Genomic DNA, 57,297 nt, shown 5'->3' with positions numbered 1-57,297 from the left:
CATCATGTTTGCTAAGTCGAAGCTGGTACCAAGCGGTGATGTAACTATCACTATTAACGGTGACCCAGACAAAGCAATCAAAACTGAGCCAGGCGGCAAGCTTCTCGGTGCACTTGCAGATGCTGGATACTTCGTATCTTCAGCATGTGGTGGTGGTGGTTCTTGTGGTCAGTGCCGTGTAGACGTGCATTCAGGTGGTGGTGAAATTCTTCCAACTGAACTTGATCACATCACTAAAGGTGAAGCCCGTGAAGGCTGCCGTTTGTCATGTCAGGTTGCGATTAAGCAAGACATGGAAATCGAACTTGAAGAGTCAGTATTTGGTGTTAAAAAGTGGGATTGTGAAGTTATTTCTAACGACAACAAAGCGACCTTCATCAAAGAACTTAAGCTTCAAATTCCTAACGGTGAAAGCGTACCTTTCCGTGCTGGTGGTTACATTCAAATTGAAGCCCCTGCGCATCATGTTAAGTATAAAGAGTTTGAAATCCCTGATGAGTATCGCGGTGATTGGGAACGCTTTGGCTTCTTCGATATCGAATCTAAAGTAGATGAAGAAACCATTCGTGCTTACTCAATGGCTAACTACCCGGAAGAAGAAGGTATTATTATGTTGAACGTGCGTATCGCTACGCCGCCACCTAATAACTTAAGCCTACCTGCTGGTAAAATGTCATCGTACATCTGGAGCCTTAAAGAAGGCGACAAAGCAACGATCTCTGGTCCATTTGGGGAATTCTTCGCAAAAGAAACCGAAAACGAAATGGTATTTGTTGGCGGTGGTGCGGGTATGGCGCCAATGCGTTCGCATATCTTCGACCAACTTCGTCGCTTAAAAACTGATCGTAAGATGAGTTTCTGGTACGGTGCTCGTTCACTTCGCGAAATGTTCTATACAGAAGACTTCGATGAGTTAGCTGCAGAAAACGATAACTTCAAGTGGCACGTTGCCCTTTCAGATCCTCAGCCTGAGGACAACTGGGAAGGTTACACTGGGTTCATTCACCAAGTTCTTCTTGAGAACTACCTGAAAGATCACCCTGCGCCAGAAGATTGTGAGTTCTACATGTGTGGACCACCTATGATGAACGCAGCCGTTATCAACATGCTGAAAGACCTAGGTGTTGAAGACGAAAACATTATGCTTGATGACTTCGGTGGTTAATCCGAAAATCGACAAGTGAGTAAAGGGGGCGTAAGCCCCCTTTTTGTTTAGTTAAAGGACCCATAACGTGATTCGATTCTTTGCCAGAATAGCATTAGCAGTTATTGCTATGAGCATCCTCTTTATTGCCAGTTGCAGTGAAAAACCCCTTTCGGTAGTACATCTGCAAGGCCAAACCATGGGCACGACTTACAATGTTAAGTACGTACTAGGTGAAGGTGAGGCGGCAGTAGAAGGTTTGCAGGAAGAAATTGACGCTAAGTTAGTTAACATTAATAAAATGATGTCGACTTACGATACAACGTCTGAGTTGTCTCGTTTTAACCAATACCGATATTCAGATAACTTTGCTGTGTCTCAAGAGACACTTACCGTGGTTACTGAAGCCCTTCGCTTGGCCCGTTTGAGTGACGGTGTGCTAGATGTTACGGTTGGGCCCTTGGTCAATCTATGGGGATTTGGCCCGAATAAACGGCCAGAAAAAGTGCCAACCCAAGCAGATATTGATGCAGTTCGCGATTACGTAGGTTTTGAGAAATTATCTACTACGCCAACCGGCCTTAAGAAAGCAAACCCCATGCTGTATGTTGATTTATCAACGATTGCTAAAGGTTATGGTGTTGATGAAGTGGCGGCCATTTTAGATGCCCATGATTTAGAGCATTATCTTGTAGAGATTGGCGGTGAAATGCGGGTTAAAGGCGAGCGTGGTGATGGCAATGAATGGCTAATTGCGATTGAAAAGCCGGTAACGACAGAACGCGCGGTACAAAAAGTGGTGTCTATTGGCACTAATGCTATAGCGACTTCGGGTGATTACCGTAACTATTACGAAGAAGACGGTAAACGTTATTCTCATTTGATTGATCCGAATACCGGCGCACCGATAACCCATGATTTGGTGTCGGTTACGGTGGTAAACCCATCTTCAATGATTGCTGATGGCTTAGCCACAGCGTTTAATGTAATGGGGTGGCAACGTGCAATCGACCTTGCAGAGCAAGAGCAACTTGCTGTATTCCTCATTCGTCGCACAGCCGACGGATTTGAAGAGTATGCCACGCCAGAATTTGATAAACTGGTAGAAGTAAATAATTAAGGAGTAGGCTATGTCTACGTTTATTTTAGCATTCGGTTTCTTCCTCACTATGGTACTCGCCATGGCTGTTGGCTACCTGGTGCAGCGCAAAACTATTTCGGGTAGTTGCGGTGGACTAGGCGCATTAGGTATCGCTAAAGCATGTGATTGCCCCGAGCCTTGCGACAGGAAAAAATCTCGTATGGAAAAAGAAGAAGCGAGAGAAAAGAAATTGAATGAATGGAAACAAAATCAGATCCTTTAATCTGATGATGTAGTTAACCTAGTGATGTAAGTAGGCGCTGATAAAACAGAGCCTTTCACAACATTGGATCACACTATACGGCAATAACCGTTCCTAGATAAAAGCGCGATAGGCTGCAAGCTTACCGCGCTTTTTTTATCTAAAACGATACGCCTATTTTGCCCATTCACTCATAGTTCGCGCAAAGTGGTTGCTCACTATTCATCGTATACAGTGGTAAGCCTAACTGATATGTTCTAGAATACTGTTTTTACATACAGCCCTTTTAAAGGCTTGTATAATAAGAGCTAGCAACTTAGGGGCGGCTTAGGGGCAGTTTGGGAGCATACACCATGCGAAAAATCATCCATGTAGATATGGACTGCTTTTATGCTGCGGTTGAAATGCGTGACAACCCTGCGTTACGCAATATCCCTATTGCCATTGGTGGAAGCTCTCAGCATCGAGGGGTTATTTCTACCTGTAATTACCCCGCCCGTAAATATGGCGTTCGTTCCGCCATGGCCACCGCTTATGCATTCAAGCTTTGCCCAAATCTCACCTTAGTGAAAGGGCGCATGGAGGCTTACGTAAAAGAGTCTCAACGAATTCGCGAAATATTTGCCGACTATACCGATTTAATCGAGCCACTTTCGTTAGATGAAGCTTACCTCGATGTGACCAATAGCCAATATTGTGGTGGCAGTGCCACGTTAATAGCCGAAGAAATTAGAAGTCGAATTGAGTCAGAGTTGGGCTTAACCGCATCGGCGGGCGTTGCACCCTGTAAGTTCGTAGCAAAAGTGGCCAGCGATGAAAATAAGCCTAATGGTATTTGTGTCATTACTCCTGATAAATTAGATAGTTTTGTGAGGGGCATGCCTCTTAAAAAAATTCCAGGGGTAGGTAAGGTGACAATGCTAAAGCTACAACGATTAGGCTTAGCTACCTGTAACGATGTGCGCAGTTATCCTTTTGAGCGCATACAAAAGGAATTAGGTAAATTTGGTGCGGTATTATGGGAGCGTGCGCATGGTATTGATGATCGAGAACTGTCAGTATCAAGAGAGCGTAAGTCTATAGGCGTAGAGCGCACCCTAAGCAACGATATTCATTCGATGGAAGAATGTAGAGACTTTATGCCTCATTTACTGGAAAAGCTTCAGGAACGCATTCAGGCGCATGAAAAGCGCACAGGCAAACCTGTTCGTATTCGTACTCAAGGGGTGAAACTTAAATTTCAAGACTTCCAGCTAACCACGGTTGAGCATCGATGCCCTTCGTTAAATGCGCATTACTTTGATACCCTACTAAAAGAAGCTTACGAGCGCGCTAAAGGCCGTGGTATACGCTTAGTTGGGCTACATATTGGTCTTGGTGAGGCACAAACCATACATCAGCTCCCTTTGCCCCTAGAAGGTGAGTAGAAAAGTGAGTAGTAAAGAGCGTAGACTGGTGTGTACATAGGTGAATAGCCGCAAAGTACGGGAAACCTTATCAGACGCTTTATGAACAGAGCCCGAATTTTACCGTATTCAAATTAACAAAAAAGTGAAAAGCAGGAACCATCATGACTACCCCGGAACCTAAAACCCAAGAACTTAAAACCCCAGGTCGATACCGCCATTATAAAGGCAGTGATTACGACGTTTACGAAGTGGCGATACATTCAGAAGACGAGTCTTCCTTAGTGGTATATCGTCCATGTTATGGCGAAAAAGCCCTGTGGGTTCGTCCATTAAGTATGTTTCAAGAAGAGGTGGTGGTAGAAGGTAAGTCAGTCCCTCGATTTGCTTATATTGGTGAGATCCCAAACGACGAAAAAATGATCTGAACCGCAAACTAAGTCATAGTGTACTTAAATCTATTTAATAATAAGCACTCTTTAAGGGAACCCTAATGACGCACAAACTTACCCGAAGTTTTCTACTTGCTGCAAGTTTAGTATCGACCACCTTCATTCCAGCCGCTTTTTCGCAAGACCGTTTCGAAAAGGTTGAAATAGAGGCAACAGCACTTAAAGGTTCTGTGCATATGTTGACGGGGATGGGCGGCAATATCGGCGTTTCTGCGGGTGACGATGGCATTCTAATTATTGACGATCAATTCGCACCTCTAGCTGAAAAAATTGCGACGGCACTTGGCGAGCTTGGCAGCGATAAGCCCAAGTATGTGATTAACACCCATTACCACGGCGACCATACAGGCTCAAATGCATTTTTCCACAGCCACAAAGGCGCGACTATATTAGCCCACGATAACGTGCGCATTCGATTAGCCAACGATGAAAAAGTATCGCCAGATGCGCTACCAGCTATCACTTATGAAAACGGCATTAAGTTACATTTTAACGGTGAAACCATTCACATTATGCATCTTGAATCAGGGCACACCGATGGCGATAGCATAGTATGGTTTGAACAGCCGGATATCATGCACACGGGTGATTTATTCTTTAATGGGTTATTCCCATTCATCGACTTAAATTCTGGCGGCAGTGTTAAAGGCTACATCGAATCAGTCAAGCAAGTGTTGGCGAAGATAAATGACGATACTGTGCTCATTCCTGGTCATGGAGAACTTAGCAATAAAACCGAGTACACCAATTTTCTTGCCATGATTGAAGAAACTTTTGCCTTTGTAAAAGCGCAGAAAGCAAAAGGCATGAGCCTTGAAGCAATTACTGAAGCAGGGCTCGATAGTAAATGGGACAAGTGGGCATGGAGCTTCATTTCTGAAGAGAAGTGGATTACAACATTATACAAAGGCGCTTAGTCGAAGCACGTAGAGCCACTTTTAAAAACAAACAAGGAGCAGCTAAGTAGCAGCTCCTTTTTTTAGTTATCGGTAAGCATAGAAATTTTCGCTTTATCTAACCATTTTAATTGCGCCAGCGGATAGCCCAAAAAGAATTTTTCTCTTGATAAAATAATTCGATTTTCAATGCGCTTAATACCAAGCTCTTCTCTGTCACTCAGCAAGGTACAGGCATCATTTAGTTTGGCGATATTCGCAAAACAACTGAACGACACATAATCCACTTTTCCTGTAATCTGCATGCAATCCATGAACTCTGGTATTTCTTGAATAGCAGCAATAAAGCGCCGTTTAAATGGGGCACTATTGTCATGCAAGGTAAATTCAACATACGCGAAAACATGTTCGCACATGGCTTCAATATTCACATCAGCGTGAAAGGTGCGAAAGTACCCGGATTCTTTTAATGCTTTTACTCGCTGAAAGCAGGCGCTAGGGGAAAGGTTAACTCGGCCCGCTAATTCCACGTTGGTGAGGTCTGCTTGCAAATGCAATATAGCCAATATTTTTTGATTGTAACTATCTAAATGAATAATCTTTTTCATAAGGTGGTTTCTGTTGGCTTAAACACACGAGTTACTACATTTAGAACTGTTTTTCGCGCTGAATTCCTTTTCTCCTTGTCCATCATGTTTACCCCTGTTGCCGCTATCTACTGCGCTGACTTTTTTATTCTGCGACGACAAGCTGTGTACCGGGCGGGTGACTTTATTCCTGCGTTTAACATTTGCGCCATAGCCGCGTGGATAACCGGTATCCTGTTTAGCTTTTCGAGCGCTGAAACTGGGCTTTTTATCACCCCTATTGAAGCCATAGACGCCTTAATTATTTCCTTAGCCAGCTACCTTTTTTTATCCCGCGCAATGCGAGTTCTTACTAATAAGACCGCCATAAAGAACAGTGCCAATAGCGCTACACCCGCAACCATAACCGCAACCAAAGACACCACCGAAAGAGAAAACCTATGAAAGAACTAAGCTTTCAAGATATGAAAGACATTTTGCTAGGCTGTACTGTGCTAGGCACCGGGGGCGGTGGTGAAATGAGTGAAGGCCTAGAATTAATTAACGAAGTGATAGAGAAAGGATTACCACTTCGGCTTGTAGGGCTAGATGAAGCCCCCGACGATGAATGGATTTGCACGCCTTATTTGCTCGGCGCCCTCGATTTAACGGCCAAAGAGGCCGACGAATACAAAGCCTTACCCAGAAATGCTGAGCCAGCTATATGCGCCGCGTTTAGCCGCATAGAGTCTTATTTTGATAGAAAGTTTTATGGCACGGTATGCTGTGAAATGGGCGGTTCCAATACGGCTGTGGCATTTTATACCGCAGCGTTAAATGGTGGCGTGGTGATTGACGGTGATCCCGCTGGGCGGGCTGTACCTGAAATAACCCACTCAACCTATTATCTAAACGGACTTGATGCCGCGCCTGTTATTGCCGCCAATAGCTTTTGCGAAATCTTCGTGTGTGAAGGGTTGCATGATGACCAAAGAGCCGAGCACGTTATGCGTGCACTTTGCCGAGTTAGCGCCAACGACATTGCGGCTATCGACCACGCTATGCCGGTAAAAGATATCCGTCATGCCCTTATTGGTGGAACTATTTCAAAAGCGTGGGCGCTAGGTAAAGCAGTGTCGGCAGCCAAACAGCAAGGTGCGGATATTGCCAAAGTGATTGCAGACGTTGGCAATGGTTTTGTTGCCTTTAGAGGCAAAGTGACAGCCTTTGAATTTGATACCATAGGTGGCTTTTCTGTCGGAACCGTTGATTTAGCTGGCGCGGGAGATGACGCAGGACATACCTACCAGTTAGGGGTTAAGAACGAAAACCTGGTCAGCTACTACGATGGTGAAGTGGATGTGACTATTCCAGATCTCATTTGTGTAATTGATGAGAATACCGGTGAGCCAGTGACCAATCCGCATTATGAAATTGGCCAATCGTTAGCGGTTATTATTTTGCCTGCACCTGATGCATTTTTAACCCCAAAGGGCTTAGCTACCTTTGGTCCAGCGTATGTTGGTGTAGATGCGCCTTATCGCCCAGCTAGCTTGCAAAACAGACACAATAAATAGGTGTAAATTAGACGTATTGCGCGTTGCTTAGCGCGCCAAGCTTGTTTATGCTCAAGCCTATTATTATTAACGTTCTAAAAAGGGTACATCGTGTGTGAACTGCTTGGCATGAGTGCCAATACGCCAACTGATTTGTGTTTTAGCTTTACTGGCCTCACCCGACGTGGTGGCGAGACAGGCCCGCACAAAGATGGCTGGGGTATGGCATTTTATGAAGGCAAGGGTATTCGCCTTTTTCACGATCCAGAGCCCTGTGCTACCTCTCAAATTGCAGAGTTTGTATCTCACCTGCCGATTAAAAGCGAAACGGCTATTTGTCATATTCGCCAAGCTAATGTAGGCAATATAAACCTTGCTAACACCCACCCTTTCACCCGTGAAATGTGGGGTAAGTATTGGGTGTTTGCCCACAATGGGCAGCTGCCTAACTTTGTACCTCGTGAAGGCATGTATGAAGCCGTTGGGGATACTGACAGCGAAGCCATGTTCTGCGACTTAATGAATCAGGTGCGCGAGAACTTGCCTCGTGATGCGATGCCGCAACAATTGGCCGATACACTGGTGGATATCGCAAAAGGCTACGCAGAGCAGGGCGTATTCAATTGTTTATTAAGCAATGGCGACTGGTTGTTTTCATTTTGTAGCACCAAAATGGCGAGCATTACCCGCCGTGCCCCGTTTGGCCCAGCTTGCCTCAGCGACGTGGAGGTAGAGATTGATTTTGCTGCAGAAACCACACCCAACGATGTGGTGAGTATCATTGCCACTGCGCCACTAACTCATGACGAACAATGGGATATTTACGAGCGTGGTGAATGGAAGCTATGGCAGCAAGGCGAGGTGATTGCCAGCGGTAAAGTGGATGTTCCTGTGCACAAATCTGAAGCGGCCATGACAAGCCCAAGCCCTGAATTGAGCGCGTAACAAGCAAGTTGAGCTAACATCGCTTTTTGCTGATTTAACTGCTTCCAAGCGCTTGTACAATCAACGACTGAATTTTCTGATAGCGTAGTGGCAACGAACGGTGGGGCGTTTTCACAAAGTAAAGAGGTTCAGCCACATCGTTTGTGGCAGGGTATATCGTTAAACTTTCAGTGGCGTTGGCAAAGCTATCTAGTACTTTAATGGGCAGTACGGTAAAGCCCAGCCCTTTGCTTACGGGCAATAAAATTTGAGACAGCTGATTAATGTAACCACGCTTTGGCAACCGACTAGGATCTAATTGCATTAGCGCTTGCTCGCCCGAGTGGCTAAAGTAAAGTTTTAGGTAGTGCATGGCGTCGGGGTGGTTAATCAACCCAAGCGATAGCAGGGTATCGGCAATGTCTTTTTCTTGGCTACTTGCACTATTGTCAGCACTATTATCAGCACTATTCGTACTTAAATTACCAAGAGCACCTTTGGGCAATATAAGCCCCAAAGATTCGCTACCGATTTTTTCAGAGGATAACATCTCTTCATCAGGTTGTTGCGTGACGATGCCTAACTCTAGGCTAGACGCGTAAATGCTATTGAGGATGGTTCGGTTGGGCGCAACTTCTAAATGTATACTCAAACTCGGATGGGCAACCTGTAGCTCAACAAGTACAGGGTACAAACGCTGAGCCAACGCACCCGAGCAACCAATTACACACTGTCCTTCGTAGGGCGCATCAAACTTTAAGCTTTCTATGAGTGCCTGTTCATGCTTACTCAAGCTTTGCGCATAGTCGTAAACTCGTTGCCCTTGTTCAGTTAGCTCTACACCTTTACCTAGGCGAATGAGTAACTCACAGCCACAGGCTTCTTCCAATTTTTTTATGTGTTGGCTCACACCGGGCTGCGTCATAAATCGTTGTTCTGCGGTACGGGTAAAATTCCCCGTTTCTACTAGCACTTTGAACGTATCAAGCCACTGTGGATTTAGCATGGTATAAATTTAAATTATGGATTTGAGAATTAATCATAATTTCTAGTGTTTGCTTTGTCTAGTTAATATACGTGCATACTTTACATTGAGGAGATAAAGATGACTGAAGCAGTTAACACCCCTTATCCACGTACGTTTTCGCACATTGGTATTTCGGTTCCAGACCTTGATGCCGCAGTTAAATTTTACACTGAAGTGCTAGGCTGGTACTTAATTATGAAACCCACTGAGATTGTTGAAGATGATTCAGCAATTGGCGAGATGTGTACCGACGTATTTGGTGCAGGTTGGGATAAGTTCCGTATTGCTCACCTTTCAACGGGCGACCGTGTGGGTGTAGAAATTTTCGAGTTTAAAAATCAGGAAAACCCTGAAAATAACTTCGAATACTGGAAGACTGGCGTGTTCCATTTCTGTGTTCAAGACCCAGATGTTGAAGGCTTGGCAGAGAAGATTGTAGAAGCGGGTGGAAAGAAACGCATGAAGGCACCGCGTTACTACTACCCAGGCGAGAAGCCTTACCGCATGATTTACATGGAAGACCCGTTTGGCAACATTCTAGAAATTTATAGCCACAGCTATGAACTTCATTACGCCAGCGGTGCCTACCAATAGGTAAAGGCAATAGGAAAGGAAGCAGGCATCAATGGCTATAACGTTAGACATTGATAATAGTAAGAGGCGAGTGGATCACTCGCCTTTTTTAATGGGCAGGAAAGCTACCGTATTGGCACTTCTATTAGCACTTAACCCCATTGCCCCGCAACATAAGGGTTGCTGGCTTTTTCTTTTGCTACCGTGGTAGTAGGGCCATGACCAGGATAAATCACCATATCGTCAGGCAGCGTTAAAATATTCGCGTTTATTGAATCGAGTAGCTGTTGATGATTTCCCTGAGGGAAATCAGTGCGCCCAATCGAGCCTGCAAAAATCACATCACCTACAATAACCTTGTTACTCGTTCGCTCCACCAGAACCACATGGCCAGGGGTATGTCCCGGACAGTGCAGCACCTCAAGCGTTAGCTCGCCAACTGAAATGGTATCTTTGTCATTCAACCATTGGTTAGGCACAAAGGGCGTGGCAGGTGGAAAGCCAAACATTTGGCTTTGCTGCATAAGGGCATCTAGCCAAAACTTGTCCCCCAGATGTGGCCCTATTATCGGCACATCGTAATGTTTAGCCAGTTCGACGGTGCCACCTACATGGTCTAAATGACCGTGGGTAAGAATGATTTTTTCAATAGTGACCTGATTATCCGACGCCGCGCCGATAAGTTTCTGTATATCTCCGCCAGGGTCAACAAATGCCCCCTGTTTACTACCTGCGTCCCAAATAAGCGAACAGTTTTGAGCAAATGGCGTAACCGGTATAATAACAATTTCCAATGTGCTGCCTCCCAACAACGGCTATTTCGAAAACACTTGTTTGCCTGCTATGTAGGTAGCATGCACTTGGGTTTTCCAAATATCTTTTTTATCAATGGTGAAGATATCTTGATCAACCAGTATAAAATCAGCCCATTTTCCCGGTGTAAGGGTGCCAAGTGTATCTTCCATATGTCCCGCGTAAGCGGCATCTAATGTAAAGCCTTTAAAGGCTTGCTCAATAGTAAGCGCTTCGTGTGCATACCAGCCTTTCACCGGTTGATTGTCCCTGTCTTGACGGGTTACCGCAGCGTGCAAACCATAAAATGGGTTTGCCAGTTCGACAGGAAAATCTGAGCCTAATGGCAAAGGAATGCCTGATTCAAGTAAAGTTTGCCACGCATAAGCACCTTCCATTCTGTCTTTTCCAATACGATCTTCAGCCATATTTTTATCGCTGGTGGCATGTGTTGGTTGCATGGATGGCAATACATCTAATTCGGCAAAACGAGCGAGATCTTCAGGCGCGATAACTTGCGCATGTTCTATTCGGTTACGTAATTCACTACCGCCAATAGCAGCAAATGTTTTTTCAAATTCATTAAGCGCAACATGATTCGCTTTGTCGCCAATAGCGTGGTAATTCAATTGAAACCCAGCACCGATGACCGACGTAAATAACGGCGTCATTTCCTCAGGCTGAGTGAGTAATAAACCATGCTGGTGGGGGGCGTCAGAGTAGGGGGCTAATAAGGCTGCGCCTCTACTGCCAAGGGCTCCGTCACCGTAGGCTTTGACTGAACGAATGTACAAATAATCATTAGCGTCTCGTATTGGCCCTTTTCCAAGTAGTTTACTTAAGTCAGGGTCAGTGGCGCTTATCATGGCGTATATTCGAATGGGTAATTCAGCTTGAACTGCTTGTTTAATATAGAAGTCGTACACACCACGGCCGACACCCGCATCATGCATTGACGTAATACCATTTGATAGTAAGTGCTTACCTGCGGCATCAAGTTGGCGTTTATATACCGCATTGCTCTGTGTTGGTAAATAGGGTTCGACTAATGCCATGGCATTGTCAATTAATACTCCAGTCGGCTCGCCGTTAGCATCTTTAACTATCTCACCGCCAACGGGCGTGGGGGTGTCTTTGGTAATACCGGCCAAGGTAAGGGTTTTGGTATTAGCCCAACCCGCATGGCCATCTACACGCGTTAGCCATACCGGCCGGTCGGACACTTTTTTATCCAAATCACCACTGGTTGGAAAGGCTCTATCAGACCATAACTCTTGGTTCCACCCTCGGCCAGTAATCCATGGTTGCGTGCTATTCGCCAGTGCATATTCTGCTACGCTATCAGCGGCATCGGCAGCACTGGTACTTTCACGTAAATCAACTTCCAGTAGGTTGGCACCTAAGCCCAATAAATGCCCGTGCGCATCAATAAGCCCCGGCAACATTACGCGGCCTTTACCATCAATGGTGTTGGAAATATTTAACGTTTGAGCAGTGGTCTCATCTACTTTTATATCGAGAGAAAGCACTTTGCCTTCGTCGATAAGAATCGATGTGAACGATATTAAATCAGCATCATCATTCAGCGTGTAACCTTTTACGTTGGTAAAAAGTGTTGCTGCACACGCAACACTCGATAGTGTGGCTATAGCAAGGGCGCCACCGAATTTAAGAAAGGAGCGCTTAATGCCGTATCTGTTACTTTGATTAGGGGGAATTCCACTTACTATTTCTGTCGTATTAACGTGCATTTTTAGCATGCTTATTCTTCCGTGTTAATAATAGGGGGTTGTAGTAAAAAGTCGCGCTGCCAAATTTCGGTCATAGAGGCTTGGCTTATATTGCCGCCTGACAGCATCACCAATGCCGTTTGCCCAGGTGGCGTGTTAGCAGCCCAAGCAGCAACCGCTGCCATACTCATGGCACAAGTGGGCTCTATATGAAGTTTTAATAGGTGCTGTAGCCACTGCGTCCAGTAGACTATTTGCAATTCGTCCACTTCGTAAAAATCATCAAGCTCTTGTAATAGAGGAAAGGTCACATTGCCAACCGAGGGCGTTGCTGCGCCGTCGGCAAGGGTTACCGGTGGGGCATCAAGGGCAATAATCTCGCCTTGCTGCAATGACTGAGATGCATCGTTGGCAGCCAGTGGTTCAGCCCCAATCACTAGCGCATCGGGTTGTAGCGCACGAGCCGCAAGCAAAGTACCCGATAACAGTCCACCACCGCCACAAGGGGCAAAGATAGCATCTACCTTTCCTGTATCTTCTAACGCTTCCATGGCGGCGGTGCCTTGACCGGCCACAATGTCTGGATGGTTAAATGGTGGGATCCACACAGTATTTTCTTCTTCGGCTGCATTAGCCACGGCGATATCTGCTTCTTGGCGGGTGGGGAACAACTTAAGTGTTGCCCCATAACTTTCAGTGGCCGCTGCTTTAATAGGAGAAATTGTTTTGCTAGCGAAAATAGTCGCGGGAATGCCATACTTTGCCGCCGCGTATGCCACGGCTTGTGCGTGATTACCCGAGCTATTCGCTACGACTTGTTTTGGTAACTTACCTTGTTCGTGAAGGTGACCTAAAAAGTTCAGTGCGCCGCGAAGCTTAAACGCGCCTATGGTTTGAAGGCATTCAGCTTTGAATAAAATACGGTGCCCCATCCACCTATTTAACAAACTCGACTCCATAATAGGTGTGCGCGTTACGTGTTCTTTTATTCTGTCATACGCTTGAGTTATAGACGAATAGGAGAGTTCCGTTTCATTAGGGTGCATGAGTAACGCCTTGTATCTTCATTAGAAATACGTTTATTTAAACGCAGTGATCATTATGTAAAGGTATACCCTACCATTTAAATTCTAAAAGGATAATTCATAAAAATTTCATATTCGAGGTTTATAGTCCCAGCCTCTCGAATGAGAGGTCATTGTAATGCAATCAAGAGTTACCCACCGAATTTACGGACTCCCCTTAGTGCTGTTCGTGTTTCTTTCCATACTTTTTGTTTCAGCGGGTGTCTATCTCGACAAAGAAGACAAACGGGTGCGGATTTCAAAAGCCCAGTCAGTTGCTGAACAGGTAAAAATTAGCTTAGAAGTATTCTCTACCGAACGCATCCAAGCCGTCCACAATTTAATGCGTAACTGGCCAACCTTTGCGCCCAATCAGGTAGATTGGTTTAATGCGCAAGCAATGTCTTTGATGGGGATGCAGCGCGGCTATAGTTCACTAACGTTTGCTGATCAAAACGGCATTATTCAATGGGTTGCTACGCCCTCTCATGGAATGAAAACTCGCCTATCGAACCAACTTATCGGCCAGCCACTCGTATCGGTGGGGCTAACTATTCCCGCGCTTGCTGAATCGCTGGCGAGTACGTTGGTACATTCGTCAGTAACGGGTCATTACCATATTATTGTTGGCCGTTCTATTAGCCCTCAAGAACTCAATCACGGGTACTTATTGGCGGGCTTTGACGCACAAACGATTTTGGGCGTTATGCTAGGTGAACTAGAAGGTCCTCAGTTTAATTTTGTGCTTCGAGACTCGGGGCACACCCTATTTAGCAATGGTGAGTTGGTCAATGATGGAACCGTTATTACTACTGAGCCATTTTCATTTATTGGTCGGCAGTTTTCGCTTTCCATGCAAACTCAAGTGGGGCGTTATAGCGTTGGCCTATTAGTCGCGGTAATCGGGCTTTTAATGTCGGCGTTGGCCAGCTGGATTTTTCATAAGCAAATGAAAGGTGCGGTGAATCTATCGGTCAGTCAAAAGCGCTACCTTACGGCAAGCGAGGCCTCGTTAGATGCGTTAGTCATTTATCGGCCCAAGGGCAGTGATTACGAGCTAGTTGAAGCGAACCGCTACAGCCGTTTTCTATTTCGTGGAGCATGCTCAGAGTTAAGCACTAAAACACTGAAAGACCAGTTAGCGTTTCTAGGTAAAGCCGAACTGTTCGACTGTATCAAGGAGGTGGCAACAAACAACATGCCCTTTGAAGAGTACGTCGCTATTAAGGAAAGTAAAATTGCGCCTGAATGGTTGAAGGTACAAGTGGTTAAAGCGGGAGACAATATTGCCTTAACCGCTAGGGATGTCACAGAAAGATTCAAAGCTCAGCAAGCACTTAAACATAGCGAAGAGCGCTATCGGAGGCTTGTCGATGGCATGCATAGACACTTCGTTTATACCAAAACCGCTGAACATAAGTTTATTTATGTCAGTGCTGGAATTAATACTATTTTGGGGTTTACGCCAGAGTATTTCATCGAGAAAGAATCGCGACTGTTAAGGAAAATACCAGACGAGACTTTCGATATACGAATGAAATCGGGGGAGGGGGTAAAACCCGACCCATATTTGGTTCACTACACCAGCTGTGAAGGAAAAGAATTGGTACTAGAGTTTTCAGATACGCCGATCTTGAACGAGTCTGGTGCCCTAATCGCAGTTGAAGGTATTGCAAAAGATGTAACCAAAGAGCAGGCGTTGCAAGAAGAAGTCGCCTATCAGGCCAATCATGACCAACTTACAGGTCTACTCAATCGGTATGCTTTTGATAAACAACTCCGTGACATTTTAGAGGCGAATGCAGCCGATACGCCTGATAAAAATACAGACGTGGAAAGAGACAACGTCACTACCATATACCCTTCACGAAACTCGGATGATAGCACTAACCCTGGCGTAATGTGCTTTATCGACATGGACAGGTTTAAGTTAGTAAACGACAGTTGCGGGCACCCCGCTGGCGATAAGTTACTTCAAGAAGTGTCTACCATATTTAGGCAGCACATTAGTGAGAAAGACTTGCTTGCCCGAATAGGCGGAGATGAATTTTGTATTATTTATCATGAACAGCCCCTTGATAAGGTAAAAATTAAGCTCGATAAGCTGTTAAAGGCTATCTCTACTTACCGGTTTATGTATGGAGATAAGCTATTTTTCGTTGGGGCGAGCATTGGTGTAATTGAAATGAATCCGCAAGAGCATAACGCCGCAGAACTCATCAAGGCCGCTGATAATGCCTGCTATAAGGCCAAGCATTTAGGAAGAAATAGGTACTTTGTTTACCATGCTCACGATGCACAACTGAACATGGATAACAGCGAAAATGATGTGTTACACACGCTGCACAAAGCGCTACAGTTCGATGGTTTTGAATTATATAGCCAAGCCATTATGCCCCTTAATGGCATAACTGAAGACGATACCAACGGCCTTGAACACTATGAAATTCTACTACGCTTAACCGGAAGTGATGGCACTCTTATTAGTCCAGGTTTGTTTATACCCCTTGCCGAACGTCACGGCTTGATGAACAAAGTGGACTACTGGGTGGTAGACAATACACTAAAGACATTAGAGGCCAATCCACTGCATGTAGACAATGTGGCTAAAGTAGCGATTAACTTGTCGGGAATTACCCTCGGCGATGAAATCACCTTGTTAAAAATTACCCAGCGGCTTCAAGGTACGACAGTACCACTAGAAAAAATTTGCTTTGAAATCACAGAAACCACAGCAGTCACTAACTTAAGTGCGGCTAAACATTTTATTTCCACCCTTCGGGAAATAGGGTGCAGCTTTGCCCTCGACGACTTTGGTGCAGGAATGTCGTCGTTCACTTACCTTAAAAACTTGGATGTTGATTACGTCAAAATTGACGGCTCCTTCGTTCGAAATATTGTTCACGATCCGATTGATCATGCTACAGTTACTGCGATAAATAATATTGCTCACAGTATGGGTAAGCAAACGGTGGCGGAGTTTGTGGTAGATACCGCAACGGCAAATGTACTAAAGGCACTACAGGTAGACTATGGTCAAGGTTTTGCCTTAGACAAGCCCAAGCCCCTTGCTCATCGCGTACAGTGGCTGACAAAACTCGTGTCTGTTTAGGAGAATAAAATGGGCTTATTTGACACCTTGCTAGGTAACGCTAGTGAAACCAGTGCTGAAGCGGTAAATGAAGAACTCTCACCCATATTGGCTGAAAATGAAACCGTCACCGCAGCATTTAAACTAGTAAGAGATTTAAGCGTATTTACCAATAAGCGTTTAATTCTTATTGATAAGCAAGGGCTAACGGGCAGAAAGGTTAATTACCATTCCATTCCTTATAAGTCGATCACGCAGTTTGTGGTAGAAACGGCAGGACACTTCGATACCGATGCAGAACTAAAAATATGGTTATCAGGTAAAGGTGACGCTATCGAAATTGAGTTAAGTAAAGCATCTGCGCAAGATGTACAGAAGAACTTAGCCAATCAGATGTTTGCATAATTCTATACTTATTGCCGGCTTAGATTTCACGGCGGTTTGACATAAAGAATGGGAAGTATAAATAAAAACGGCGGTGCTTTAAAAGCATCGCCGTTTTTCGTTCTCAGCTTTTTTCAAAGCCTAAAATTTAAAACCTTATTGCTCAGGCGTTAAATTTCTGTCGAAAAAGTTAGTAATGGTTTTGTACAAGTGGATACCCGTTTGCTTACCACGAATACTGTGCTTCTTACCTGGGTAATCCATGGTTTCAAATGGAATTGCCAAATCTTGAAGGTGCTTGTATAGCATCGTAGAGTGGGTGAACAATACGTTATCGTCAGCCATTCCGTGATAAATAAGCAAGTCACCTTTTAAGTCTTTCGCGTAAGGGAATACGGAAGAGGCTGTGTATGCATCGTCATCAGTTTTAGGGTTGCCCATATAGCGTTCAGTGTAATGCGTATCGTACAGGCGCCAGTCGGTAACTGGAGCACCAGACACACCTGCTTGGAAGTAGTCGCCCGCTTTAAACATGGTCATTAGCGTCATGTAACCGCCATAACTGTGGCCATGAACACCAATACGTTTAGCATCTACATAAGGTAGGGTTCGTAAGAACTCAACACCCGCTACTTGGTCGTCAACTTCTATAAAGCCCATCTTCTTGTAAATAGGATCTTCAAATGCTTTGCCACGGTAATTGGAGCCTCTGTTATCAAGGGTAAACACCACATAGCCTTTATCTACCCAATGTTGCATCAGTAACCCGCGATTACCTGCCCAGCTATTCGTCACAACTTGCGCATGTGGACCACCGTAAAGGTACACAATAACAGGGTGTTTCTTTTCAAGGTTTTCAGGTTTGTAAATACGGTACTTTAAGGTGGCGCCGTCTTTGGTAGTAATGTCGCCAAACTCAGGCTTCGTCCAGCTATCCATATAGGCATGTAACGGGTGGCCTTCTTCAACTTTGTTTTCTTCAAGCCATGTAATACGCTTGCCAGAAGCATCATTTAAACTTACTTGGGCAGGTGAGTTAATGGTAGAGAAACGGTCGATAAAGATGGAGGCATCTTTACTGAACGACACACTGTGATAAGCGCCTTCGTTGGTAATACGTGAAATATCGCCACCGTTTAACGATACCGAATAGGCGTGGCTTTCAAGCGGTGTATCTTTACGACCCGCGAAATAAATTCGGTTGTTCTTGGCATCAACCGCTTCGATGTTATCAACCACCCAATCGCCTTGAGTTAATTGACGCACTAACTTACCGCTATTCTCGTAAAGGTAAAGGTGCTTAAAGCCATCTCGTTCAGAGGCCCAGATAAACTGGTCTGAGTCAGACAAAAAGTATAAATCGTTATGCAAGTTAACCCACGTACTACTGGTTTCGCTTAACAATACTTCCTGTTTTTCTGTTGGAACGTTATACGCTCGCAGCTCAAGAGTCTGTTGGTCGCGAGTTTGCCACTGATACGTGAAGGTTTCACTGTTAGGCATCCATTTACCGCGGGCAAGGTATATGTCTTTGTCTTCGCCTAAGTCTACCCATCTGCGTGCACCGTTATTGATGTTTTGAATAGCAAGTTCAACAAGTACATTGTTGGTGCCTGCTTTAGGGTATTTCTGTTCAATGGTTTTAATGTCATCTGCGTAGATTTCAGAACGCGAAATGACGTCTACAGGGCTTTCATCTACTTTGGTAAATGCAATGAAGCTTTCATCTGGTGACCACCAGTAACCGGTCATTCTGCCCATTTCTTCTTGAGCAACGAATTCGGCCATACCAAATTTAATGTTGTCGCCACCTTCCTTTGTAATGGCCGTTTCTTTTCCCGACTCAATATGTTTTACATACAAGTTTTGGTCGCGAATGAAAGAAATGTAATTTCCTTTCGGAGATAGCTTAATATCAGTTTCAAATACGTCGGTATCAAGAAGTTGCTTTGCACCTTTCTCGCCAAGCTTGTGGTAATACACATCGCCACCTAGTGGGAATAGAAGGGCTTTTCCGTCGGCAGACCATTGATAGCTGACAATACCGCTACCCGATAAACGCATGCGTTCGCGACGGGCTTTTTCTTCGTCGCTCAATACTTCTTCGCCACTTTGAAGGTCATTTGAGTCGAATAGAAGGCGAGTTTCGCCACTGTCTATATGGTATTCCCATAAATCGAGACGTTCATAATCGGTCTGTTTTCCTTTTAGAAACGTAACTCTTTCTCCATCAGGAGAAACTTTAAGTGCACGAGGCGCATTGCCATCAAGGGAAGGAGAAGCGAAAATACGCTCAATATCGAGCGGTTCGGCCTGTAAAGCGGTAGAGAGCATAGCGGCTCCTATTAAAAGGGCTTTTTTCATTTTTATCTGCATATTTTTAACTGTCGAATAGTTGATTGTAGAGAAACTGTCTTAGGATACAAGGTACTAAGTATGAAAACCGCAATGGTGCTAGGAGCGACCGGATTAGTGGGACGAACGTTGGTAAACATACTTTTACAGGACCGCCGCTATAGCGAAGTGACCTGTTTGGTAAGAAAGCCGCTACAGTCTAATCAATTCGCCGATCCACACAATAGGCTTAAACCCGTGGTTATTGATTTTGATAACCTGCAAGACTACCAAGGGTACTTCGGTGTCGATCACGTATATTGCTGTTTAGGGACCACACTTAAACAAGCGGGCTCTAAGTCGGCGTTTAGACGGGTGGATTTTGAATACGTACATGTTGCTGCTCAACTTACTCGTGCACAGCGCACCGGCAGTTTTGTATGGATCTCGTCGGTTGGAGCAGATGCAAAAAGCAGTAACTTTTATTTACGGGTGAAAGGCGAGTTAGAAAACGCGATAATGCGCATGCCACAGCTTCCTCATGCGGCAGCAGTACGTCCTTCACTTCTGTTGGGAACGCGAAGCGAATTTCGCACCCTTGAAGATGTGGCACAGAAAACCGCACCAGTTTGGAAAATATTGATGCAAGGGCCGTTAAAAAAATACCGCCCAGTGCATGCTGTCGATGTAGCAAGAAACATGATGACAAGGCAGAAGTGGTAGTGCCAGAGCACAACGCCCTAGAAAACAAAAATATAAAGAGAGCTACCATGTTTCGCTGTAAGCAGTTTGTGGTTAATCAAACCAATTGTGCTATGAAAGTAAATACCGACAGTATGATATTAGGCAGTTGGGCCAAGCCCAATCAAAGTAGCCATATTCTTGATATAGGCACGGGCACCGGTATTCTCGCGCTAATGATGGCGCAAACGTCTGCGCCATCAGCCAAAATCACCGCTATCGATATTGATGAAAAGGCTGCATCACAAGCGAGGTTAAACGTAGCTGCCTCACCTTGGCCAACAAAAATAACAGTGCAGCATAATAAGTTGTCGGACTTAGCTGCGGATAACGCGTTCGACTTTATCGTGTCTAATCCGCCCTATTTCGAGCATGTAAAAGGCCATAGTCATGCCTACAAGTCGCAAAGTGACACTAGAGAACAGGCTCGGCAAACTGTTTCACTTACCCCAGCGCATCTATTTTCATTTGTTACTGAGCAACTTACCAGTACTGGTGAGTTCTATTGCCTTTATCCTTTTGCTCGGGAGAGTGAAATTATAGGCATAGCTGCTGAAATAGGCTTAGTCACAAATCGTATTCTAAGAGTGCAGCACAATGACCAACGCCCCCCTTATGTGACGGTATTTTGTATGAGTAAACAACACAAAAAGAGCGACATTGACAATCTGGTGATTAGAGATGAAAGCGGAGATTACTCAAGTCGTTTTAAAGCGCTTTGCCGCGATTTCTATTTACGCTTTTAACAAAGGTAGTTTGGCATGTTGATTGTAGCTGAAGCGTTCGGTGCTATTGCCGTCGTACTTAATTTTATTGGTTATAGGCAAAATAGTGTAGAGCGCTATTTATTTATCTCTGCCTTTGCTTTACTGAGCTTAAGTGTGCATTTTTTTATGCTTGATGCCATGGCAGCTGGCGTGGGTACATGTTTAGCGGGGTTGCGTAATTTTATCGCTATAAAGCATCGTAGCCGATGGGTACTGTTTATTTTCGTGGCCGCCAATATCCTATTCATGCTGTATGAGTGGTTTATTCTGCACCATGACTGGAACATTTTTATCGCCTATGCGTCATCCCTCATTTTTACTATAGGCTCAATTGTCTTAAGAGAAACAGACAAAATCAGGCGATATTTCTTGCTCGCCGAAACACTTGGGCTAATGTACGCCCTCTCAGTAGGCAGTATTTTTGGTACCGTTTTTAATATCAGTAACTTATTTAGTATTGTGACAAAGATGATAAGTGATGGAAAAAAGAGCAATCATAAATGTTGGAGGTCGAAGTGAAGTTTTTCAAATACATTGATGGGGAGTCTATAAATCGGTGGACGAGTAAAAACGAAAAAGCCGCCCTAGAGGCGGCTTTTTAAAACTTTCGAAAGAACTAGCCTTTCTTGACCAGTACCGACACTTTAGCGATACCAGCTACTTTAACCTGGTTCATTACTTCTACCACTGTACCGTGTTCAGTATCTTCATCAGCTTGTATAGCTGCTGAATCAGTGTTGTTTTCCGCTAAAAAAGTTTGTGTGTTTGCAACAACACGGCGGATATCAACTTCACGGCCACCCATCATGATAGTGCCATCGGCATCTATACGAATAGAAAGCGCTTTAGAAGGCTGATCATTCTTAGCCTCATTGTCTTCTGGGCGGTTTGTATCTAACCCTTTTTCTTTCACGAACGAGGTCGTTACGATGAAGAAAATCAACATGATGAACACGATGTCCAACATGGGGGTCATATCAATCTGAGCCTCGTCTTCGGCCGAGGTATGCTTTTTTCTTTTCATCTCGTCTTCTTTTTTCTGTTACGTTCGAGCGCTTTAGTATACTGCCTGTAACAAAAATAAACAGGGTTTTGTACAAAACAGCGTGCTCGTTAACACTTGTTGCTGAAAAATTGCTCAGTTTCCATCGTAAAACAACAAACTTAAGATTGTTTGTGGGAAATGGCGACGCCTAATTGGTAAAAATACAACATCAACGACTCATTGAGCGCTATACGCAAATTACCATGAGGATAAATGCCAAGTCTAGCCTCAGTTGATCTTTTTGTGCCTTGAACCAAGAATGCATTTTTGATCAAATGGTCTTGAACACAGGCTTCAAAGGCTCTGGCGGCCATTTCTTGTGGCATTGCGTAATAATAGATTTTTAATGCGCGATCCGCCTCTACAGATCGTACAAAATAATCGTTAGGTCGATTATTGTTGTCTAAAAACAACGAAGAGAAGCATTTACTCAGTTTTTCATTGAGTGGATGGGGGTTGAGTTGGGCATTATCTAACCACGCTTGCGAGGCAAAGCTACCCACACCTACATCGGCAAACATTTTGGGTGCAATATAATGATCAAACGCATGAAACCACTCATGAGCTAATGCGCCTGCGCCGGCATTCTTAGCCAATGCGAGCTGTCTTCGAGCGCTGTTATAATGTGCGCTGGCGCCTTTTTGACCACCACTGCCAAAGGCTAGCGATAATGTGCCGTTTAAAGACAGCACTTGTTCGTTCACGTTTAAAATGGTGGCCAGATCATACAAGGCGTCGAAGAATAAGTTGGCCGCTATTTGCTGTTCATCAGCGGTTACCCATTTTCCAATGGTGATACTCGAAAAATTAAACAGCTTGCGAATATCTTGAAAAGTGACATCGGCACCATCTCTATGGCTTGGGCCATTACGATAGAAGTCTTGATGTATGCGCCCTTGGGTCACAGCTAACCCGCTAACGATATAAGCAGTTGTTCACACCATGCAGCAATACGTTCATCTGATTTGTCGTACTGGTTCTCGTCGTCTAACGAGAGGCCTAAAAAGTGTGACTTGTCTTCAGTTAATGCTTTAGACGCTGTGAACTCATAACCCTCATTGGGCCAATAACCAATAATAGTGCAGTTGGAAGGGGCGATAGCATCGTGCAGCATACCCAAGGCATCTTGAAACCAATCAGCGTAACCAAGTTGGTCGCCCATGCCGTATAAGGCTACGATTTTACCTTCCAAATTAAGCTGGTGGGCTTCTTCCCAGTGAGACTCCCAATCTTCTTGCAGCTCACCGAAGTCCCAAGTAGAAATACCAAAGATAATAACGTCATAGTCGGCAGTTTTGTTCAAACTTACATCTTTAATATTGTGAACATCTACAATGTTATCGTCGAATAAGCTATTCAATTGTGCCTGAATTTTTTCCGCTGCCATTTCCGTATAACAGGTTGTTGAACCGTAGAATAAGCCAATCGACAGCGCATTATCACTCATGAAAACCTCTTTCCGTACACACTAATTATCTTTTATGGGCGGGAATTCTACCTCTTTACCATTGCTCAACAAAGCTTTGCAGCCAACAACTGTACTATTTTGTGAAATTTGTAAGATACCAATGGCGCAGCCGTTATATAGCTCACCGTATCCTGATGATGGCTCTCTGGCGGTGACTGACATATTTCTGCGCCGCGTGAACACGTTCAGCACAGATTTTGGCCCGTAGAAAACACGGTTAAGCCTATCTAACCAGCGAATTAAGCCTTCTGGAAAGGCGTTCTTTAATCCGCTACAGGTAAATTGGGTAATGTGAGGGCTGTTGCGACGAAAGCGTAGTCGTACATCGTATACAAACGAGTAGTGAACATCACCAGATAAGATAATAAATTCAGGTGGCGTTTTGTAATGTCGAAAAATGTTCAGCATGACATTCGCCGTGCCTTTGTGCGCCATCCAGTTTTCGGCGTCCACAGTCAGTGCTTTGCCAAAGAAGGTAAAAGTCTTTTGAATGGCTTCTATAAACTTCACCCCATAGATAGGGGCGGCCGACACCACTATCACGGCATCCTTTCCAATAATATTATGCTGAAAGTCGCACAAGGCTTCCCAATCCATCAAGCCAGACGGCTTTTTCATACTTGATTCTGAGCGCCAACGACGGGTTCGGGTATCCAATACCTCAATAGGGGGCGTGGTGTCTAAGCGATAATTCCAATGTTCAAAGTCTAACAATTGATCGATGAGTTCATCTTGTTTCACCATGCCACTTTCGGTAAAGGTTTCACTGGCTTTAGCAATCAACGGCGCGCATTTTTGTGGCGCATTGCCCCAGCCTTGGCAAAGTAGGTAACCGGTAAGGGCATTACCAATCATACGTTTAGAAAAAGGGTTTCCATAAACTTCTTGCTCCCAACCCCGGGTTAAATTCCAGTCGTCGGTGACATCGTGGTCGTCAAAAATCATATAAACGGGGATATGCGCCAGCGCACGACGGACTTTTGGCAACTTGCTCACAAAACCTTCAATGGCGCGTTGTTCTTTTTCAAAGGTCTGTTTGTGTTGCGCGGCTATATCATTCACTTGAAAAGTCACGTTTCGCCACAGGGCAGGTGACCACACCAAGAAATACATGGCCACCACTTCGGCGCAGCTTATTAAGTGATTTTGCGCATTCACCGAGGTGAAAATGGGTTTTCTTTTGGCGCCAAAGAAGAGTGATGAAAGTGCGGTATTCGTCTCCGTTTGAGGCAGTAACTGCTCACGTTCATAAAAACCATGCAGGTGAGTAGGGAGTTCTGCGGAATTTTCTAAAACCGCGCCCTCAAGGGGCTCTTCAAAAAGCCCGAGTAATGCAATGACGTGGTGAATGGCTTGCAAAGTAGGGCCGGCTACATCATCGGTGTATACCTGATCGCCTGTCATCATAAGCACATCAGGGCGAGGGCTATTTGATGCAATGGCATTATCGAGTAAATTATCAACTTGGGCTAGAGCGTCATCTCCATCAAAATGAGGCTTTCGACATGAGCCATGCAATAGGGTTTCAGGCTTGTTTGTCCAGCAAAAGCTCAATGCAGTTTGATTAGCATAAAGTAAGTCTGCTTGCTCTTTTTGCCACTTTTCTTGGCATTCAGTCGCTGTAAATGTGAGTTGGTAGTAAATGGGTATATTAGCGGTAAAGCTTTCATCTACAGTGGCAGATAATAAATGAATGAAGGCGTGCTTACCTACTTGCACGCAGGTGCTTGTCACCTCTGCGTCAAGCTTCGCATCATTTTGTGAAAGCGTAAATGTTGGGGCCTTAGCCTCTGACGTGACTAACCAAATATGACACGCACTTTGTGTGACTCGCCTAACGATTGGGCCCGCAACCACCGCAGGAATACACTGCTTAGAAATAATATGCTCCTACCAAAAGCAACAAGAAGAAAAATGTACCTTACTCTTTTTTGGCTTTAAACGGTATGGTAGATATACTCGCTTACATTTTTTACCCTAATGGGCTTTACTCGTGACGGTTTTCGCCCATAAATTTGCTTCTGCCTAACTGCTCAAAATGCAGGTCAAAATGCAGCCGGTATCGTGGATTTGGTGAGCAGTAGAATTATAAGCTAGTGCTTGCAGCTTTTGCTAGGCGTGAGTTATAGGGGCATCTTAACGTTGAAGGAAATGAAAGATATGTTGAATAATTGGCCGGTTGCCGCGTGTATTGTTGTCGCGTTAAGTAGTGTTATGGCAGGCTGTAGCGAGAGCAAAGATGCCGCATTTAACGAAGAAGTACCTAGTGCCACAACAAGTTCGGTTTTAACCTCTGTTGGGCGCTGGATATCCACCGACACCAGCGAGGTAATGCAAGACCCTCAAACCTCGGGGCTAATTGAAATTAATGGTCAATTAGTCACCATAGCAGATGGTAGTGCCGCCTTTGAGCAGCAAAGAAAACTGCACTTTCTTGATAAAGAAACGGCAACACTGACCACATCAAGTAATGCATTTAAACTAGCCACACGCGTGCGCAGAAGTTGTTTTAGTGACTATTTAACCAATGCACCAGATTTAGAAGCGCTTGCTAGCGATCCTCATAACCCGAATGTGATTTATACCGTAACCGAAGATGCTACCCGCACAGGAACGCTTTCTACCCGTTGCGAAAAGAAATATCAAGATACGGGCTCGACCGATTATCCCACCTTATTGGTTCGATTAGCGCGAGATGAAGACAATACTGTGACAATGACCCATGTTCGCCCTTTGCAGTTTCCTACCAAATTTGAAGTGGGTAACTTTCCTAACGACGGTATTGAGGGCATGGCCATGGCAAAAGATGGCACCTTGTACTTAGGTCTTGAGAAAGACAAAGCGGGGCAGCCGCGTATTTTCTCGTTAAACATGACAGATGACTTTTGGAAAAGTGCTGATTTCGCTGTGGTAGATGAACCTGATTTGTCGGTGCCTACGTTTGATGCGGGTAGTCACCCTATCAATGGTTTAGCACTTTATAATGCCGCTGATAGCGGTAATAGTTACTTATTAGCCGCTGCCCGAAATGACAACGAGGTTTGGGTAATTGATGTTGCTGGTAAGGCTGAAACTAAACGTATCTCCATGCAGTTTAACGTGAATGCAGATAACGACTGTGGCGAATATGTAATGGATAACGCCTCAATTGAAGGACTCGTTGTGGTAGAAGATACCTTGTGGCTAATTAACGACCCGTGGAAAGTGAACTACTTGAAGAACATCAAATGTGAGGCAGAAACTGCGCGTTATGAGGCTATGGCACCCTTGTTGTTCTCAGTGCCTCTAGATAGAGCCTGGTTTCAGTAGCACTAACCTGCAATCGCGCTAAGTTTAATTAGCTTTGTTTTTAGAAAGCATTGAGCTTCAAAAGTACTGATCTTCAAACTTATTGGCTATCGATAGAAATAAAAAATGCGGTTGCAGATTTTACGCTGCAACCGCACCTTTTGTCAGGCTGTTCAAACCAAGCGATACTTAATAAGGCTACTTATGCTTCTGGGCGTATACGGGATGCAAATGTCTTTTTAAACTTTGCTAGTTTAGGTGCTACTACCATTGAACAGTATTGGTTCTGCGGATTATTTTTAAAGTAATCTTGATGGTAGCCTTCAGCCTGATGGTAGTTATTAATCGGCACTACTTCGGTGACAACCGGATCAGGCCAAATCTCTTCCGTGGTGATTTCTTCTATAATGGCCTTGGCTGCGTCTTTTTGCGCATCGTCATGATAGAAAACCGCACTACGGTATTGCGTGCCCACATCGTTACCTTGACGGTTCAATTGCGTAGGATCGTGCAGTGCAAAGAAAATTTCTAATATCTCTCGATAACTGATGTTATCTGCATCATAGGTAACTTGAACCACTTCAGCGTGACCAGTACCGCCACCACAAACCGATTCATAAGTTGGTAAGGCATCTTCGCCACCTGCATACCCAGATACCGCTTTTTCAACACCTTCAACAGTATTAAATGCTGATTCAATACACCAAAAACACCCGCCTGCTAGGGTGGTTACTTGTAAATTTGCCATTGCGTTACCTCAGAAAAAACGTATGACATCAGTGTGGGTGTGAGCGCGGTTAAACTCAAGTCATCCAAGTGCATTTTTTTAGCGTATAAAAGCATAATAAATAAAAAGCCCAGAACATAGAAAGCACAGAACACACAGAAAGCTACGGCTAAGTCAGAGGTGACTACATTGATAATTTTTTACGATGGCTACTGCCCGTTGTGCAAAACAGAAATGCGCCATTTACAAAAACGGGATAAGCAAGGTGCATTAACCCTTGTTGATATTCAAACTCCAGAGTTTGCTGCTAAATACCCTGAATTAGATTGGCATGCACTCAACGCCAGAATTCACGGGGTATTACCCGATGGTACACTGATTACTGGGCTAGATGTAACCCACCAGGCGTGGAAAGCTGTGGGTGTAGGTTGGCTATACACCCCCCTGCGCTGGCCAGGTATTCGTATTATTGCCGATTGGTGTTACCTTAAATTCGCTAAACACCGCTATACCATTTCGTATTTATTGACCGGTAAAAAGCGTACTTGTGACCGATGTGTACCAGGTGATATGCAACAAAAATTACCCAGCACGGCGAATACTAGAAGCTCCGCTGGGGCGGAACATATTACGAATACCGAAAGCACAAAAGGCAAAGGTGGCGACAGTGGCAGATAACCCCAAAACTGAGCAAAATACTGCTGAGCAGAGCGCTAATACGGTCACTCTTGTGATAGGGGCGTCAGGAGGGATCGGTAAGGCACTGGTTCATCTATTGGCAAGCGCTGAGGCCCATGAAGGTGATAATCCCAATAAGGTAATCGCGCTTAGCCGCACTGGTTATAGAGACGCCACTTGGCCTGATAATGTAACGGCATTTAGCTTGCCGGAACACAATGAACGCAATATAGAGGCGTTTGTTAAAGACTTAAAAGCCAAAGGTCTGCGCGTGAAGTTAGCGATTGTCGCCACAGGTGTGCTCAATAACGAAACGTTGGGGCTCCGCCCGGAAAAGCGGCTGGAAGATATCAGTGAAGAAGCGCTAGCAACCTACTTTGCAATCAATAGTACGATGCCCGCTTTATGGATGAAGTACTTGGTGACTGTGATGGTGAAAGAGAGCCCGTCTATTGTATGCATAAGCGCGCGGGTGGGCAGTATTTCAGATAATAAACTGGGGGGCTGGTATGGATATCGAGCTTCAAAAGCCGCGCTTAATATGTTGGTAAAAACAGCCTCGGTAGAGTATACACGGCGACTAAAAGATCCACTTTTAATCTGTTACCACCCAGGCACTGTCGATACTGGTTTATCAGCGCCATTTCAGAAAAACGTAAAAGCAAATAAGCTATTCACACCGGAATTTACCGCTAAACAACTGCTTACCCATTTGTCGACACTGAGCGCTTCTCGGCATTCAAATCGCGACGAAAGCTGCCACTTCATTGACTGGGACGGTAAGGTGGTAACTTGGTGATACGCCAATTGCCGCTTTCTGTAAGCCCAATATCAAGACTTTTTATTACACTGCTGTTACCATGCATTTTAGGGAATGGTGCAGTGTTTTGACTCGCTTAAAAAAGGCGAGCAATACGACGTAGTCGACGCCATTAGCACGATGAAATAATCATAAGTTATCGCCATCCCAGAAAACATAAAAATAAACTCAACAAGAGGAAGGGATATGAGCGGGGCCAGAGAACAGTTCGGATCGCGCATAGGTTTTATTCTAGCAGCGGCAGGATCGGCAGTAGGTATTGGTAACCTAGTGGGTTTTCCTGTTGGCGCAGCAAAAAATGGCGGTGGTGCATTTTTATTGATGTATGCCATTTTTGTATTCGCTATTTGCTTACCTGTGATGTTAGCGGAAATGTCAGTGGGGCGTCATGCCAAAAAGGATCCATTAGGCGCATACAGCGCAATCAGTGGCAATTCAGCAAAGTGGAAAATCGCCGGTTGGTTAGCCATTGCTACGCCATTTATGATTGCCGTGTTCTACATGGTGATAACGGTGTGGATTTTCGGTTATCTTTTTGAAACCGTCAGCGGTAATTTAGACACCTTAGCTAACCCAGATACCTTTGGGTTATTTATTAATTCATCGTCTATTTTCGCTTATATGGCCGTGGTTGTTGGTGTGGTCTATCTCATTCTGCAAGGCGGTGTTAAAGAGGGGATTGAAAAAGCAGCTAAGCTGCTGATGCCAGCCCTTTTTGTTATGTTAATTGGCTTAGTGTTGTTCGTACTCACCCGCGAGAATGCTATGGCAGGGGTGAAGTTTTATATCATTCCTGACTTCTCAAAGCTGACAGCAAGTGTGGTGAATGGTGCGCTCGCACAAGCGTTTTTCTCCCTCTCGTTAGGTATGGGGATTTTGATTACCTACGGCAGTTATATCGACAAGAGAGCGGATGTGCCTACGTCGGCAAAGTTAGTGGCAATAACAGATACCGCAGTGGCCTTCACAGCAGGCTTAATGATTCTACCTGCGATATTCTCTTTCAACCCTGATATTAATCCTGATGAACTTAGTGAGTCATCGGTGAGTATGATTTTCACCTATTTACCTAATATATTTTTAGCGCTGCAAAGCTCTATTGGGTATGTGGGGGCGTCTATCGTGGCAAGCCTGTTCTTCTTATTAGTGTTCTTTGCTGCCATCACGTCTTTAGTGTCTATTTTTGAAGTGCCAGTAGCGGCGCTAATGGACGAGAAAGGGGTAAGCAGGAAGTGGGCGTTAGCGTCACTTGGTAGCGTGATGCTTGTACTAGCGGTACTGTGTACTTTGTCATTTGGTAAAGTTGATGCACTTACGCAGTTCGCCAGCTACGCGGGTGTAGATAAGTCGCTGTTCGACGTTATTATTGACGTATTTTACGAGACTATTTTGCCATTAAACGGCTTCTTGATTTGTATCTTTGTTATTTATCGTTGGAAAAGTGCAAACTTCAACGCATCCCTTGAAGAGGGGAGTTCAGGCTATCGCGGTGGATGGTTTGAAAAGTATGTCGATGTATCGCTTAAAACGTTTATCCCTGCCATCTTGTTAGTTATTTTCATCAATACCGTGGCGGTTAAATACTTCGGCGTTAGCCTGTTTGGCTAGTCGCTTACTAAACTTGTTGTAATAGAGATACCAACGATAAGGCGCTCAAATGTGAGCGCCTTATCTATTTGTAATTCTGTACTTTATTTATAAGCCTGCTCTTTTTATAAAACTGCACTTTTTATAAATGAATGTCCTTCACAACATCCTATTTAACTAAATCATGTCATCAGGGTTGGCATAGTCAGGAAGTATTCCCAGTAAATTCCAACTCGCTTTTGCATCAATCGCCTTACCCGTAGGGGCCAACTCTGACTCACTAAAGGTGGGAGCCGGTATGCCTTTTTTCAGTGCCGCTTGGGTATAGTAATCGCCTCTTTTCGGGTGTTGTAAACTACATAAATGATATAAATCGGTGCTGTCACCCTTGCTAGTTTCGGCCAAAATCAGTGCCTTTAACGCGGCAATAACATCATGAACATGTACTAAGTTAATTCGTTTATTGCCCGCATTCAGGCTTCTTCCGCTTAAGGAATTTACAGGGTGGCGATCTGGGCCTGTTAACCCAGCAAGGCGTACTATTTTAGCGTCTACCTTGGCATTCGTTTTTAATTTTAACACGTGCTGCTCTATGGCAACATGCGCTTTTGCCGATGCGGTTTCAGGCTGGGTGCTGGCGTGTTCATTCAACACATCACTTCTATTATCGCCGTATACCGAGGTGGTACTCATGAAAATAATACGAGCTACTCTGGCCGCCACTGCATTATCAATAAGAGCAAGCATGTTATTGGTGAAGTCATCTAACTGGGTATTACGACGGCCAGGTGGAATGTTTAGCACAAGTGTTGCATCGTTAAGTTCTTTACATAGTGCGGTGGTGTCGTCACCCAAACTAAAAACCAAGCCTTTAATGTGCTTATCGCTTATTTTCAACGCTTTTTCTTTGCTTCGCGTGGTAGCAATAATTGCATGGGTAGCTGACATGGCTTCGCCTAGGTAGCCACCAAGCCAACCGTAACCGCAGATAACTAGCTTATTATTCATAACGTCTTCTAGATGAGAAAAAGAGGGTGAAAGTAAAAGTATCAAAAATACGCGGTAAGGCGCAAAACGGATTGGTTCTGTGTGGTAAATACCAGGTACACAAATGCTGGGTGTTAGGTGCATAGTTCTGAGGATAAGGTGCAAAGCGCTAACCGATGAGGGAGAAAAGCTATTAAAATCAATTTGGTTATAAAAAAACGCTAGCGGGAAAGCTAGCGTTGTAAGGTTATTAAATGTAAATTGAACGTGGTTTGAATGTAGTGGGGGCAGTCACTGCACGAATAAAAACACAATTACATTTTCATTTCGCCACTGCGCATATCAATTAAGTCTAAGCCACCTAACCCAGGAATGCTGGCTTGCATTTTGTTTTCGGCATAATTAGCTTCTTGCAACACTTCACATAGGGCATCGCCTTTTTCTTCAAGTGCTGCGGCCTGTGATTCAACACGGTGTTCAATAGTCTCACCAAAGCGTTCCATTTTTTCCTCGAAGGCTTCCATATCGCCGCCGTTCCATAGCATTTGGGTGCCCACAGCAATCAAAATACGGCCCATTGATTCAGTTATGAGCGACTCGAATTGCGCTTCAAATTCGTCTTCCCAGCTTTCGTCGAAAAAGCCTGGCTCGTCAAACTTAGCTGTATCCACTTTGATATTGCCGTTGTCGTCGTAAAAAGACGTTGCTAACTTTTCGTTAAGCGAAGTGAACATGGTATCGAAATCTTCAGTAAGCTCATTATCGCCGCCAAGCAGTTCACCGAATACTTCTGAAACGGCGACACTGGCAATTTCTAACCCTTCACTTGCGATGTTAAGAGTCATGGGAATAGCAGTATCGATACGGTCGTAATAGGTATTGACCCATTGTTGTTGTTCGTTGTTCAACGTCACACTCTCACCGTTAATCACCAAATGGTAAGTGTCATCAATCGACATGGTAGAACCGTTTTGCATGTCGACAGTAATTAGGCCCTGGTGGTATTGAAGATGGCCATCTAATTCGATGTCGCAGCTAGTCTCAAAAGCAAACGCTGGCACGCTAAGTAAAGATGAAGATACTAAGGCGAGTGGAAGTAATTGTTTAATTTTCATTTTCTGAAATCCTATTAACCATGATGCTGTCGCGAAGACCGTCTAGTGTTATGAACTCTGTGTTGTGGTCACGCTGTTTTATAGCCTAGTGATTGCACTAGTTGTTACACTAGTTATTGTTATTGCAACCTCAGTGCCATTTTAATAAATACATTTATTTCAATGTCTTAAGGTTTTATAGAAAGGATGTGATATTGACTATTTACGAAAAGTTAGCAATTAGCTTAACTATTTAGCATTTTTGACTAAGATCAAAGGGGTGAGGAAAAGAGCACATTACTTGCATTTAATGTTTTTTGAGGCATGTTCATCCAGATTGATTTCGTGCATAATAATGCCAGAAAAATTAAAGGGTTTAGAGAATGACTGATTGGATTAACGCAATTGTATTTGGTGTTGCGCTAATTGCCTTCACTCTGGGGCTTAGCAGCATCGTAATGGGTTTCATGACAGCTGAAACTGGCGCAAAAGGCATGCAAGAAAAAATCGAGTATGGTTTCTTTGGCGTGTCTGGGCTAGTGGTTTGCTTGCTAATGGGTTATGCGTTGGCTTAAGTAATGATAGACATAAAAAAACCGGCTTAAGCCGGTTTTTTTATGTCTATCGTTTACATTTTTTGGTCACTGCAAGAACTAGTCTTGTTCGCTCTGGCTTATTTCCATTGCACTGGATAAGTAACCTAAGTGGCCGTCACGCTGGTAAGCAACGAGGTCAAACAAAGATAACATGGCCATCACATGGTCAAATATATCCGCTTGAACCTTTTCGTATTTCACCCAGTCTTTCTCAATACTAAAACAATATAGCTCCAGTGGCAGGCCAATTTCGTTAGGTGGCAGTTGGCGCACCATCAAGGTCATTTCCTGGTTCACACTAGGGTGTTTACGCAAATAAGACTCAAGATAAGCTCTGAAGGTACCAATGTTGGTTAATTTGCGGCTATTTAATAAGTCAGATTCATCAATAGAATAGTCTCTGTGGTAAGCACGCAGTTCATTTGTTTTCTTCTCTATATACTCACTGATATAGCGAATTTTTGAGAAGCGTTCTAACATTTCGTTGTCACACAATTTAATAGAATGAACATCGATATACACCGAGCGCTTTATTCTTCGGCCACCAGATTCTTGCATGCCTCGCCAGTTCTTAACTGCCTCGGTAGTCAAATTATAGGTAGGCAGAGTTGAAATGGTTTTATCCCAGTTCTGCACTTTTACGTTGGTTAAACCTATTTCTTTAATTTCACCATCTACTTCGTATTTTTGCATGGTGATCCAATCACCGGTGTTAAACATGCGGTTAGCCGCAATTTGAATACCTGCCACAAAGCCCAATATGGTATCGCGGAAAATTAATAGCAGTACGGCGGCAATAGCCGTTAAGCCAGACACTAAGAGTAAGGGGCTTTTATCTACAATTAACGAGATGCTGAACAAAATGGTAAGAATGGCAAAGCCAAGCTTGGTGACTTGAATAAAGCCAGTAATAGGTGCACGTTTAGATAATGCAGAGGCGTTGTATACATCTTCCACCGTACTCAAAATGGCGTAAATACCCAACAGTCCACTGTAAAGCATATACAACAACGCGCTTTTTATTAATAAGCCGTACAGCACAGAGGCTTCTTCAATAAGTACTGGAGTGGCAAGAAATATAAAAAGAGCAGGGAATAAATGCATAAGACGGCGGAAGAAGCCATGTTCTTGTAATGCGTTATCCCAAATGTTGGTGGTCTTCGATACCCATCTCGCTATTTCAGGGCGAACAATCAACCTTGCAAATATATAAATGACAATCGCTATCGTCAATATGGTGCCCAATGCTAGCGCATTATATAGCGGGTCGTGCATAGTCAGTGATGGAAAGAAATCCTTCACTAAATGCATGAAGCTATCACGTACAGTCGAACTTACTTCCACAATTACGACTCCAAAAGACGTTTGATACGGCTATCTTTATTTTTCCACATGGCATTTAACCAATCTTGGAAAGTGGTGCGAAACTCAGGTTCACTCATTGAAGAGTGTTGCTGAAGTGCTGGCACAGGCATCACATTAACATCGATTATGATTTTGGTCATTGTGCCACTTAGCATAGCCATCATTGGGTGGCGCTTATTTTCTGGATATAGCAAAGAAATATCGAGCACATTAGTAAACAACTCACCCATTGCAGCCAGTGTAAAGGAAACGCCTCCCGCTTTAGGTGGAAGCAAGGTTTCATAAGGGCTTTGCTTCTGATGGTGTTTTTGTGTGGTAAATCGTGTGCCTTCAACAAAGTTGATGACAGTGGTGGGCACCGTACGAAATTTTTCACAAGATGCTCTTGTTGTTTCCAAATCTTTGCCTTTTTTCTCTGGGTACTTTTCTAAATAGGCCTTAGTGTATCTGTGCATAAAAGGCATATCTAAGGCCCAAGCACCTAATCCTACAAAAGGAAGCCAAATTAATTCCTTTTTGAGAAAGAACTTTGGCGCAGGTATACGATGAGTCGCAAATTCAATAAGTAGCACAATATCAAGGTAACTAAGATGGTTGGCGATAATCAAATACCATCTATCTTTCGACAATTCACCATGAACCGCACACTCAATGTTTACATTGTTAAAGAGGCGAATAAGCAATACGCTTACCCGTCCAAAACTAAACAAGCAAGCGTGCATGACGCTATTCCACGCTTCGGTAACTTTACCTGAAGGGAGTATCAGTTTAATGACGCCGAACAAGATGATCAGCCCTCCCCATAGCGCAAGGTTGGCTACTTGAAGCGCCGTGTGGACAACGAAAGTTACAGGAGAAAACAAGGTACGGATCATAGTGGCTTCTGAGTTGCGTTAATCGATTCTAATTGGTCGTTTTTATCTTGCCAGCGGCTATTTAACCAACGCTGAAATTGGCTTCTTACTTGTGGATCGTCAAAGTAATTATCATTAAAGTAGCCATTTTCGGTAATATCCGTGATGGGGGTTACTTTTATACTGACGCGAATATCACGTACCTTCCCGCTGACGAAATCCCAAAATGAGGGAACGCCGCCAGGGTAATCAATCGTTACGTCAATGAGCTTGTGCAACTGAGAGCCCATCGCTGAAAGCACAAACGCTACGCCGCCCGCTTTAGGTTTCAGCAGGTGGCTAAACGGTGAGTTCTGTCGGTCGTGTTTTTCTTGGGTAAAGCGTGTTCCTTCCACAAAGTTCATAATACTTACCGGCTTGGTACGAAACTTTTCGCATGCTTTGCGAGTAGTTTCCATGTCTTTGCCTTTCAGGTGTGGGTTCTTCGCCAAGAAAGATTTTGAGTATCGACGCATAAAGGGAAAATCGAGAGCCCACCAGGCGAGGCCTAAGATAGGGACGTAAATAAGTTCCTTTTTAAGGAAGAACTTTAAAAATGGGATTTTTCGGTTGAATACACGTTGTAAAACTAAGATATCGACCCAAGATTGATGGTTGGCAATCACTAAATACCAGTCTTTGCGGGTAAGTTGATCAAGGCCGGTAACATCCCATTTTGTTCTACTACTCACTCGTTGATTAAGATTATTAATCGTAATCCATGCGGTTGCGCACGCGTCCAAGATATACGATATAAATCGTCTCCAAGGCGCAAGCGGAATAAGTTTGAAAAAAGACAAAATAATGATGGGCGTTGCCCATAAAACTGTATTTAAAAAATAAAAAATTACTGAAATGGTGCCAACCAGATGATGCATTAGGCTTCTTATCATCGTACTTACCTCAAAAATTAGGCACTTAGTGTAAACGAACTTGATTTAAAATCCGATAGACCCTTTACTGTTTGCTACAGCAAAGTGGTTATTTTTCTAAATTTATTAGTGCACAGGAGTCATTATGGAGCTTATTAGTGAAAATCGTGCATTTGGCGGTAGGCATTTACGCTACAGTCACGATGCAAAGAGCACCAATTGCAGTATGACATTTGCAATTTATTTACCACCGTTTGCCTCCGCTGAAAAACCAGTGCCGGTTTTATACTGGCTGTCTGGGCTTACTTGTAACGACCAAAACTTTATGCAAAAAGCAGGGGCGATGAAACTAGCAGCAGAGCTAGGAATGGCGATTGTTGCGCCAGATACCAGCCCTCGCGGTGATGGTGTTCCTGATGACGAAAATGGCGCTTATGATTTTGGGCTAGGTGCTGGTTTTTATGTGGATGCAACACAAGCGCCATGGAATGAGCATTATCAAATGTATAGCTACGTCACCGATGAATTGCCTAGTGTTGTTGAGCAACACTTCCCTGTGACAAAAGAGCGCGCAATTAGCGGTCACTCAATGGGCGGCCATGGCGCGCTAATCGCTGGTTTACGTAATCCAAATCGCTATGTATCTGTTTCTGCGTTTAGCCCAGTGGCGAACCCTTCTGATTGCCCATGGGGCCAAAAGGCATTGGGTCAGTATTTAGGTGATGAGAAATCAGCCTGGGATGAATACGATGCTGCAAAGATTATTGCTAGTAAGAACCACGCAATTCCATTATTGGTTGAGCAGGGTAATAGCGATGAATTTCTGTCAGAGCAATTAAAACCACTGGCACTTGTGCAAGCGGCTCAGCAAACAGATACACAATTAACGCTGAACATGCATGAAGGTTACGATCACAGTTACTTTTTTATAGCGTCGTTTATTGATGAGCACCTAGAGTTTCATGCTGGGCATCTAGGCCTTATTTAAGCGACAGTGCCCCATTTTACATGCGTTAGTTAGTTGCCTGATAACGTGCAGCTTTCTAACGCAGCTTTTCTACGAAGTCGCCAATCGACATGGGTCTGTCAAAGTAATAACCTTGGGCATAAGTACACGCGTTATTCACCAAAAACGCCTGTTGATCTTGCGTCTCAACCCCCTCCGCGATAATGCTAATATTTAAATTTTTAGCCAAACCCAGAATAGCTTGAATAATAGCCTGGTCGTCGGTATTCGCTTCTAAATCGCTCACAAAAGAACGGTCTATTTTGAGTTCATCAATAGGCAGCTTTTTAAGGTAAACCAAAGAGCTGAAGCCAGTTCCAAAGTCATCAATTGAGATGGTAATGCCCATGGCTCTAAGTTCGTTCAGCAACACGGAGACAGTGTCTAAACTGTCGATGAACACACTCTCGGTGAGTTCTATCGATAAATGCCTTGGGTCGATGGCTCGGCGCTTTAAGGATGATTGTATTTGATGAAGCAGCACAAGATCGGTAACTTGTCGGCCAGAGATATTAATCGCCAAACGAATATCTAAATTAGCCTCTGTAAGCTTATCGATAGCATTACAGGCTTCTTCTACTAACCATTCACCAAATGGGAATATCAGCTCTGTACGTTCTGCAATTGGAATAAAAACATCTGGTGGAATGTAGCTTCCGTCTTCTGTCTTCCACCGCGCTAATGCTTCGCACTTAACAATTTTACCGGTTTCTAAATCAACGATAGGTTGTAAGAAAAGCGCTAATTGCTTGTTTTCAATGGCGGTGCGAAGTTTACTCTCTAACTCAGACATACTCTGATGTTGGCGATGCAACATTTCGCTGTATTCAAGAATAACGTTTTTACCTTGAAACTTCGCAATTTGGAGCGCGATATCTGCATGACGCAGTAGTACATTCGCTTGATCTCCATGTTCGGGATAACTCGCGATGCCAATGTTAATGCCAAGATTGGATTCGGCACCATGAAGTGAAGTATAGGTATTAACCAGCTTCTTCTTCATAGCTTGCGCATAGTCTAATGGGTTAACGCCACTGAAGGTATCGGTGCGTTTTACAATAGCAAATTCGTTACTCCCTATTCTGGCAATAAACCCGCTGTTGCCAACAAATCCTTGTAATCTTGATGCAAAAGACTTGAGTATCTCATCACCTGAATGATAGCCAAGCTTTTCGTTAATTTTCTTAAACTCTCGTATATCTATAATAAACAGAGCAAATTTAACGTCCTCTTGAACCAACTTCTGAACATAGCTATTGAAAAAATTGCGGTTTGCAATTTTGGTTAAAGAGTCCATTCCTGTGGCAGATAGTACGCTTTCTTCTTTATTTCGAATGTGACTGATATCGGTAAGAAGATATACCCAGTGGGTGAGTTCATTATCATGAATAACCGGGTGAATGGTCACTTGTAACCATATTTCATAATTATCGGTAGGCTTCCAATAAAGCTCCCCTTGCCATGCTGAACGTTTTTCAATGAGTGTTGGGAGGAAGGTGTCTGGAACGCTGACATCTTCAAGTAAGTGTTCAAGCCTATTGGCACTATCATTTGATCGGCTACAGGAAAGCAGCTGCCTAGCAGATTTATTGTCTAACACCGTTTCACGGTCTTTATTTAAAATAACTACCCCAGTTTCTAGGTGGTGGATAGCTTGTTTTATCGGGGGGACTAGCTTTTCATAATTTTTGTTTTTAAGTAGTGTTTTATCTAGACGCTGGCGGATGTATTCGTGCTGACCTACTATTTCGTGATGGCTTAAAAGTAGCTCTCGTGCGGCTTGTAGGGTTTTTTGTTTTTCTTCGTATTGGCTTTCGACATTCTTTATAACTAAGAAATGCTCACCTTCGCCGCTATTAATCGCGAGTGCTTCTAAATGGAGGGACTCGTTCTCGTCTTCTTCAGTCCAAAAACCTGAAGATAGGGTAAATACGCTGTCATTTTGCCAAATATCATTGGCATCCGTCATAAAGTCGTCTAGAAAAATGGAGGAAAAGGTATCTGGATTAACCTTGTTATCTTCATCGAGGGTGGCGATCTTATGTAGCCACGAAACATCAGGCGTTAGGCATTGAAGGCTCGTTGTGCTTTTAAAGATAGCGCAGTCTGTAATTCCTAGCGCATTAAGAAGGTGTATATCCATACGTTGCTCCTACCAAAACGCAATTGTACTGAAGAGATTTTCGACATTCTCGCCGGTCTTTGCACTGGTTTTAGTTAGTGATGTAAACTTCTTTGCATAGGAATCAAGTTCTTCTTCACTCCAGTGCCAGCTTGAAGGGAGGTCGGTTTTATTGACCACGAAGAAAGCAGGAATATCAGGATAATGTTCTCTAGCCATTTCTAGGATTTCTATACCTTCTAATAACGACTGCGAGCGGGTTTGATCGACCACGATGATATAGGCACTTGCGCCACGTAAATAGCGTGGATTGAAACCGCAGTATCTATCGATACCTTCAAGATCCCAAAGCAGCAACTGGACCCCTCGGCCATCTTTGTTAACTTGTTTTTTATCGATTTTCACACCGATTGTCGTTTTATATTTTTCAGAGAAAATACTTTCGACAAATTGTTTAACAAGGCTCGTTTTCCCAACACCGGTAGGACCTAAGATACATACCTTTTTTTGAATCACTGTGTATTTACCTCTGATGTCTTTGGGTCAGATAGCAAAACATTTAAAAATACAGTTCGTCCCATTGAACCCTCACTTAAAGATAACTGGCCAAGCCCTATTGGAAAAAGAATGCTAGGGTCAACCTTCATGGGTAGCAGCGCTTCTTTCACGTTGTTAGCTCTTAATTTGCTTAAAGCAAGATTGCGTGAAGGGCTACCCGAATTATCACTTGCGCCCAAAATAAAGACAGCAACTGACAGATTAAGCTGCTTCGCAAGTAGCTGCAACTGATACAACTCTTGGCCTAAGCGCTCTAATACTTCCAATTGCTCAGAATCAAGGTTCTCTTGCGCAATTGCAAACGGTAAATGCGTAGAAGAAATTCTCGCCACAAGGTCGTTGATTACCGCGTTATCAAGTTCTTCAGTATTGGCACGCACCTCATCAACAATATCGATGCCAGAAAGATTAGGTTTCAATTGAGAAATACCGGGTATTGCACGAAGTTCACGTGTGAATGCACGTAATGCATCAATTGTCATTGAGCCGCTCAGAAATAATGCATCATTTTCATCATAAATGGCTGTCAGTCCGTTAATGGTTACGACTAAGGATGATACTTTGTCGATAACTACATTTTTTTGTAGCGACACAAACGGCGCTTCGTGAATAATCACTTTGCTAGTGTTAATTTCTTGGCTTTCTAACCATGAGAGAGATGATTGCATATGAGGATCGCGCAGTAAGCGGACTTGCACCTTTCCATCTTTTACGGCCGTGTCAGTAAGCACAACGCCAGCTGGGGGAGATAAATCTCTTATCGTGCTTTGCAGTATCGACAAATCTATTCGTAAAAATGCAAGATAAGCTAAAAGCAGCAGTACGATGCCGATAACACCACCACCGATGAGTCTTTTTTTCTTACCTTTCGCTTCCTCTTTTTTCGCGCTAATTAAACAGTCATTCAGCAACGTTTCGCAACCCGCAAAAGGTGTGCTGTCGCCCTGATACTCCTGCAATGGCACCTGGTAGAACTGGTGGAATTCTTCTAATGCTTGCTGTAGTCGGCTTCTAATATCCGGTGGAACACTACCGACGACCGCGGCAACTAAAATGGCCTGTGGACCTATTTTTATAAGCAGTGTGAAGTCGCCAGTTTTAATTTCACCTAATTCGTTTTCGGTCTCATACTCTTGCGACTGAAATGCATCAGCAACAAAATCATTGATAGCAACCAGCATGGATGAAATAAGATCTGCGTCTTTGCTGCGTTCAGGATCAGAGGAAATGGTATGTAGCAGCGTACCGGTTTCTCGGTGAATGACAAAAAGCTGCTGAACTTGGTATTGATAGACTTGAGAAGCAACGTAATCAGAATACCTAACACCAGATTGCCACGCTTTAAAACGCCACGAAACGCTTTTAGGGCTAAGGCTGTTTTCGATAAGTGCGTTGGTTCTTTCTACAAAATCGACTAAAAATGACGATACCGCTTTGCGAACTAAGGTGCCGACAAGAGGGTATAGTGTCCCTACGATTTTATCGCTGTTTGCTTCAATTGAGCGATGCAGTGATTTTTCAACCAGCGGCACCAGCACTTTATTCACCGAGCCGTCTTTATTTTCTCTTTCATGTAATGCTTCAGAAACAATACCGCCTACCACTTCTTTGGCATCGCGTTTTACGATTTCTTGTATATATTTGTCGTCCCGGCCAAGTATTAACGCTCTGATTTGATCTAGAGAATTATCTTTTGACTCAGGAGAAAGCCCGTTGTCTTCCATTAATGGCTACTGGTCAGTCGCTAAGTTCGAAGCCATAGTGGAAAGCAAGTTCGCCAGCGTTTTTCTATCAGTTTTCGTTTCTGATAGTTCACTTGTCACCTGCTGCAGACGCGCGAGTAGCTCTTGATGACGTTTACTAAATACACTTTCTAAAGCATCTAGTTCTTTCACTACATGTGCTTCTAGGGCATCGTTATCGTTTTTGGCAGAGGTTTCGGCTATTTCAAGTTCTGATTGTAATTTATCTGTAGTGGCTTGAAGTTGATTCTGTACATTGCTGTTTGAGCTATTCGCCCCTTCAAGTCGATGTGATAAATCTTGAACTTGGTTATCGATGAGCTTTCTAATGTCGTTGAACTGAACTTCTAACTGGTTATTTAAGGTCGCAAAGTTGTCATTTATGCGAGATTCTAAGCTGGCTAAATCTGCCTTGAATGCTCGATTAGTTTGACCAAAAAGTATCTCTCTCAACTGAGTAAGCTCATCACCCGCTTGTGTAACGTCGGCTTTGGCTTCCACGTTTTTAGATGGTTTATTTGCCATGCAAAAAATCTCCCTTAGGCATAAACATAACTGCGTTCACATCAAACCTCTGAAATGGGCGTATCAGATAAGCCCATTAAATTGAAAAATAGGATGTTTTTTATTCTTTTTCCTACCATAACGCGTAAAGGCGAGATTGGAAATAACACATTAGTTCTAAATGTGTTTTTTACTTTCGCGCCAACGCACGCCGCTAATATGACCGATGAGCTTTAACCTTTACCGTTACAGTAGTAAAATAATGTCATTCAGCGAAGTGTTTATAGACTTAAGTATTAGTCTTTAAAACAAGGAAACGCTACTTATCTATATAATATTGAGGTGACTTTTTGTCTTTCGCTCCGCTAAATCGTAAATTCTCTATCGCGCCAATGCTGGATTGGACCGATCGCCATTGCCGTTATTTTCTTCGGTTGCTGTCAAAGCATTCTTTGCTTTATACCGAAATGGTAACTACGGGGGCGATTATTTATGGCAAAGGCGACTACCTTGGATTTAACCAAGAAGAACACCCTGTAGCGCTGCAGCTTGGTGGCAGCAACCCAGAGCATATGGCTAAATGTGCGGTACTTGCGCAGGATCGGGGTTACGACGAAGTTAACATCAATGTGGGCTGTCCTTCTGATAGGGTGAAAAACGGCAGCTTTGGTGCTTGCTTAATGGCTCAGCCAGAAGTGGTGGCTGAGAACGTTAAGGCCATGCAAGCGGTTGTAGATATTCCTGTTACGGTGAAATGCCGGATTGGTATCGACGACATGGATGAGTATGAAGACTTCGCCCGTTTTGTTGACATCGTCGCCAACGCTGGTTGCGATACCTTTATTGTTCACGCGCGCAAAGCTTGGCTACAAGGGCTAAGCCCAAAAGAGAACAGAGATATTCCACCGCTGAATTACCCTAGAGTGCATATGCTAAAAGAGGCTCATCCTGGGCTTTCTATTAGTATTAATGGCGGTGTTAAAACGTTAGCCGATACTCAAGAACAGTTGAAATACGTTGATGGCGTGATGATGGGCAGAGAGGTTTATGCCAACCCCTACATTCTGTCTAGTGTTGATGCCGAGATTTTTGGCGACAATTCGGTGCAGCCTATTAGCCGTCGTGATGTAGTACTTAACATGCAGCAATACATAGAGCTATGTATTGCGCGGCAAGACGATCCTTACTTTAAGCCCTGGCATGTGGCTAGACATATGCTCGGTTTGTATCAAGGACAAGCTGGTGGGCGAATTTGGCGTCGTTATTTAAGCCAAAATGGTACCGGAAAGTCTCCGGATCCTCATTTATTAATGAATGCGCTTGAAGCTGTTGAGTCAGCACAGCAAGAAATCAATGACTACAATGCGCAAAAGGCGGCGAATAATATTTCCTAAATGAGTGGTCAGGCACCGAGTGGTCAAATACACTAATCTACTTAATGAATTTGACTAAACCTTGGTGTTGTACGAAATTTGGTCGAAATGTCGCGGACGTGGTACGTTCTAATATCTCAATTAAATTCAATTATTTACCTATAATTTTTCTAGATGGCACGAGTTTAGCTATCTATTAATCAAAGCAATAGCGAAGTGCTGTTGCAGTGATTACCATCAAGGGAAATTATGAAAACTTCACTTTTAGCAGCATCAATCGTTTCTATCACTTTATTTAGCGCTGGCGCCAATGCGCAAGAATCAATCCTTCAGTCAATATTGACGAATATGGTTGATCACGCCGTGAGTATCACGACCAATGAAGTAAAAGCAAATGTGTATCAAACGGTGGCGAATACGGCTTACCACTTTGAATTAGAAGGTGAAGCTACAACAGGTAAAGTACAGGTTACCGATATCGCAGCGGCATCAACTGCCGATATTGAAGAAGCGAACCCCCGTGCTGAGTAAGCCATCACCGGTTTTACCCTATTTATGAAAAGCGACCTAATAAGGTCGTTTTTTTTGCCTTAAATTTAGAACGTAGCGCTGATTTTATAAGTGGTTAAATTGACGAAATGTAAGTGGTTAAATTTACTAAATAGTTAGTTTATATGGATGGTGCGATGCATTAGTAAATTATAAATTTACGATTTATTTATATAAAACAGCTGCTTACTTATTTGGCACGCCAATTGTAATGAATATAGTAAGCAAAGAGATGTAAGCGACAAGATTGGCGTCAGCATAGTTAATCGCCAACCGTAGTATGGCTACTGCCTAGTCTACGTTATTAATCACACTGAAACGGAGCAATAACAATGGGTATGTTTTCAAGAATAAACGACATCGTGCAAGCAAACTTAAATGCCATGTTAGATAAGGCTGAAGATCCAGAAAAAATCATCCGTCTTATTATCCAAGAAATGGAAGAGACCTTGGTTGAAGTACGCACTGATGCAGCACGTTACTTAGCCGACCAGAAAACCTTAGCTCGGCATATGGCGTCAGCAGAAAAGGATATCAATGGTTGGCAGGACAAAGCACAGCTTGCCATGAATAACGACAAAGAAGGGTTGGCTAAAGCCGCTTTGGTAGAAAAGCAGAAGTATGTTGCCAAGCTCAACCAGTTAGAGCAGCAGCAGGTACAGCTAGCTGAAATTATCGAGAAGATTCAAGTTGATACAGGGCGTTTAAATAGCAAGCTAAGTGAAGCAAAGCAAAAGCAAAAATCGCTTGTTAGCCGCAAACAAACGTTAGAAACGCGCCTTAAAGTAAAAAGTGTAGATAACAGTAATAAAATTGATGATGCCATGATGCGTTTTGAGCATTACGAACAGCGCATCGACTCATTAGAAGCGCAGGTTGATGCGTATGACCTTACGAAAGACAGCAGCAATGCTACCTCGTTGGCCGCTGAGTTCGACGCCCTAGAAGCAGATGAAACGATAGAGAATGAACTCGCAGCTCTGAAGAAGCAGAAGGTCGCATAAATATCGAGTAGAGCGTGGCGTAGGTTATTACCTGCGCACTCTCACCGTACAACCCTAAGCAAATCTGAAATGAATTTGAGGAAATGAAAATGAAAATGCCATCACAAAAACGTATTTATAGAGATTTAGACAGCGCGGTTATTTCAGGTGTTTGCGCGGGTGTTGCACGACACTTAGAGGTAGATCCCATTTGGGTTCGCGTAGGTGCAGCAACGGCGCTTATCTTTATGCCAGCTATCGCCGTGGTTTCTTATTTCGCAGCAGTCATGCTATTACCAAGGGCAGTGTAATGAAAAATTTTCTTATCGCCATTGTGTTAGCTGTGATTCTGGTCAATTGTTTAGGCAGTGTCATTGACGATTGGTTTGGTATGCATATCGTAATGTCAGATGAATTACTTAGCCCTTGGGAAAACCTTGCTGCGCTATCTGTCATAGGGGTTCTATTAGCAGTAGTGGGTTTTGTCGTAGCAGTCAGTGTTCTTGGCACGCTATTGTTGGCTGTAGGCGCGGTGTTCTTGGCGTTACTTGCTGCAGGCATTGGCGCGTTTTGGCCAATCGTCGTTCTTGCTATACTTATCTATGCATTTAAGGACAAATCCAAGCGCGATCAACACCTAAATCGTCCTGTATGATGATTATAAGTTTATTTAAGTTGTGTTATTAGGCCGTTAAATGGTGATATAACTGCAACCGTCATAAAGGTTTAGTAATTCTCGCGTATTTATAATTAGTTATACATTGCCGGTTAAGTCCGGCTTTGTGTCATTTGAAAGGAAGGTTGGCATTGATATGAGAAAATCAATTAGCACAAAACGAGTAGCCCTTGTCATTGCAGTGTTGTTTCTGATTTTTTGGTTAATAGGTTTGTATTGGAGCATGGCACCAGACGCCTATGACGTTAAAAAGCGGGTGGCACAGCAAGCACAAAATATTAATCCAGAAGACGTGGCTGGCTATACGCTTACTGCAACCATGATTGATGTCTCTGAAACCTTGCTAGATAAACCTGGCGGTTACCTGTCGAACGATGTGATGCCGCCGGGTGTTTTCTTAGACAATATGCCTTCTTTTGAATTTGGCGCGCTGGAAATGATTCGTGACCTTGCGCTTTCTATGCGTAAAGACTTTAGCCGTTCGCAATCTCAATCGTTAGAAAACCCTTATCTCACTAAAGCGCATCCTAAATTTAACATGGATCATAAAAGTTGGATGTTTCCGTCGTCTGAGTCTAGTTACCGAGACGGCATAGAACTTCTAAAGCTTTATCGCGATCAGCTTGCGAACCCGCAAAATTCCGACAGTCAATTTTATACCCGTGCTGATAATTTACGTGAGTGGCTTAAGCAAGTTGAAAAGCGTTTAGGCAGCTACTCTCAGCGTTTAAGTGCCAGTGTTGGTTCTGCAAGAATTAATACAGATTTAGCGGGCGATTCTAAAGCGAAGCGGTCTACATCGGTAGCGCAGCAGCGCACGGTTAAAACCAGTTGGTTCAAGCTAGACAATAATTTTCATGAAGCGCGCGGCGCGACATGGGCGCTACTACACTTTCTTAAAGCGGTAGAAGTTGAATTTTACGATGTATTAGAAGATAAAAACGCGTTGGTTAGCTTACAGCAGATAATTCGTGAGCTTGAAGCAACTCAGCAGTCTGTGTTCAGTCCTGTTATTCTAAATGGCAGTGGCTTTGGTATGCTGGCTAACCATTCTTTAGTGATGGCGAACTATATTTCTCGCGCTAACGCTGCTTTAATTGAACTTTCAGAACTTCTCAGTCAAGGATAACAAATGAAAAAGTGTCTTTTGGCAACCTTAGTAGGTTGTGCTCTTTTCTCCGCATCTTCACATGCAGACACAATTGCAGGGGTGTACGCAGGTGCACAAGTTTGGCAAACGGATACCAGTGGTGGTTTTGCCGATAGTTCGTCTACCGCTGATTTTAATTTTGATGATGAAACAAATACCGCGTTATACGTTGCATTTGAGCACCCGTTGCCATTTGTGCCTAACGTTAAGATAGGGCATACCACCCTTGATAACTCGGGCACGACTACGCTAAATACTAACTTTACCTTCGATGGTGATCTGTACACCGCAGAGAGCCAAGTAGATACTATTGTTGAGTTAGATGCGACTGACATTATTTTGTATTACGAACTGTTCGACAACGACCTAATTAGTTTCGATGTGGGCTTGAATGCTAAGTATATTGACGGCGCGTTCTCAGTTTACGATACCGCTAGCGACACACAGGGCTCAGGTGATTTTTCTGGTGTGATACCAATGGTGTATTCCAAAGTACAAGTTGGCTTGCCGTTTACGGGCTTAGCGGCTTATGCTGAAGGTAGCTATTTGTCGTTTGACGATCATGAACTGAGTGATTATCAAGTGGCAGTGACTTACTCGTTTATCGAAAGTATCGCGGTTGATATGACCCTTCAGGTGGGCTATCGCAAAGTGACAATGGATATTGAAGATCTAGACGATATCTACGCAGACATGGAATTTGATGGCGCGTTTGCAGGGTTAGAAGTCCACTTCTAATTGTTGCCAACATCTAGCTATTAAACAAAAAACCGACATGCGTCGGTTTTTTGTTTTTTCATGTCTGTACCGTTGCGCTAGTGGCCAAATTTAACTCTTATTCCTGCATCGGCGATGCGCCCAAAACCAGACGCTTGAATCAGGATTTTTCAACTTCATCGTGATGGGATTAATGTTCGTCATGCTCATCTTTATGCCACTCTTGATTCAATTGCACATCTGAATACTTAACTGTGTCAGCATGACTAGATGAAATTGCGCTAAGAAAGAACAGAATGGTTAACGAGGCGGTTGATCTAAAAAATGAAAATAGAGACGTAATGCAGCAATTGAAAAGTTTGGGTAATTACAGCATGTTTTGCCGTCGTAGTCTTAGTGGTTTTATACTTAAATTAACTTATTTATTAAGTGCTTAAATATTTTTACATTTAGCTAATAGAATGTGTGAGTCGAGCTCGTGGTTGCTTAAAACCTCTTTATTAATGCTTATTTTTTTGTTTTATAATTTATCAATTATGGGTAGGAAAGCAGATAAATACTATCAACCTGTTGTGCAGCCCACAGAAAATAGCCCTGTTTATAATTCAATACTCACTCTTAATCACTTTCAGTAATAAAAAAGTTTCATTTATTCTTTTCTCTTCTTGTAGAAAGTCGTTAGCCTTATGCCCATCGAATTAAGGCTAAAGAATTATGTCACAACAATCGAACAATCCATCGGCTACTGGTGCCGTATTAAATGAACAACAGTTCAATGCAATTACCCAAGCAATTTCTGGGTTAAACCGTGATCAACTGACTTGGATCAGTGGCTATGCTGCGGGTATGGCGGCTGCACAAGGCGGCGCCGTTGCGCCAACCGCTGCCGGTGCAGTAGCACCAGCGCAGACTGATGCCCCTACACTTACTATTTTATTCGGTTCGCAAACCGGTAATGCGAAAGGTGTGGCTCAACAGTGTCAGGCTAAAGCGGAAGAAGCGGGCTTTAACTCAAAGTTAGTTAGCATGGCAGATTACAAGCCTCGTTCGCTTAAAGCTGAAACCCATGTTGCGCTTTTTGTTAGCACCCATGGTGAAGGCGATGCGCCAGATGATGCAATCGAGCTGCATGAATTTGTTAGCGGCAAGAAAGCACCTAAATTAAGCAACACCAAGTACGCGGTGTTAGGGTTAGGTGATAGTAGCTACGAATTCTTCTGCCAAACGGGCAAAGACTTCGATGAACGCTTAGGCAAACTTGGTGGTACCGAGTTAGTTGCGCGTGCCGATTGCGATGTTGATTATGAAGCGCAAGCTGAAACGTGGTTGAATGACTTAATCGCTTCTCTTAAGGATGACTTTACTGCTTCAGCGCCTGTTGCCCAAGCACTGCAAACCGGCTCAGCCGTGCAAGGCGCACCTGAACAAGCGTATACCAAAAAAGCACCTTTTACGGCAACCTTGCTTGATGCTCAGAAAATTACAGGCCGTGATTCAGTAAAAGACATTCGCCATATTGAAATTAGCCTTGAAGATTCTGGTATTACTTACAAAGCGGGTGATGCATTAGGCGTGTGGTTTAAAAATGCGCCAAGTCTTGTTAATGCATTTATAGATACACTTTCTCTTGATGGCGATGCAGAAGTGAAGGTTGCTGACGCAACGTTGACGTTGCGTGAAGCATTAACCAGCAAGCTTGAGCTAACGCTTAGTTACCCTAACTTCATTAAAGCCTATCAAGCAGCTACTGGCTCTGAAAGCTTAGCCGCGATGATGGAAGATAAAGCGAAATTGCGCACCTACATGGCAGAGCGTCAATTGATTGATATTGTGCGCGACCATCCGGGCAGCTTAACGGCGCAACAACTGGTTGAAGCGTTTCGACCCCTAACACCGCGTTTATACTCTATTGCGTCTAGTCAAACCGAAGTTGAAGACGAAGTTCACCTAACGGTAGCTCACGTAGACTATGAAGCCTTTGGTCATCGCCACCAAGGCGGGGCATCTGGTTTTTTATGTGAATATTTAGAAGAAAACGGTGAAGTAGACGTGTTTGTTGAAAACAACGATCACTTCCGTTTACCTGAAGATGGAAATACACCGGTTATCATGGTTGGCCCAGGTACGGGTATTGCCCCTTTCAGAGCCTTTATGCAAGAGCGTGATGCACAAGAGGCTGAAGGTAAGAACTGGTTGTTCTTCGGTAACCCGCATTTCACGCAAGACTTCTTGTATCAAGTGGAATGGCAAGGTTACGTGAAAGACGGCCTACTAGATAAAATTACTTTGGCTTTCTCTCGCGACCAAGAAGAGAAAGTTTATGTGCAACACCGTTTGCTTGAGCATGGTAAAGAAGTGTACGAATGGCTTCAGCAAGGTGCACATTTTTATGTGTGTGGCGATGCAACCTACATGGCAAAAGATGTGGAAAATGCACTTATCAGTATTGTGCAACAGTACGGCGAAAAATCAGAAGCCGATGCTAAAGCGTACTTAGTTGAATTACGCAAAGCGAAACGTTACCAGAAGGATGTCTATTAATGAGCAATGAAAAATCACCATTTATCGTTGAGGGCAAACTGGCTGACAACGAGCGTTTAAAACGTGAAAGTAACAACTTACGCGGCACTATCGAAACTGATTTAAAAGACGATTTAACCGGTGGGTTCACGGCGGATAACTTCCAACTTATTCGCTTCCACGGTATGTATCAGCAAGACGACCGCGATATTCGCGCCGAGCGTGCTAAGCAAAAACTAGAGCCTTTGCACAACGTAATGCTACGTGCCCGTTTACCGGGTGGCGTTATTACCCCTGACCAATGGTTAGCTATCGACAAATTCGCTGCCGATCACACTATGTACGGCAGCATTCGTCTTACTACTCGTCAAACGTTCCAGTTTCACGGTGTATTAAAGCCGAAAATCAAGTCGATGCACCAAATGCTGAATAAAGCAGGAATCGACTCTATTGCCACCGCTGGTGACGTAAACCGAAACGTACTTTGTACCTCTAATCCGGTTGAGTCTGCCTTACACGTTGAAGCATATTCGTGGGCTAAGAAGATAAGCGAGCACTTACTTCCAAAAACCCGTGCTTATGCTGAAATTTGGTTAGACGGTGAAAGAGTGGAAACTACTGAAAAGCCAGTCGAGCCAATCTTAGGTGACAATTACTTACCCCGTAAGTTTAAAACCACCGTGGTTATTCCACCACAAAACGATGTAGATGTTCACGCGAACGATCTTAACTTTGTGGCTATTGCCGAAAACGGCAAGCTGATTGGTTTTAACGTACTCGTGGGCGGCGGCCTTGCCATGACGCATGGCGATAAGAGCACTTTCCCACGTAAAGCCAGTGACTTTGGTTTTATTGGTTTGGATGACACATTAGCCGTTGCTGCAGCAGTGGTAACTACTCAGCGTGATTGGGGTAACCGTGTTAACCGTAAAAACGCTAAAACCAAATACACGTTAGAACGAGTTGGCATAGATAACTTTAAAGCCGAAGTAGAGAAGCGTGCCGGCGTGACCTTTGGCGACACTCGTCCATATGAATTCACAACCCGTGGCGATAGCTTCGGTTGGGTTGAAGGTATTGACGGTAAATACCACTTAACGTTATTTATTGAAAACGGCCGAATTTTAGATTATCCGGGCAAAACCTTGAAAACAGGGTGTGCTAAAATTGCAAAAATTCATACTGGCGACTTCCGCTTAACCGCGAATCAAAACCTGATTGTTGCAGGTGTACCGGCAGAAGATAAAGAAAAGATTGAAGCCTTGGCTCGTGAGCATGGCCTTATTGCGCCAGAAATTTCAAACCAGCGCCTTGATTCAATGGCTTGTGTTGCACTGCCTACCTGCCCATTAGCAATGGCAGAAGCAGAACGCTATTTGCCTGATGCGGTAACGGAACTGGAAGGCTTGCTAGCGAAGCATGGTTTAGCTGACGACAGTATTATTTTCCGTGTAACGGGATGCCCTAATGGGTGTGGTCGTGCCATGTTGGCCGAAGTCGGTTTAGTGGGTAAAGGCCCTGGTAAATATAATTTCCACTTAGGTGGCGATCGTGAAGGAACGCGTATTCCTAAAATGTATCGTGAAAACATCAGTGAAGAAGAAATTATGGCGGAACTTGATTCATTAATTGGCAAGTGGGCGAAAGAGCGTAACGGTAACGAATCGTTTGGTGATTATGTTATTCGCGCTGAAATTGTCGCACCCGTTGTCGATTCAGCTAGAGACTTTTATGAGTAATTCGACGCGACTTAATAGCAGTCCGTTAACACTTGATATCAGCAAGGAATCCCTTGCCGATATCAATGTTGAACTGGAAGAAATGAGTGCTCAAGACCGTGTTGCGTGGGCGCTTGAAAACTTACCTGACAGTCACATTGTGTCATCAAGCTTTGGTGCGCAATCTGCGGTTATGCTGCACATGCTTACCCAAGCTAAGCCAGATATTCCCGTAGTTTTAACGGATACTGGTTATTTGTTTCCTGAAACCTACAAGTTTATTGATGAGCTTAAAAGCGCATTGAATTTGAACTTGCACGTGTATAGCGCAGATATTTCATCTGCGTGGCAGGAAGCTCGCTTTGGTCGATTGTGGGAGCAAGGTGTTGAAGGTATTGAGCAGTACAACCGAATGAACAAGGTTGAACCTATGCAACGTGCCCTAAAAGACCTTAATGCTGGAACATGGTTTGCGGGTCTACGCCGCAGCCAGTCTGATACCCGCGGCAAGTTACCAGTGCTTCAAAAGGTGGGTAATCAGTTTAAGCTTTACCCTATAATTGATTGGAGCAACAAAGACCTGCACTATTATCTAAAAGAGCATGGTTTGTCATACCATCCTTTATGGGATGAAGGTTATGTATCTATTGGCGATTGGCATACCACACAATCTTTGCAGGAAGGCATGAGTGAACAAGATACTCGCTTCTTCGGGCTTAAGCGTGAGTGTGGGTTACACGAGTTCGGTGACGGTATCTAACATGTCACCTCGCTCGCTTAGCTTACTGAAAAAGCGGGCTGAAAAAGGCGGGGCTTAAATAGCGGGTTAATGGATGTTGAAGACTTCGCTTAATACGCCCTTAAGTGCCGATAGGTAAGCTGGGTTTTGTTTTCTTGGTACGAGCTTATAAAGCTCGCTTCCTACCGCGGTAAATTTAAAATACACTAGGGCCACACCTGGCTGCTTACTTTCCAAAGTGAACTGCTCGGCACCACAGCGCCATTTTGTTTGTTGGCCCTCTGCATATTCACCGCTTTCTATCTCACTGGCATAAAGTAGTTTCATATCTTGGAGCGCCAGTAAATCAGGATAGGAAAGGCCGACAGAGGCTAAATTTAACTGTTCTGGAACCGCACGTTTGAAAAATGAAAGTATGCCTTTTTTTCTATGAAAACCGACTAATATACGAGGGATGGTATCGTGTTGCCTTCTACTGGCTATACTGACGGCCTTCGCAAAGACTTTTGCGTCTCTGTGAGTAAGCAATTTCAACATCTGTAAGCTGCGAAGAGAAAAGCTGCCGGGTTTACTTACCTCAACGGCAAAAATCTTGCCCCAAAGTTCCTGCATTCCTGGGCTGTGGATCTCTTCTGCCATGTTGCTAAAGGCAAAAAACCAATCTGGATCAAGCCCATCATTTTCTGATTCGGTTATAGTTACATTTAGTGCTATATTTAAGACAGCCTGGAGGTTTGCGGCTTTTTGTAGTTCAATTATCTGCTTTCTTCGTTCTAACGTGTTTCGTTGGCTTTTTGGATCTTTCGCCATTGATGGAGAAATACCGACACGAGAGAACCAAGAGAGTATCTTTTGCCGTACAAAGTGCGTCGGTGTATCTTGCTGCACGTTTTGAGTGGCACTTTGGTTTGAATTTTCGTTACGGCTAGCCGGCGATGGTTCAGTAGGGCGCTTGGTCTTAGGAAGTGAGCTGGTATAAGGATCAGGGGTTATCTTCATTTTAATATGTAGATTGCCATTAAAAGCATAAACAATAGATTACCACTATTGCATTGCAGTATCGATTTAGCAATTCTGATAAACAGCATACAGACAAAAAAGTATGTATGAATCAGTGACGAGGGTTTAAGCAGTTATGTCGGCAACGGATTACGATAATGATGAACTTATCTTCTTAGATGATGATGGAAGTTCTGATATCGACACTACAATCTATAAGGAATGGAATATTCTCATCGTTGATGACGACGAGGAGATTCATACCGTTACGCGACTCGCGCTCTCCGACCTTATTGTCAATGACAGAAAACTTAATTTCCTTCATGCTTATTCGGCTAAAGAAGCCAAAACCCTGTTGCATGATTACGGCAAAACCATTGCTATCATTCTACTGGATGTTGTAATGGAAACTGACGACGCCGGTTTCGATGTTGTGCGTTATATTCGCGAATCTATGGGGCTAACCGAGCCACGTATTGTCTTAAGAACAGGGCAACCTGGTTATGCACCTGAAGAAGAGGTCATTAAGCTCTACGACATTAACGATTACAAAACAAAGACTGAGCTTACCCGCGCCAAGCTGATGACCACGGTTATCTCTTCTCTGCGCTCGTATCAGCAAATTATGACAATCAATCAAAACCGCGTTGGCTTAGAGAAAATCATTACCTCGTCGGCCAATTTGTTTGAAGAGCATTCGGTAAAAGGGTTTTGCGAAGGGGTTGTCACCCAGATTAGTTCGTTGATTGGATTGGATGCTGAAGGGCTAGTTTGCGCAAGGGCTGGTTCGGTTCTCGATAAAGACGACAACGGTGTGTATATCTTAGGAGCCGCTGGCGAATATGCTTCTTTTATTAATGAGTCTATCGATAACATTAATAACAGCGAAATTGCCGAGCAAGTAGTTCGTTGTCTTCGCCTCAAACGCCATATTTTCGAATCTGATTCATCTGTGCTGTATATTAACCGCTCCGGGTTTGAAGCGGCCGTTTACGTGAATATGGTAAGTGAAATTACTAGCCTAGATAAAAGCTTGTTAGAAGTGTTTTTATCCAGTATTTCGGTAGGCTATGAAAACGTAAACTTGTTTCACCAACTAAGAAACGCTGCCTTTAGGGATTGGCTTACGAGACTTCCCAACCGTAATGAATTTATCAATATGCTCGATAAGCCGCATATTTTTGCATGCGAAAACTGCTCAGTTGCGCTTATTGATGTAAATCATTTTTCAGACATCAACGATGGTTTAGGTCAAGAAGCTGGAAATGAGCTATTGCGTGCTATCAGTGATAGGTTTCAAGCGTGCTTCAATGACTCAGTAAAAATTGGGCGCATTGGTGCGGATGTGTTCGGGCTTATTGGCCCTTCGAATGTGGTTAACCCCGACAACATCAACTCATTGTTTCAATCGTCGTTTAAGGTGAGCGACCATACCTTGCCTGTCAGCGTGACGATGGGGCTATGTCAACTTGACGACAAACGAAATATTGGCTTAGAAATTTTAAAACGCATTAATATTGCGTTAAACCGCGCGAAAAAAAATATCAGCGATAACTTCGAGTATTTTGCTAAAGATATTGAAGACAAAACTACGTGGCGCCTTGAAATGATCCGCCGCTTACGCAGCGACTTCATGGCACGTAAGCTAGAGTTATGGTTCCAACCGCAAGTAGACTTAGGTAGCGAGAAAGTGGTAGGCATGGAAGGTTTGCTACGTTGGCCTGATGGGAAAAACGGCTATATTTCCCCCGCTGTGTTTGTGCCTCTGGCTGAGTATTCAGGTCTTATTGTTGATATTGGTGAGTGGGTACTCGAAGAAGCCTGCCACCGATTGAAAGATTTAAAAGAGGCTAATTTCGGCGACTTAAGGGTGGCGGTAAATATATCAATGCCTCAATTTAGAGATAGGTCGTTTGTTAATAAAGTGCTTGGCACTATTAGCACATCTAAATGCGATCCAAGTTTACTCGAGTTAGAAATAACAGAAAGTGTGGTAATGGATGAACCGCAAATTGTGATAGATGCCCTTAGAACGTTAAAAGAGCATGGTGTTGCCATAGCAATAGATGACTTCGGTACGGGATTTTCGTCTATGAGTTACTTGCAGCAACTTCCATTAGATCGCTTAAAAGTAGATCGCTCGTTTATTCGAGATATTGAACCCGGTAAGAGCGCAGTGCTTGCTGAGACCATTGTGACCTTAGGAAACAAATTAGGACTACTCACTATTGCTGAAGGGATTGAAACCAAGGAGCAAGCTGAGTATATGATTAAACTGGGTTGTAACGAAGCGCAAGGTTTCTTTTACGCTAAGCCCATGCCATTTAATGAATTGATGGATTACCTTGTATCCCAAAAAAACGCGAGCTAACGGTTCACTCAAGTAGTGGCGTTAAGCGTGCTACCACATGGGGTAAATATTCAGTTTCAAACCAAGGATGCTGTGCGAGCCAGCGGTTATTTCTACCAGAAGGGTGGGGCAGCACGGCAAACTTGTTATCACTGTTGTTTTTTATAGCGTTTGTTAGTGTGCGGTGCTTGGGCAAGTAATACTGCTGGGCATATCTACCTACAAGAAGAATTAGTTCTGGTTGAATGGCGTCTAACATCTTATCGTGCCAGGTGGGAGCACATTCTTTTCTAGGCGGCGCATCGGCCCCATTTTTGTAGCCAGGAAAGCAAAACCCCATAGGCATAATCGCTAATTTGTTTTCATCATAAAACGTTGTAATATCGATGTGTAACCACTGCCTTAGCCTGTCACCACTTTTATCACTGAAGGCTTTTGTCTTTTGATGTGCGATTAGGCCGGGCGCTTGACCAATTAGCACAACCTTCGCCTGTGGCCCAATTGAGAAAATTGGGTTTACGCCATAGGGGAGGTGTTCAATACACATTGAACACTGTTTTGCCTCTTTGACTAAATCCTCAAAATTAATTGCTGAATTGCTCATAATATTTCACTTTGTAATATTGCTGTCACATTTCCGTGATCCGATTTGACATTAAAACGTATATACATTATTATTAGATCATCGCAGTAATGAACTGCTGAACAGGAGAAAAACCATGCGTAAAGTAGTACTAGGATTAACCTTAATGTCCGTCTTTGGTATTGCGCATGCGGGCTCTGGCGAAAACCAGCTTTTCGATTGTATGGACGCAAAATCGTTCGAATTGAATAATGAATGTATAGCTGAGAACATCAACAACAACATTCATTTCCGTGATGCACAAACTGATTTGGTAAATGTTGCCAGCGAAAGTCTTGGAGACTACGCAACTGCAACAATGACATTCGACCAAGAAAAGATGCAGATCGATATCGTAGCACATAGAGATGCGCTTTCAGCGCTAAATACTCTGGCTGCCTACCGAGATTAATCGCACTAAAAAAACCGGCACTCAGTGCCGGTTTTTTTGTGTCCAAATTTCCCTAAAATATTCTATTGAGCCCGTTAATTGCTGCTACGCGATAAGCTTCGGCCATGGTGGGGTAATTAAATGTTGTATTCACAAAGTAGTCGATGGTATTCCCATCACCTTTTTGCTGCATAATAGCTTGCCCAATGTGCACAATTTCAGATGCACGCTCTCCAAAACAATGAATACCCAAGACCTTCTTAGTCTCTCTATGGAATAGAATTTTCAAGCTACCAACTTGTGTTGACGCAATCTGAGCGCGAGCCAAATGTTTAAATTGAGCTCTACCCACTTCGTAAGGGACTTTT

The 57,297-nt window shown here is 43.7% G+C and carries 55 protein-coding genes and 1 pseudogene (2 of these 56 cut by a window edge); 33 read left to right on the top strand and 23 right to left on the bottom strand.

Annotated elements, in window-relative coordinates; genetic code table 11:
- From nqrF to FLAVO9R_RS17155, 6 genes are all read left to right on the top strand, one after another.
- On the top strand, positions 1-1,165 hold the 3' portion of the coding sequence (nqrF, locus tag FLAVO9R_RS17180; RefSeq protein ID WP_062088288.1) for an NADH:ubiquinone reductase (Na(+)-transporting) subunit F. 68 nt of this gene lie to the left of the window's left edge; only the last 1,165 of its 1,233 coding nucleotides appear in the window; its start codon lies beyond the left edge, outside the window; the stop codon is at positions 1,163-1,165.
- A 67-nt stretch (positions 1,166-1,232) separates the two neighbouring features.
- On the top strand, positions 1,233-2,264 hold the full coding sequence (locus FLAVO9R_RS17175; RefSeq protein WP_159533324.1) for an FAD:protein FMN transferase: 1,032 nt from the start codon (positions 1,233-1,235) through the stop codon (positions 2,262-2,264).
- A 10-nt stretch (positions 2,265-2,274) separates the two neighbouring features.
- Positions 2,275-2,508 (top strand): (Na+)-NQR maturation NqrM, encoded by a 234-nt coding sequence (nqrM, locus tag FLAVO9R_RS17170; RefSeq protein WP_013782597.1) that lies wholly within the window; start codon positions 2,275-2,277, stop codon positions 2,506-2,508.
- Between the two features lie 332 nt (positions 2,509-2,840).
- Complete coding sequence (dinB, locus tag FLAVO9R_RS17165; RefSeq protein WP_159533322.1) at positions 2,841-3,914, top strand: DNA polymerase IV; 1,074 nt, start codon at positions 2,841-2,843, stop codon at positions 3,912-3,914.
- 143 nt (positions 3,915-4,057) lie between these two features.
- On the top strand, positions 4,058-4,321 hold the full coding sequence (locus FLAVO9R_RS17160; protein WP_159533320.1) for a DUF1653 domain-containing protein: 264 nt from the start codon (positions 4,058-4,060) through the stop codon (positions 4,319-4,321).
- A 65-nt stretch (positions 4,322-4,386) separates the two neighbouring features.
- Entirely contained in the window at positions 4,387-5,262 is an 876-nt protein-coding gene (locus FLAVO9R_RS17155) for an MBL fold metallo-hydrolase (protein WP_159533318.1), read from the top strand.
- A gap of 62 nt (positions 5,263-5,324) precedes the next feature.
- On the opposite strand, the gene FLAVO9R_RS17150 is transcribed toward FLAVO9R_RS17155, so the two are convergent.
- Positions 5,325-5,849 (bottom strand): Lrp/AsnC family transcriptional regulator, encoded by a 525-nt coding sequence (locus FLAVO9R_RS17150; protein WP_159533316.1) that lies wholly within the window; start codon positions 5,847-5,849, stop codon positions 5,325-5,327.
- Here FLAVO9R_RS17150 and FLAVO9R_RS17145 point away from each other — a divergent pair.
- The 3 genes from FLAVO9R_RS17145 (at position 5,832) to FLAVO9R_RS17135 (ending at position 8,308) form a co-directional block, all read left to right on the top strand.
- A complete protein-coding gene (locus tag FLAVO9R_RS17145; RefSeq protein ID WP_159533314.1) occupies positions 5,832-6,272 on the top strand; it encodes a hypothetical protein in 441 nt (146 codons plus the stop codon). The two genes, FLAVO9R_RS17150 and FLAVO9R_RS17145, sit on opposite strands and share 18 nt — an antisense overlap.
- Positions 6,269-7,384, top strand: a complete 1,116-nt coding sequence (locus FLAVO9R_RS17140; protein ID WP_159533312.1) for a DUF917 domain-containing protein — start codon at positions 6,269-6,271, stop codon at positions 7,382-7,384. Before FLAVO9R_RS17145 ends, FLAVO9R_RS17140 begins: the two co-directional genes overlap by 4 nt.
- A 90-nt stretch (positions 7,385-7,474) precedes the next feature.
- Positions 7,475-8,308, top strand: coding sequence for a class II glutamine amidotransferase (locus tag FLAVO9R_RS17135; RefSeq protein ID WP_159533310.1), 834 nt, complete (start codon positions 7,475-7,477; stop codon positions 8,306-8,308).
- Between the two features lie 34 nt (positions 8,309-8,342).
- Here the strand turns inward: FLAVO9R_RS17135 and FLAVO9R_RS17130 are convergent, their stop codons facing one another.
- Positions 8,343-9,293 carry a LysR family transcriptional regulator gene (locus FLAVO9R_RS17130; RefSeq protein ID WP_159533308.1) on the bottom strand — a complete coding sequence of 317 codons (951 nt, stop codon included), beginning with the start codon at positions 9,291-9,293 and terminating at the stop codon, positions 8,343-8,345.
- Positions 9,294-9,392: 99 nt separating this feature from the next.
- Here FLAVO9R_RS17130 and FLAVO9R_RS17125 point away from each other — a divergent pair, with 99 nt between their 5' ends.
- Positions 9,393-9,908: a lactoylglutathione lyase family protein gene (locus FLAVO9R_RS17125; protein WP_013782605.1), complete on the top strand. Its 516-nt coding sequence runs from the start codon at positions 9,393-9,395 to the stop codon at positions 9,906-9,908.
- Positions 9,909-10,039: 131 nt separating this feature from the next.
- Here FLAVO9R_RS17125 and FLAVO9R_RS17120 read toward each other — a convergent pair whose 3' ends face one another.
- From FLAVO9R_RS17120 to FLAVO9R_RS17110, 3 genes are read right to left on the bottom strand one after another with little or no spacing between them, the layout of a single operon-like run.
- Positions 10,040-10,681, bottom strand: a complete 642-nt coding sequence (locus FLAVO9R_RS17120; protein ID WP_126872841.1) for an MBL fold metallo-hydrolase — start codon at positions 10,679-10,681, stop codon at positions 10,040-10,042.
- Positions 10,682-10,702: 21 nt separating this feature from the next.
- Entirely contained in the window at positions 10,703-12,439 is a 1,737-nt protein-coding gene (locus FLAVO9R_RS17115) for an amidohydrolase (protein ID WP_232370690.1), read from the bottom strand.
- Positions 12,440-12,441: 2 nt separating this feature from the next.
- Positions 12,442-13,455 carry a serine/threonine dehydratase gene (locus FLAVO9R_RS17110; RefSeq protein ID WP_159533306.1) on the bottom strand — a complete coding sequence of 338 codons (1,014 nt, stop codon included), beginning with the start codon at positions 13,453-13,455 and terminating at the stop codon, positions 12,442-12,444.
- A 157-nt stretch (positions 13,456-13,612) separates the two neighbouring features.
- Here FLAVO9R_RS17110 and FLAVO9R_RS17105 point away from each other — a divergent pair, with 157 nt between their 5' ends.
- A complete protein-coding gene (locus FLAVO9R_RS17105) occupies positions 13,613-16,585 on the top strand; it encodes a sensor domain-containing protein (RefSeq protein ID WP_159533304.1) in 2,973 nt (990 codons plus the stop codon).
- Positions 16,586-16,594: 9 nt separating this feature from the next.
- Positions 16,595-16,969 (top strand): PH domain-containing protein, encoded by a 375-nt coding sequence (locus FLAVO9R_RS17100; RefSeq protein WP_159533302.1) that lies wholly within the window; start codon positions 16,595-16,597, stop codon positions 16,967-16,969.
- A gap of 135 nt (positions 16,970-17,104) precedes the next feature.
- Here FLAVO9R_RS17100 and FLAVO9R_RS17095 read toward each other — a convergent pair whose 3' ends face one another.
- The gene (locus tag FLAVO9R_RS17095) at positions 17,105-19,312 is read right to left on the bottom strand and encodes a S9 family peptidase (RefSeq protein ID WP_159533300.1); all 2,208 of its coding nucleotides are present in this window, start codon (positions 19,310-19,312) and stop codon (positions 17,105-17,107) included.
- A gap of 72 nt (positions 19,313-19,384) precedes the next feature.
- Here FLAVO9R_RS17095 and FLAVO9R_RS17090 point away from each other — a divergent pair, with 72 nt between their 5' ends.
- The 3 genes from FLAVO9R_RS17090 to FLAVO9R_RS17080 are packed head-to-tail and all read left to right on the top strand — an operon-like array spanning position 19,385 to position 21,309.
- Positions 19,385-20,005, top strand: coding sequence for an NAD(P)H-binding protein (locus FLAVO9R_RS17090; protein WP_159533298.1), 621 nt, complete (start codon positions 19,385-19,387; stop codon positions 20,003-20,005).
- Positions 20,006-20,052: 47 nt separating this feature from the next.
- Complete coding sequence (locus tag FLAVO9R_RS17085; protein WP_159533296.1) at positions 20,053-20,769, top strand: tRNA1(Val) (adenine(37)-N6)-methyltransferase; 717 nt, start codon at positions 20,053-20,055, stop codon at positions 20,767-20,769.
- Between the two features lie 15 nt (positions 20,770-20,784).
- A complete protein-coding gene (locus tag FLAVO9R_RS17080) occupies positions 20,785-21,309 on the top strand; it encodes a YgjV family protein (protein WP_159533294.1) in 525 nt (174 codons plus the stop codon).
- Positions 21,310-21,406: 97 nt separating this feature from the next.
- Here the strand turns inward: FLAVO9R_RS17080 and FLAVO9R_RS17075 are convergent, their stop codons facing one another.
- The 4 genes from FLAVO9R_RS17075 to FLAVO9R_RS17060 form a co-directional block, all read right to left on the bottom strand.
- Positions 21,407-21,814 carry an ExbD/TolR family protein gene (locus tag FLAVO9R_RS17075; RefSeq protein ID WP_159533292.1) on the bottom strand — a complete coding sequence of 136 codons (408 nt, stop codon included), beginning with the start codon at positions 21,812-21,814 and terminating at the stop codon, positions 21,407-21,409.
- A gap of 140 nt (positions 21,815-21,954) precedes the next feature.
- Positions 21,955-22,740: a CLCA_X family protein gene (locus tag FLAVO9R_RS17070; RefSeq protein ID WP_159533290.1), complete on the bottom strand. Its 786-nt coding sequence runs from the start codon at positions 22,738-22,740 to the stop codon at positions 21,955-21,957.
- Positions 22,741-22,742: 2 nt separating this feature from the next.
- Positions 22,743-23,282: a flavodoxin FldB gene (gene fldB, locus FLAVO9R_RS17065; RefSeq protein WP_159533288.1), complete on the bottom strand. Its 540-nt coding sequence runs from the start codon at positions 23,280-23,282 to the stop codon at positions 22,743-22,745.
- Between the two features lie 21 nt (positions 23,283-23,303).
- Positions 23,304-25,169: an alkaline phosphatase family protein gene (locus FLAVO9R_RS17060; protein WP_159534701.1), complete on the bottom strand. Its 1,866-nt coding sequence runs from the start codon at positions 25,167-25,169 to the stop codon at positions 23,304-23,306.
- A gap of 294 nt (positions 25,170-25,463) precedes the next feature.
- Here FLAVO9R_RS17060 and FLAVO9R_RS17055 point away from each other — a divergent pair, with 294 nt between their 5' ends.
- Complete coding sequence (locus tag FLAVO9R_RS17055; RefSeq protein ID WP_159533286.1) at positions 25,464-26,612, top strand: hypothetical protein; 1,149 nt, start codon at positions 25,464-25,466, stop codon at positions 26,610-26,612.
- A 181-nt stretch (positions 26,613-26,793) separates the two neighbouring features.
- On the opposite strand, the gene msrA is transcribed toward FLAVO9R_RS17055, so the two are convergent.
- A complete protein-coding gene (gene msrA, locus FLAVO9R_RS17050) occupies positions 26,794-27,339 on the bottom strand; it encodes a peptide-methionine (S)-S-oxide reductase MsrA (RefSeq protein WP_159533284.1) in 546 nt (181 codons plus the stop codon).
- A 168-nt stretch (positions 27,340-27,507) separates the two neighbouring features.
- Here msrA and FLAVO9R_RS17045 point away from each other — a divergent pair.
- The 3 genes and pseudogenes from FLAVO9R_RS17045 to FLAVO9R_RS17035 all read left to right on the top strand — a co-directional run.
- Positions 27,508-27,900, top strand: a pseudogene (locus tag FLAVO9R_RS17045) (thiol-disulfide oxidoreductase DCC family protein); the annotation flags it as partial.
- A gap of 85 nt (positions 27,901-27,985) precedes the next feature.
- Positions 27,986-28,795, top strand: a complete 810-nt coding sequence (locus tag FLAVO9R_RS17040) for an SDR family NAD(P)-dependent oxidoreductase (protein WP_159533280.1) — start codon at positions 27,986-27,988, stop codon at positions 28,793-28,795.
- A gap of 207 nt (positions 28,796-29,002) precedes the next feature.
- Positions 29,003-30,424, top strand: a complete 1,422-nt coding sequence (locus tag FLAVO9R_RS17035) for a sodium-dependent transporter (RefSeq protein WP_159533278.1) — start codon at positions 29,003-29,005, stop codon at positions 30,422-30,424.
- Between the two features lie 156 nt (positions 30,425-30,580).
- On the opposite strand, the gene FLAVO9R_RS17030 is transcribed toward FLAVO9R_RS17035, so the two are convergent.
- Positions 30,581-31,411 carry an NAD-dependent epimerase/dehydratase family protein gene (locus FLAVO9R_RS17030; protein WP_159533276.1) on the bottom strand — a complete coding sequence of 277 codons (831 nt, stop codon included), beginning with the start codon at positions 31,409-31,411 and terminating at the stop codon, positions 30,581-30,583.
- 293 nt (positions 31,412-31,704) lie between these two features.
- Complete coding sequence (locus FLAVO9R_RS17025; protein WP_159533274.1) at positions 31,705-32,505, bottom strand: DUF2884 family protein; 801 nt, start codon at positions 32,503-32,505, stop codon at positions 31,705-31,707.
- 362 nt (positions 32,506-32,867) lie between these two features.
- On the opposite strand from FLAVO9R_RS17025, the gene FLAVO9R_RS17020 reads away from it, so the two are divergent.
- Positions 32,868-33,059: a hypothetical protein gene (locus FLAVO9R_RS17020; protein WP_013782633.1), complete on the top strand. Its 192-nt coding sequence runs from the start codon at positions 32,868-32,870 to the stop codon at positions 33,057-33,059.
- A 78-nt stretch (positions 33,060-33,137) separates the two neighbouring features.
- On the opposite strand, the gene FLAVO9R_RS17015 is transcribed toward FLAVO9R_RS17020, so the two are convergent.
- Genes FLAVO9R_RS17015 through FLAVO9R_RS17005 form a run of 3 tightly spaced genes read right to left on the bottom strand, consistent with a single transcriptional unit; the run spans position 33,138 to position 36,231 of the window.
- On the bottom strand, positions 33,138-34,424 hold the full coding sequence (locus FLAVO9R_RS17015; RefSeq protein WP_159533272.1) for a mechanosensitive ion channel family protein: 1,287 nt from the start codon (positions 34,422-34,424) through the stop codon (positions 33,138-33,140).
- Positions 34,425-34,426: 2 nt separating this feature from the next.
- The gene (locus FLAVO9R_RS17010) at positions 34,427-35,320 is read right to left on the bottom strand and encodes an acyltransferase (protein WP_159533270.1); all 894 of its coding nucleotides are present in this window, start codon (positions 35,318-35,320) and stop codon (positions 34,427-34,429) included.
- Positions 35,317-36,231, bottom strand: coding sequence for an acyltransferase (locus tag FLAVO9R_RS17005; protein ID WP_159533268.1), 915 nt, complete (start codon positions 36,229-36,231; stop codon positions 35,317-35,319). The genes FLAVO9R_RS17010 and FLAVO9R_RS17005 overlap by 4 nt, the downstream gene beginning before the upstream one ends.
- Positions 36,232-36,355: 124 nt before the next feature.
- Here FLAVO9R_RS17005 and fghA point away from each other — a divergent pair, with 124 nt between their 5' ends.
- On the top strand, positions 36,356-37,198 hold the full coding sequence (fghA, locus tag FLAVO9R_RS17000) for an S-formylglutathione hydrolase (protein ID WP_159533266.1): 843 nt from the start codon (positions 36,356-36,358) through the stop codon (positions 37,196-37,198).
- Between the two features lie 55 nt (positions 37,199-37,253).
- Here fghA and FLAVO9R_RS16995 read toward each other — a convergent pair whose 3' ends face one another.
- Genes FLAVO9R_RS16995 through FLAVO9R_RS16980 form a run of 4 tightly spaced genes read right to left on the bottom strand, consistent with a single transcriptional unit; the run spans position 37,254 to position 42,163 of the window.
- Positions 37,254-39,359 (bottom strand): sensor domain-containing protein, encoded by a 2,106-nt coding sequence (locus tag FLAVO9R_RS16995; RefSeq protein ID WP_159533264.1) that lies wholly within the window; start codon positions 39,357-39,359, stop codon positions 37,254-37,256.
- A gap of 9 nt (positions 39,360-39,368) precedes the next feature.
- Positions 39,369-39,854, bottom strand: a complete 486-nt coding sequence (locus FLAVO9R_RS16990; protein ID WP_159533262.1) for a Rab family GTPase — start codon at positions 39,852-39,854, stop codon at positions 39,369-39,371.
- Entirely contained in the window at positions 39,851-41,620 is a 1,770-nt protein-coding gene (locus FLAVO9R_RS16985) for an OmpA family protein (protein ID WP_159533260.1), read from the bottom strand. The genes FLAVO9R_RS16990 and FLAVO9R_RS16985 overlap by 4 nt, the downstream gene beginning before the upstream one ends.
- A 6-nt stretch (positions 41,621-41,626) precedes the next feature.
- The gene (locus tag FLAVO9R_RS16980) at positions 41,627-42,163 is read right to left on the bottom strand and encodes a hypothetical protein (protein ID WP_159533258.1); all 537 of its coding nucleotides are present in this window, start codon (positions 42,161-42,163) and stop codon (positions 41,627-41,629) included.
- Between the two features lie 329 nt (positions 42,164-42,492).
- Between FLAVO9R_RS16980 and dusA the strand changes: the two genes are divergently transcribed.
- The 10 genes from dusA to FLAVO9R_RS16930 all read left to right on the top strand — a co-directional run bounded on the left by dusA (position 42,493) and on the right by FLAVO9R_RS16930 (position 52,588).
- Positions 42,493-43,536 (top strand): tRNA dihydrouridine(20/20a) synthase DusA, encoded by a 1,044-nt coding sequence (gene dusA, locus FLAVO9R_RS16975; protein WP_159533256.1) that lies wholly within the window; start codon positions 42,493-42,495, stop codon positions 43,534-43,536.
- Positions 43,537-43,764: 228 nt separating this feature from the next.
- Positions 43,765-44,046: a hypothetical protein gene (locus FLAVO9R_RS16970; RefSeq protein WP_159533254.1), complete on the top strand. Its 282-nt coding sequence runs from the start codon at positions 43,765-43,767 to the stop codon at positions 44,044-44,046.
- A 350-nt stretch (positions 44,047-44,396) separates the two neighbouring features.
- A complete protein-coding gene (gene pspA, locus FLAVO9R_RS16965; protein ID WP_159533252.1) occupies positions 44,397-45,068 on the top strand; it encodes a phage shock protein PspA in 672 nt (223 codons plus the stop codon).
- Positions 45,069-45,157: 89 nt separating this feature from the next.
- Positions 45,158-45,358, top strand: coding sequence for a PspC domain-containing protein (locus tag FLAVO9R_RS16960; RefSeq protein ID WP_013782645.1), 201 nt, complete (start codon positions 45,158-45,160; stop codon positions 45,356-45,358).
- Positions 45,358-45,702, top strand: a complete 345-nt coding sequence (locus tag FLAVO9R_RS16955) for a hypothetical protein (protein WP_159533250.1) — start codon at positions 45,358-45,360, stop codon at positions 45,700-45,702. Before FLAVO9R_RS16960 ends, FLAVO9R_RS16955 begins: the two co-directional genes overlap by 1 nt.
- Positions 45,703-45,859: 157 nt before the next feature.
- Positions 45,860-46,852: a DUF2333 family protein gene (locus FLAVO9R_RS16950; RefSeq protein ID WP_159533248.1), complete on the top strand. Its 993-nt coding sequence runs from the start codon at positions 45,860-45,862 to the stop codon at positions 46,850-46,852.
- A gap of 3 nt (positions 46,853-46,855) precedes the next feature.
- On the top strand, positions 46,856-47,611 hold the full coding sequence (locus FLAVO9R_RS16945; protein WP_159533246.1) for a TIGR04219 family outer membrane beta-barrel protein: 756 nt from the start codon (positions 46,856-46,858) through the stop codon (positions 47,609-47,611).
- A gap of 693 nt (positions 47,612-48,304) precedes the next feature.
- On the top strand, positions 48,305-50,131 hold the full coding sequence (locus FLAVO9R_RS16940; RefSeq protein ID WP_159533244.1) for an assimilatory sulfite reductase (NADPH) flavoprotein subunit: 1,827 nt from the start codon (positions 48,305-48,307) through the stop codon (positions 50,129-50,131).
- Positions 50,131-51,849 carry an assimilatory sulfite reductase (NADPH) hemoprotein subunit gene (cysI, locus tag FLAVO9R_RS16935; RefSeq protein WP_159533242.1) on the top strand — a complete coding sequence of 573 codons (1,719 nt, stop codon included), beginning with the start codon at positions 50,131-50,133 and terminating at the stop codon, positions 51,847-51,849. The genes FLAVO9R_RS16940 and cysI overlap by 1 nt, the downstream gene beginning before the upstream one ends.
- On the top strand, positions 51,842-52,588 hold the full coding sequence (locus FLAVO9R_RS16930; protein ID WP_159533240.1) for a phosphoadenylyl-sulfate reductase: 747 nt from the start codon (positions 51,842-51,844) through the stop codon (positions 52,586-52,588). Before cysI ends, FLAVO9R_RS16930 begins: the two co-directional genes overlap by 8 nt.
- Before the next feature lie 66 nt (positions 52,589-52,654).
- Here the strand turns inward: FLAVO9R_RS16930 and FLAVO9R_RS16925 are convergent, their stop codons facing one another.
- The gene (locus FLAVO9R_RS16925) at positions 52,655-53,455 is read right to left on the bottom strand and encodes a TIGR03899 family protein (RefSeq protein WP_232370689.1); all 801 of its coding nucleotides are present in this window, start codon (positions 53,453-53,455) and stop codon (positions 52,655-52,657) included.
- Positions 53,456-53,702: 247 nt separating this feature from the next.
- Here FLAVO9R_RS16925 and FLAVO9R_RS16920 point away from each other — a divergent pair, with 247 nt between their 5' ends.
- Positions 53,703-55,937 carry a bifunctional diguanylate cyclase/phosphodiesterase gene (locus tag FLAVO9R_RS16920; protein WP_159533237.1) on the top strand — a complete coding sequence of 745 codons (2,235 nt, stop codon included), beginning with the start codon at positions 53,703-53,705 and terminating at the stop codon, positions 55,935-55,937.
- Positions 55,938-55,941: 4 nt separating this feature from the next.
- Here the strand turns inward: FLAVO9R_RS16920 and FLAVO9R_RS16915 are convergent, their stop codons facing one another.
- Positions 55,942-56,520, bottom strand: a complete 579-nt coding sequence (locus FLAVO9R_RS16915; RefSeq protein WP_159533235.1) for a uracil-DNA glycosylase family protein — start codon at positions 56,518-56,520, stop codon at positions 55,942-55,944.
- Between the two features lie 115 nt (positions 56,521-56,635).
- Here FLAVO9R_RS16915 and FLAVO9R_RS16910 point away from each other — a divergent pair, with 115 nt between their 5' ends.
- On the top strand, positions 56,636-56,950 hold the full coding sequence (locus FLAVO9R_RS16910) for a pyridine nucleotide transhydrogenase (protein ID WP_159533233.1): 315 nt from the start codon (positions 56,636-56,638) through the stop codon (positions 56,948-56,950).
- A 52-nt stretch (positions 56,951-57,002) separates the two neighbouring features.
- Here the strand turns inward: FLAVO9R_RS16910 and sthA are convergent, their stop codons facing one another.
- Positions 57,003-57,297, bottom strand: partial view of a Si-specific NAD(P)(+) transhydrogenase gene (gene sthA / locus FLAVO9R_RS16905; RefSeq protein ID WP_159533231.1) — the final stretch only. It continues 1,133 nt past the right edge of the window; the window shows 295 of its 1,428 coding nt (coding positions 1,134-1,428); its start codon lies beyond the right edge, outside the window — the gene reads right to left on this strand; it ends in the stop codon at positions 57,003-57,005.

It is taken from the genome of Alteromonas sp. 38 (genome assembly GCF_902506055.1).
Classification (GTDB): Bacteria; Pseudomonadota; Gammaproteobacteria; order Enterobacterales; family Alteromonadaceae; genus Alteromonas; species Alteromonas lipotrueae.
The sequence above is the reverse complement of the archived record's forward strand: the minus strand, read 5'-3'. Positions and strand labels throughout refer to the sequence as shown.

What these genes read in the sequence shown, in the direction of transcription:
- FLAVO9R_RS17095 (WP_159533300.1), bottom strand. Translation starts at nt 19,312, where the DNA reads ATGAAAAAAGCCCTTTTAATAGGAGCCGCTATGCTCTCTACCGCTTTA.
- FLAVO9R_RS17035 (WP_159533278.1), top strand. Translation starts at nt 29,003, where the DNA reads ATGAGCGGGGCCAGAGAACAGTTCGGATCGCGCATAGGTTTTATTCTA.
- fldB (WP_159533288.1), bottom strand. Translation starts at nt 23,282, where the DNA reads ATGAGTGATAATGCGCTGTCGATTGGCTTATTCTACGGTTCAACAACC.
- FLAVO9R_RS16960 (WP_013782645.1), top strand. Translation starts at nt 45,158, where the DNA reads ATGAAAATGCCATCACAAAAACGTATTTATAGAGATTTAGACAGCGCG.
- FLAVO9R_RS17125 (WP_013782605.1), top strand. Translation starts at nt 9,393, where the DNA reads ATGACTGAAGCAGTTAACACCCCTTATCCACGTACGTTTTCGCACATT.
- FLAVO9R_RS17105 (WP_159533304.1), top strand. Translation starts at nt 13,613, where the DNA reads ATGCAATCAAGAGTTACCCACCGAATTTACGGACTCCCCTTAGTGCTG.
- FLAVO9R_RS17085 (WP_159533296.1), top strand. Translation starts at nt 20,053, where the DNA reads ATGTTTCGCTGTAAGCAGTTTGTGGTTAATCAAACCAATTGTGCTATG.
- FLAVO9R_RS16985 (WP_159533260.1), bottom strand. Translation starts at nt 41,620, where the DNA reads ATGGAAGACAACGGGCTTTCTCCTGAGTCAAAAGATAATTCTCTAGAT.
- msrA (WP_159533284.1), bottom strand. Translation starts at nt 27,339, where the DNA reads ATGGCAAATTTACAAGTAACCACCCTAGCAGGCGGGTGTTTTTGGTGT.
- FLAVO9R_RS16995 (WP_159533264.1), bottom strand. Translation starts at nt 39,359, where the DNA reads ATGGATATACACCTTCTTAATGCGCTAGGAATTACAGACTGCGCTATC.
- FLAVO9R_RS16940 (WP_159533244.1), top strand. Translation starts at nt 48,305, where the DNA reads ATGTCACAACAATCGAACAATCCATCGGCTACTGGTGCCGTATTAAAT.
- FLAVO9R_RS17020 (WP_013782633.1), top strand. Translation starts at nt 32,868, where the DNA reads ATGACTGATTGGATTAACGCAATTGTATTTGGTGTTGCGCTAATTGCC.
- FLAVO9R_RS17100 (WP_159533302.1), top strand. Translation starts at nt 16,595, where the DNA reads ATGGGCTTATTTGACACCTTGCTAGGTAACGCTAGTGAAACCAGTGCT.
- FLAVO9R_RS17130 (WP_159533308.1), bottom strand. Translation starts at nt 9,293, where the DNA reads ATGCTAAATCCACAGTGGCTTGATACGTTCAAAGTGCTAGTAGAAACG.
- FLAVO9R_RS17090 (WP_159533298.1), top strand. Translation starts at nt 19,385, where the DNA reads ATGAAAACCGCAATGGTGCTAGGAGCGACCGGATTAGTGGGACGAACG.
- FLAVO9R_RS17115 (WP_232370690.1), bottom strand. Translation starts at nt 12,439, where the DNA reads ATGCTAAAAATGCACGTTAATACGACAGAAATAGTAAGTGGAATTCCC.
- fghA (WP_159533266.1), top strand. Translation starts at nt 36,356, where the DNA reads ATGGAGCTTATTAGTGAAAATCGTGCATTTGGCGGTAGGCATTTACGC.
- FLAVO9R_RS17155 (WP_159533318.1), top strand. Translation starts at nt 4,387, where the DNA reads ATGACGCACAAACTTACCCGAAGTTTTCTACTTGCTGCAAGTTTAGTA.
- FLAVO9R_RS16930 (WP_159533240.1), top strand. Translation starts at nt 51,842, where the DNA reads ATGAGTAATTCGACGCGACTTAATAGCAGTCCGTTAACACTTGATATC.
- FLAVO9R_RS17080 (WP_159533294.1), top strand. Translation starts at nt 20,785, where the DNA reads ATGTTGATTGTAGCTGAAGCGTTCGGTGCTATTGCCGTCGTACTTAAT.
- FLAVO9R_RS17030 (WP_159533276.1), bottom strand. Translation starts at nt 31,411, where the DNA reads ATGAATAATAAGCTAGTTATCTGCGGTTACGGTTGGCTTGGTGGCTAC.
- FLAVO9R_RS16950 (WP_159533248.1), top strand. Translation starts at nt 45,860, where the DNA reads ATGAGAAAATCAATTAGCACAAAACGAGTAGCCCTTGTCATTGCAGTG.
- FLAVO9R_RS17145 (WP_159533314.1), top strand. Translation starts at nt 5,832, where the DNA reads ATGAATAATCTTTTTCATAAGGTGGTTTCTGTTGGCTTAAACACACGA.
- FLAVO9R_RS16915 (WP_159533235.1), bottom strand. Translation starts at nt 56,520, where the DNA reads ATGAGCAATTCAGCAATTAATTTTGAGGATTTAGTCAAAGAGGCAAAA.
- nqrM (WP_013782597.1), top strand. Translation starts at nt 2,275, where the DNA reads ATGTCTACGTTTATTTTAGCATTCGGTTTCTTCCTCACTATGGTACTC.
- pspA (WP_159533252.1), top strand. Translation starts at nt 44,397, where the DNA reads ATGGGTATGTTTTCAAGAATAAACGACATCGTGCAAGCAAACTTAAAT.
- FLAVO9R_RS16970 (WP_159533254.1), top strand. Translation starts at nt 43,765, where the DNA reads ATGAAAACTTCACTTTTAGCAGCATCAATCGTTTCTATCACTTTATTT.
- FLAVO9R_RS17140 (WP_159533312.1), top strand. Translation starts at nt 6,269, where the DNA reads ATGAAAGAACTAAGCTTTCAAGATATGAAAGACATTTTGCTAGGCTGT.
- FLAVO9R_RS17025 (WP_159533274.1), bottom strand. Translation starts at nt 32,505, where the DNA reads ATGAAAATTAAACAATTACTTCCACTCGCCTTAGTATCTTCATCTTTA.
- cysI (WP_159533242.1), top strand. Translation starts at nt 50,131, where the DNA reads ATGAGCAATGAAAAATCACCATTTATCGTTGAGGGCAAACTGGCTGAC.
- FLAVO9R_RS17075 (WP_159533292.1), bottom strand. Translation starts at nt 21,814, where the DNA reads ATGAAAAGAAAAAAGCATACCTCGGCCGAAGACGAGGCTCAGATTGAT.
- FLAVO9R_RS16980 (WP_159533258.1), bottom strand. Translation starts at nt 42,163, where the DNA reads ATGGCAAATAAACCATCTAAAAACGTGGAAGCCAAAGCCGACGTTACA.
- FLAVO9R_RS17150 (WP_159533316.1), bottom strand. Translation starts at nt 5,849, where the DNA reads ATGAAAAAGATTATTCATTTAGATAGTTACAATCAAAAAATATTGGCT.
- FLAVO9R_RS16945 (WP_159533246.1), top strand. Translation starts at nt 46,856, where the DNA reads ATGAAAAAGTGTCTTTTGGCAACCTTAGTAGGTTGTGCTCTTTTCTCC.
- FLAVO9R_RS17010 (WP_159533270.1), bottom strand. Translation starts at nt 35,320, where the DNA reads ATGATCCGTACCTTGTTTTCTCCTGTAACTTTCGTTGTCCACACGGCG.
- dinB (WP_159533322.1), top strand. Translation starts at nt 2,841, where the DNA reads ATGCGAAAAATCATCCATGTAGATATGGACTGCTTTTATGCTGCGGTT.
- FLAVO9R_RS16955 (WP_159533250.1), top strand. Translation starts at nt 45,358, where the DNA reads ATGAAAAATTTTCTTATCGCCATTGTGTTAGCTGTGATTCTGGTCAAT.
- FLAVO9R_RS16910 (WP_159533233.1), top strand. Translation starts at nt 56,636, where the DNA reads ATGCGTAAAGTAGTACTAGGATTAACCTTAATGTCCGTCTTTGGTATT.
- FLAVO9R_RS17110 (WP_159533306.1), bottom strand. Translation starts at nt 13,455, where the DNA reads ATGCACCCTAATGAAACGGAACTCTCCTATTCGTCTATAACTCAAGCG.
- FLAVO9R_RS17160 (WP_159533320.1), top strand. Translation starts at nt 4,058, where the DNA reads ATGACTACCCCGGAACCTAAAACCCAAGAACTTAAAACCCCAGGTCGA.
- FLAVO9R_RS16920 (WP_159533237.1), top strand. Translation starts at nt 53,703, where the DNA reads ATGTCGGCAACGGATTACGATAATGATGAACTTATCTTCTTAGATGAT.
- FLAVO9R_RS17055 (WP_159533286.1), top strand. Translation starts at nt 25,464, where the DNA reads ATGTTGAATAATTGGCCGGTTGCCGCGTGTATTGTTGTCGCGTTAAGT.
- FLAVO9R_RS17005 (WP_159533268.1), bottom strand. Translation starts at nt 36,231, where the DNA reads ATGATAAGAAGCCTAATGCATCATCTGGTTGGCACCATTTCAGTAATT.